General features: G+C 69.7%; 43 protein-coding genes and 6 pseudogenes (2 of these 49 cut by a window edge). 28 read left to right on the forward strand and 21 right to left on the reverse strand.

The window, feature by feature from the left end; all coding sequences use genetic code 11:
- The 3 genes from xylB to L2X99_RS16770 form a co-directional block, all read right to left on the reverse strand.
- Positions 1-839, reverse strand: the 5' portion of a protein-coding gene (gene xylB / locus L2X99_RS16760) for a xylulokinase (RefSeq protein ID WP_236135432.1). 541 nt of this gene lie to the left of the window's left edge; only the first 839 of its 1,380 coding nucleotides appear in the window; its start codon is at positions 837-839; the stop codon falls past the left edge of the window.
- Positions 840-1,049: 210 nt separating this feature from the next.
- Positions 1,050-2,240 (reverse strand): xylose isomerase, encoded by a 1,191-nt coding sequence (gene xylA / locus L2X99_RS16765; RefSeq protein ID WP_236125758.1) that lies wholly within the window; start codon positions 2,238-2,240, stop codon positions 1,050-1,052.
- Positions 2,241-2,316: 76 nt separating this feature from the next.
- Positions 2,317-3,315 (reverse strand): LacI family DNA-binding transcriptional regulator, encoded by a 999-nt coding sequence (locus L2X99_RS16770; protein ID WP_236135433.1) that lies wholly within the window; start codon positions 3,313-3,315, stop codon positions 2,317-2,319.
- Between the two features lie 150 nt (positions 3,316-3,465).
- On the opposite strand from L2X99_RS16770, the gene L2X99_RS16775 reads away from it, so the two are divergent.
- The 7 genes and pseudogenes from L2X99_RS16775 to L2X99_RS16805 all read left to right on the forward strand — a co-directional run bounded on the left by L2X99_RS16775 (position 3,466) and on the right by L2X99_RS16805 (position 13,130).
- Positions 3,466-4,758: an extracellular solute-binding protein gene (locus L2X99_RS16775; RefSeq protein ID WP_236125757.1), complete on the forward strand. Its 1,293-nt coding sequence runs from the start codon at positions 3,466-3,468 to the stop codon at positions 4,756-4,758.
- Between the two features lie 8 nt (positions 4,759-4,766).
- Positions 4,767-5,783: a carbohydrate ABC transporter permease gene (locus L2X99_RS16780; protein WP_442923463.1), complete on the forward strand. Its 1,017-nt coding sequence runs from the start codon at positions 4,767-4,769 to the stop codon at positions 5,781-5,783.
- On the forward strand, positions 5,780-6,673 hold the full coding sequence (locus L2X99_RS16785; protein WP_442923464.1) for a carbohydrate ABC transporter permease: 894 nt from the start codon (positions 5,780-5,782) through the stop codon (positions 6,671-6,673). Before L2X99_RS16780 ends, L2X99_RS16785 begins: the two co-directional genes overlap by 4 nt.
- Positions 6,674-6,711: 38 nt before the next feature.
- Positions 6,712-9,098, forward strand: a pseudogene (locus L2X99_RS16790) (beta-glucosidase family protein).
- On the forward strand, positions 9,095-10,642 hold the full coding sequence (locus L2X99_RS16795; protein ID WP_236125754.1) for a glycoside hydrolase family 43 protein: 1,548 nt from the start codon (positions 9,095-9,097) through the stop codon (positions 10,640-10,642). The pseudogene L2X99_RS16790 and the gene L2X99_RS16795 overlap by 4 nt, the downstream one beginning before the upstream one ends.
- 52 nt (positions 10,643-10,694) lie before the next feature.
- A complete protein-coding gene (locus L2X99_RS16800; protein WP_236125753.1) occupies positions 10,695-11,849 on the forward strand; it encodes an ROK family transcriptional regulator in 1,155 nt (384 codons plus the stop codon).
- Positions 11,850-11,852: 3 nt separating this feature from the next.
- The gene (locus L2X99_RS16805) at positions 11,853-13,130 is read left to right on the forward strand and encodes a D-arabinono-1,4-lactone oxidase (protein WP_236125752.1); all 1,278 of its coding nucleotides are present in this window, start codon (positions 11,853-11,855) and stop codon (positions 13,128-13,130) included.
- An 83-nt stretch (positions 13,131-13,213) separates the two neighbouring features.
- Here the strand turns inward: L2X99_RS16805 and L2X99_RS16810 are convergent, their stop codons facing one another.
- From L2X99_RS16810 to L2X99_RS16830, 5 genes and pseudogenes are all read right to left on the reverse strand, one after another.
- Complete coding sequence (locus L2X99_RS16810) at positions 13,214-14,032, reverse strand: HpcH/HpaI aldolase/citrate lyase family protein (protein ID WP_236125751.1); 819 nt, start codon at positions 14,030-14,032, stop codon at positions 13,214-13,216.
- Entirely contained in the window at positions 14,029-14,565 is a 537-nt protein-coding gene (locus L2X99_RS16815) for a MaoC family dehydratase (RefSeq protein ID WP_236125750.1), read from the reverse strand. The genes L2X99_RS16810 and L2X99_RS16815 overlap by 4 nt, the downstream gene beginning before the upstream one ends.
- 5 nt (positions 14,566-14,570) lie before the next feature.
- Positions 14,571-15,740, reverse strand: coding sequence for an acyl-CoA dehydrogenase family protein (locus L2X99_RS16820; RefSeq protein WP_236125749.1), 1,170 nt, complete (start codon positions 15,738-15,740; stop codon positions 14,571-14,573).
- An 18-nt stretch (positions 15,741-15,758) separates the two neighbouring features.
- A complete protein-coding gene (locus L2X99_RS16825) occupies positions 15,759-17,780 on the reverse strand; it encodes an acetyl/propionyl/methylcrotonyl-CoA carboxylase subunit alpha (protein ID WP_236135434.1) in 2,022 nt (673 codons plus the stop codon).
- A gap of 113 nt (positions 17,781-17,893) precedes the next feature.
- Positions 17,894-19,455: pseudogene (locus L2X99_RS16830) on the reverse strand (carboxyl transferase domain-containing protein).
- Positions 19,456-19,602: 147 nt separating this feature from the next.
- Here L2X99_RS16830 and L2X99_RS16835 point away from each other — a divergent pair.
- The 3 genes from L2X99_RS16835 to L2X99_RS16845 all read left to right on the forward strand — a co-directional run bounded on the left by L2X99_RS16835 (position 19,603) and on the right by L2X99_RS16845 (position 22,767).
- Complete coding sequence (locus L2X99_RS16835) at positions 19,603-20,385, forward strand: thioesterase family protein (protein ID WP_236135435.1); 783 nt, start codon at positions 19,603-19,605, stop codon at positions 20,383-20,385.
- Between the two features lie 231 nt (positions 20,386-20,616).
- The gene (locus L2X99_RS16840; RefSeq protein WP_236125747.1) at positions 20,617-21,744 is read left to right on the forward strand and encodes a bifunctional 2-methylcitrate synthase/citrate synthase; all 1,128 of its coding nucleotides are present in this window, start codon (positions 20,617-20,619) and stop codon (positions 21,742-21,744) included.
- A gap of 33 nt (positions 21,745-21,777) precedes the next feature.
- Complete coding sequence (locus L2X99_RS16845) at positions 21,778-22,767, forward strand: LLM class F420-dependent oxidoreductase (RefSeq protein WP_236125746.1); 990 nt, start codon at positions 21,778-21,780, stop codon at positions 22,765-22,767.
- A 138-nt stretch (positions 22,768-22,905) separates the two neighbouring features.
- Here L2X99_RS16845 and arfA read toward each other — a convergent pair.
- From arfA to L2X99_RS16900, 9 genes and pseudogenes are all read right to left on the reverse strand, one after another.
- A pseudogene (gene arfA, locus L2X99_RS16850) lies at positions 22,906-24,440 on the reverse strand (arabinosylfuranosidase ArfA).
- A gap of 68 nt (positions 24,441-24,508) precedes the next feature.
- On the reverse strand, positions 24,509-25,405 hold the full coding sequence (locus L2X99_RS16855) for a carbohydrate ABC transporter permease (RefSeq protein ID WP_236125745.1): 897 nt from the start codon (positions 25,403-25,405) through the stop codon (positions 24,509-24,511).
- On the reverse strand, positions 25,405-26,346 hold the full coding sequence (locus L2X99_RS16860; protein WP_236125744.1) for a carbohydrate ABC transporter permease: 942 nt from the start codon (positions 26,344-26,346) through the stop codon (positions 25,405-25,407). Before L2X99_RS16860 ends, L2X99_RS16855 begins: the two co-directional genes overlap by 1 nt.
- Positions 26,343-27,713, reverse strand: a complete 1,371-nt coding sequence (locus L2X99_RS16865; protein WP_442923465.1) for an extracellular solute-binding protein — start codon at positions 27,711-27,713, stop codon at positions 26,343-26,345. Before L2X99_RS16865 ends, L2X99_RS16860 begins: the two co-directional genes overlap by 4 nt.
- A 54-nt stretch (positions 27,714-27,767) precedes the next feature.
- Positions 27,768-28,811 carry a LacI family DNA-binding transcriptional regulator gene (locus L2X99_RS16880; RefSeq protein WP_236125742.1) on the reverse strand — a complete coding sequence of 348 codons (1,044 nt, stop codon included), beginning with the start codon at positions 28,809-28,811 and terminating at the stop codon, positions 27,768-27,770.
- Positions 28,812-28,887: 76 nt separating this feature from the next.
- Positions 28,888-30,744 (reverse strand): glycoside hydrolase family 127 protein, encoded by a 1,857-nt coding sequence (locus L2X99_RS16885; protein WP_236135436.1) that lies wholly within the window; start codon positions 30,742-30,744, stop codon positions 28,888-28,890.
- Positions 30,745-30,747: 3 nt separating this feature from the next.
- A complete protein-coding gene (locus tag L2X99_RS16890; RefSeq protein ID WP_236135437.1) occupies positions 30,748-31,635 on the reverse strand; it encodes a carbohydrate ABC transporter permease in 888 nt (295 codons plus the stop codon).
- Between the two features lie 4 nt (positions 31,636-31,639).
- Positions 31,640-32,572: a carbohydrate ABC transporter permease gene (locus L2X99_RS16895; RefSeq protein ID WP_236135438.1), complete on the reverse strand. Its 933-nt coding sequence runs from the start codon at positions 32,570-32,572 to the stop codon at positions 31,640-31,642.
- 58 nt (positions 32,573-32,630) lie between these two features.
- Positions 32,631-33,926 carry an ABC transporter substrate-binding protein gene (locus L2X99_RS16900; RefSeq protein WP_236125738.1) on the reverse strand — a complete coding sequence of 432 codons (1,296 nt, stop codon included), beginning with the start codon at positions 33,924-33,926 and terminating at the stop codon, positions 32,631-32,633.
- A 154-nt stretch (positions 33,927-34,080) separates the two neighbouring features.
- On the opposite strand from L2X99_RS16900, the gene L2X99_RS16905 reads away from it, so the two are divergent.
- Positions 34,081-35,103 carry a LacI family DNA-binding transcriptional regulator gene (locus L2X99_RS16905; RefSeq protein WP_236125737.1) on the forward strand — a complete coding sequence of 341 codons (1,023 nt, stop codon included), beginning with the start codon at positions 34,081-34,083 and terminating at the stop codon, positions 35,101-35,103.
- A gap of 10 nt (positions 35,104-35,113) precedes the next feature.
- Here L2X99_RS16905 and L2X99_RS16910 read toward each other — a convergent pair whose 3' ends face one another.
- Positions 35,114-35,977 (reverse strand): NAD-dependent epimerase/dehydratase family protein, encoded by an 864-nt coding sequence (locus tag L2X99_RS16910; protein ID WP_236125736.1) that lies wholly within the window; start codon positions 35,975-35,977, stop codon positions 35,114-35,116.
- 127 nt (positions 35,978-36,104) lie between these two features.
- On the opposite strand from L2X99_RS16910, the gene L2X99_RS16915 reads away from it, so the two are divergent.
- The 12 genes and pseudogenes from L2X99_RS16915 to L2X99_RS16970 all read left to right on the forward strand — a co-directional run bounded on the left by L2X99_RS16915 (position 36,105) and on the right by L2X99_RS16970 (position 49,954).
- Positions 36,105-37,124: a LacI family DNA-binding transcriptional regulator gene (locus tag L2X99_RS16915; protein ID WP_236125735.1), complete on the forward strand. Its 1,020-nt coding sequence runs from the start codon at positions 36,105-36,107 to the stop codon at positions 37,122-37,124.
- The gene (locus L2X99_RS16920) at positions 37,124-38,665 is read left to right on the forward strand and encodes a sugar ABC transporter ATP-binding protein (protein WP_236125734.1); all 1,542 of its coding nucleotides are present in this window, start codon (positions 37,124-37,126) and stop codon (positions 38,663-38,665) included. The genes L2X99_RS16915 and L2X99_RS16920 overlap by 1 nt, the downstream gene beginning before the upstream one ends.
- A gap of 177 nt (positions 38,666-38,842) precedes the next feature.
- Complete coding sequence (locus tag L2X99_RS16925; protein WP_236125733.1) at positions 38,843-39,847, forward strand: substrate-binding domain-containing protein; 1,005 nt, start codon at positions 38,843-38,845, stop codon at positions 39,845-39,847.
- 86 nt (positions 39,848-39,933) lie between these two features.
- Positions 39,934-41,539 (forward strand): annotated as a pseudogene (locus tag L2X99_RS16930) (sugar ABC transporter ATP-binding protein).
- Entirely contained in the window at positions 41,536-42,606 is a 1,071-nt protein-coding gene (locus L2X99_RS16935) for an ABC transporter permease (RefSeq protein WP_236125731.1), read from the forward strand. The pseudogene L2X99_RS16930 and the gene L2X99_RS16935 overlap by 4 nt, the downstream one beginning before the upstream one ends.
- Positions 42,603-43,640 carry an ABC transporter permease gene (locus tag L2X99_RS16940; protein WP_236125730.1) on the forward strand — a complete coding sequence of 346 codons (1,038 nt, stop codon included), beginning with the start codon at positions 42,603-42,605 and terminating at the stop codon, positions 43,638-43,640. Before L2X99_RS16935 ends, L2X99_RS16940 begins: the two co-directional genes overlap by 4 nt.
- Before the next feature lie 151 nt (positions 43,641-43,791).
- The gene (locus L2X99_RS16945; RefSeq protein WP_236125729.1) at positions 43,792-44,799 is read left to right on the forward strand and encodes a LacI family DNA-binding transcriptional regulator; all 1,008 of its coding nucleotides are present in this window, start codon (positions 43,792-43,794) and stop codon (positions 44,797-44,799) included.
- A 166-nt stretch (positions 44,800-44,965) separates the two neighbouring features.
- Positions 44,966-45,673: an L-ribulose-5-phosphate 4-epimerase gene (locus L2X99_RS16950; RefSeq protein ID WP_236125728.1), complete on the forward strand. Its 708-nt coding sequence runs from the start codon at positions 44,966-44,968 to the stop codon at positions 45,671-45,673.
- On the forward strand, positions 45,670-47,235 hold the full coding sequence (locus tag L2X99_RS16955; RefSeq protein WP_236125727.1) for a xylulokinase: 1,566 nt from the start codon (positions 45,670-45,672) through the stop codon (positions 47,233-47,235). The genes L2X99_RS16950 and L2X99_RS16955 overlap by 4 nt, the downstream gene beginning before the upstream one ends.
- A gap of 84 nt (positions 47,236-47,319) precedes the next feature.
- Positions 47,320-48,843: an L-arabinose isomerase gene (araA, locus tag L2X99_RS16960; protein ID WP_236125726.1), complete on the forward strand. Its 1,524-nt coding sequence runs from the start codon at positions 47,320-47,322 to the stop codon at positions 48,841-48,843.
- Positions 48,843-49,750: pseudogene (locus L2X99_RS16965) on the forward strand (aldose 1-epimerase family protein). Before araA ends, L2X99_RS16965 begins: the two are co-directional and overlap by 1 nt.
- Before the next feature lie 33 nt (positions 49,751-49,783).
- Positions 49,784-49,954: a hypothetical protein gene (locus tag L2X99_RS16970; RefSeq protein ID WP_236125724.1), complete on the forward strand. Its 171-nt coding sequence runs from the start codon at positions 49,784-49,786 to the stop codon at positions 49,952-49,954.
- Positions 49,955-49,996: 42 nt separating this feature from the next.
- Here the strand turns inward: L2X99_RS16970 and L2X99_RS16975 are convergent, their stop codons facing one another.
- Entirely contained in the window at positions 49,997-50,152 is a 156-nt protein-coding gene (locus L2X99_RS16975) for a hypothetical protein (protein WP_236125723.1), read from the reverse strand.
- A gap of 93 nt (positions 50,153-50,245) precedes the next feature.
- Here L2X99_RS16975 and L2X99_RS16980 point away from each other — a divergent pair.
- Positions 50,246-51,423, forward strand: a pseudogene (locus tag L2X99_RS16980) (thiolase family protein).
- Between the two features lie 101 nt (positions 51,424-51,524).
- On the forward strand, positions 51,525-52,553 hold the full coding sequence (locus L2X99_RS16985) for a MerR family transcriptional regulator (RefSeq protein ID WP_236125722.1): 1,029 nt from the start codon (positions 51,525-51,527) through the stop codon (positions 52,551-52,553).
- 303 nt (positions 52,554-52,856) lie between these two features.
- Here L2X99_RS16985 and L2X99_RS16990 read toward each other — a convergent pair whose 3' ends face one another.
- On the reverse strand, positions 52,857-53,303 hold the full coding sequence (locus tag L2X99_RS16990) for a hypothetical protein (RefSeq protein WP_236125721.1): 447 nt from the start codon (positions 53,301-53,303) through the stop codon (positions 52,857-52,859).
- 266 nt (positions 53,304-53,569) lie between these two features.
- Here L2X99_RS16990 and L2X99_RS16995 point away from each other — a divergent pair, with 266 nt between their 5' ends.
- The 3 genes from L2X99_RS16995 to mmsB are packed head-to-tail and all read left to right on the forward strand — an operon-like array spanning position 53,570 to position 57,170.
- A complete protein-coding gene (locus L2X99_RS16995; RefSeq protein ID WP_236125720.1) occupies positions 53,570-55,075 on the forward strand; it encodes a CoA-acylating methylmalonate-semialdehyde dehydrogenase in 1,506 nt (501 codons plus the stop codon).
- A gap of 2 nt (positions 55,076-55,077) precedes the next feature.
- Complete coding sequence (locus tag L2X99_RS17000; RefSeq protein ID WP_442923532.1) at positions 55,078-56,289, forward strand: acyl-CoA dehydrogenase family protein; 1,212 nt, start codon at positions 55,078-55,080, stop codon at positions 56,287-56,289.
- A complete protein-coding gene (mmsB, locus tag L2X99_RS17005) occupies positions 56,286-57,170 on the forward strand; it encodes a 3-hydroxyisobutyrate dehydrogenase (protein WP_236125718.1) in 885 nt (294 codons plus the stop codon). The genes L2X99_RS17000 and mmsB overlap by 4 nt, the downstream gene beginning before the upstream one ends.
- A gap of 22 nt (positions 57,171-57,192) precedes the next feature.
- Here the strand turns inward: mmsB and L2X99_RS17010 are convergent, their stop codons facing one another.
- On the reverse strand, positions 57,193-57,671 hold the 3' portion of the coding sequence (locus tag L2X99_RS17010) for a threonine/serine ThrE exporter family protein (RefSeq protein WP_236125717.1). 799 nt of this gene lie beyond the right edge of the window; only the last 479 of its 1,278 coding nucleotides appear in the window; its start codon lies beyond the right edge, outside the window — the gene reads right to left on this strand; it ends in the stop codon at positions 57,193-57,195.

The following is a 57,671-nucleotide window of genomic DNA, read 5'->3' on the forward strand; positions in this document are numbered from 1 at the left end:
GGGAGCCAGCCGCCCGCGGCATCCGCGAACCCGGCGACCGTGCCGCCGACGTCGTGCACCGGGGCATCCGTCACGGCGAACACGGTGCCCGACGTGCCGATCGACACCACCGCATCTCCGCTGCGAGCGCCGAGACCGAGGGCGGCGCCGGCGTTGTCGCCGGCGCCGGGCGCGACGACGAAGCCCGGCCCGGCGACCGACTCGGCGGGGCCGAGCACGCGTGGCAGCACGATCTCCGCCGCGTCCCGGCGCAGCGCGAGCGAGAGGATGTCGCGGTCGTAGCCGTCCGCGCCCCAGTACCCGGTGCCGCTGGCATCCGATCGATCCGTGACCAGCTCGTCGAGGCGTGGTGCATCCGGGCCGAAGCCGCGCAGCCGCCAGGTCAGCCAGTCGTGCGGCAGTGCGATGGCGGCGATGCGGGCGGCGTTGTCGGGTTCGTGGTCGGCGAGCCAGCGCAGCTTGGTGACGGTGAAGGACGCGACGGGCACCACGCCGGTGCGGGTGCTGAACTCCGCCGCGCCCAGCTCGTCGACGAGGTCGGCGGCGGCGCCCGAAGACCTGGTGTCGTTCCAGAGCAGGGCCGGCCGGATCACCCGGCCCTCGGCGTCCAGCGCCACGAGGCCGTGCTGCTGTCCGGCGATCGAGACGGCCGCGACGCCGTCCAGTCCGCCGGCCTGAGCGAGTGCCTGCTGGAGGGCGTCCCACCAGGCTTCGGGGTCGACTTCGGTGCCGTCCGGATGCGGCGCCCGGCCGCTGCGCACGACGGCGCCCGTGGCGCTGTCGCGCACCACGACCTTGCACGACTGCGTCGACGAGTCGACTCCCAGCACCTGTGCCATGCGCGGCATCCTCTCATCTGTCTTCTGCGTGAGCCCGCGACTTGCGCGCGAGCCCGCGACTTGCGCGCGAGCCTGCGACTTGCGCGCGAACCCGCGACTCCTGCGCGAACCCGCGACTTCCGCGCGAGATCCCCGCGTAGGACGGTGGTCTCGTGCGGAAGTCGAGGGTTCACGCCGAACCCGGGCTTCCGTGCGGACTCGGTTCGCCGGTCAGCGGGCGCCGAGCAGGTGCTCGGTCGCCAGCTGCTGCAGGCGCACGAAGCCGAAGCCCTCGCCGCCCAGGTAGGCGTCGGCGTCGAAGTCCTCGTAGGCGCTGCGATCGGCGAGCAGGTCGTCGTAGGTCTCGCCCTCGTTCAGAGTGGGCTGCGACAGTTCGGCCACCTTCGCGGCCTGCAGCGCCTCCTGCACCTCCGGGTCGGCGCGGAACGCGGCAGCGCGCTCCTTCAGCAGCAGGTAGGTGCGCATGTTGGCGGCTGCGGAGTCCCAGACCCCGGTCTCGTCCTCGGTGCGGCTGGGCTTGTAGTCGAAGTGCCGGGGACCGTCGTAGGCGGGCGTGCCGTTCGGCCCGCCGTTCTCGAGCAGGTCGACCAGTGCGAACGCGTTGTGCAGGTCGCCGTGACCGAACACCAGGTCCTGGTCGTACTTGATGCCGCGCTGGCCGTTCAGGTCGATGTGGAACAGCTTGCCGTGGTACAGCGCCTGAGCGATGCCGGCGGCGAAGTTCAGGCCCGCCATCTGCTCGTGACCGACCTCGGGGTTCAGCCCGACCAGCTCCGGGCGCTCCAGCGAGTCGATGAACGCCAGGGCGTGGCCGAGTGTGGGCAGTAGGATGTCGCCGCGCGGCTCGTTCGGCTTCGGCTCGATGGCGAAGCGGATGTCGTAGCCCTTGTCGGTGACGTAATCGCCCAGCAGGTTCACGGCCTCGCGGTAGCGCTCCAGTGCCGCGCGCACGTCCTTGGCCGAGTCGTACTCGGCGCCCTCGCGGCCACCCCACATCACGAACGTCTTCGCGCCGAGCTCGGCACCCAGGTCGAGCTGCCGGAAGACCTTGCGCAGCGCGAAGCGGCGCACCTGCCGGTCGTTCGAGGTGAATCCGCCGTCCTTGAACACCGGCGCGCTGAACAGGTTGGTGGTGACCATCGGCACGACGAGGCCGGTGTCGGCCAGGGCGCCCTTGAGCCGGTCGATCTGGTGCTGCCGCTCGGCGTCGGTCGACCCGAACGCGAACAGGTCGTCGTCGTGGAAGGTCAGACCGTAGGCGCCCAGCTCGGCGAGTCGCTCGACGGCGTGCACCACGTCGAGGGCGGGCCGGGTCGGGCCGCCGAACGGGTCGGTGCCGTTGTAGCCGATGGTCCAGAGGCCGAACGAGAACCTGTCCGCCTTGGTGGGGGTGAGTGCCATGATGATCCGCCTTCAGCGCCGTCAATGAAATGTTGTAGGGCAGAACATATCAGGGAGAACGTGGGGATGCAACGTCTCAGGTCTGCGGTGGCGCGGTGGACTCACGAGGGATGAGCACTGCCGGCATGCGCACATGCTCGCGCTCGCCGCCGTCCAGCATCCGCAGCAGCAGCTGCACGGCCGCGGCCCCCATCTCGGTCAGGGGCTGGCGCACGGTGGTCAGCTGCGGCACGTGCGCGGACGCCTCCGGCACGTCGTCGAAACCGATCACCGACAGGTCCTCCGGCACCCGCAGCCCGCACTCGTGCGCGACTCGGATCAGCTCGATCGCGGAGAGGTCGTTGGCGGCGAAGACCGCGGTCGGACGGTCTTCCCGGGCGAGCAGCTCGTGCGCTCCGTCGGTGGAGTCCGCTGCGCGGTATCCGCCGTCGGCGACGAGCGTGGGATCGAATCGGATGCCGGCCGCTTCGAGCGCCTCGCGATAGCCCTGCTCGCGCTGCTGTGCCGAGACCAGATCCGTGCGGCCGCGCAGATGCCCGATGCGGCGGTGCCCCAGAGAGATCAGGTGCTCGGTGGCGGCCCGGGCGCCATCGACGTTGATCACGCTCACCGTCGCCGGGCCGTCGGCATCCGCGTGCGGGTCGATGGCGACGATCGGCACGGGGCTGTCGGTGGGGGTGGAGGTCGGCGTCACGATGATCGCACCGTCGATCAGCGTGCCGCCCAGGCGTGACAGCGAGCGGCGCTCCCATCCCCGGTGCTCACCGGCTGAGACGCTGCCCGCGTAGGCGAGCACGTCGAAACGGGTGCCCTGAAGCTCCGACGAGACGCCGCGCAGGAGCTGCAGGGCGAAGGGCTCGAACTCGGCGACGAGGACGCCGATCACGTTCGAGCGGCTGCGCCGCATGGACGTCGCGACGAGGGAGCTCTCGTAGCCGAGGTCGTCCACGACCTGCATGACGCGCGCGAGCGTGGCGCGCGAGACGCCGTCCCGCCTGTTTATCGCCTTCGACACCGTCGCCACGGAGACGCCGGCCGCCTGGGCTACATCGGTGATGGTGATCCGCCCCGTCATGAGGTCTATCCTAAGTAACGAAAACGATATCGATAACGATTGACATGACTGTGTCGAAGTGGCAGAGTTGCCGACGTTCCCATTCGGTGCAGTCAACAACAAATTGGTGTCGCTGCGCTGCACCCACTCGATGATGAGGAGAGACACAGCATGAAGGCACGCAAGGCCTGGGCTGCCGCAGCAGCCGTCGCCGCGCTCGGAACGCTCGGCCTGACCGCCTGTTCCGGCGGTTCCGGCGATGCGGATGCGGGTGGCAAGACCACGATGACGATGTGGCACAACTCCACCACCGGTGACGGCAAGCAGTACTGGGATGACGCCGCCGCCGCGTTCCACAAGGAGAACCCGGACGTGACGATCAAGGTCACCTCCATCCAGAACGAGGACATGGACGGCAAGCTGCAGACCGCCGTCAACTCCGGAGACATGCCGGACATCTTCATGGCTCGAGGCGGCGCCAAGCTCGCCGACATCGTCAGCGCCGGCAAGGTGAAGGAACTGACCGGCCTGATCGATCCCGACGTGAAGAAGTCGTTCGGCGATGCGCCGTTCAGCGCGTTCACCGTCGACGGCAAGGTGTACGGCATGCCCAGTGCCGTGCTGCCCGGCGGCATGTTCTACAGCCAGGACCTGTTCGAGCAGGCGGGAATCGCCGACGAGCCGACCACGATCGACGATCTCGGTGCCGCCGTCGCCAAGCTCAAGGCCGAGGGCATCTCGCCGATCGCCCTCGGCGCGAAGGACGCCTGGCCGGCTGCGCACTGGTACTACTTCTTCGCCTTGCGCTCCTGCGGGCAGGACGTGATCGAGAACCTCGCCACCGAGGCGGATTTCAGCGATGAGTGCTGGCTCACCGCGGCCGAGAACCTCGACGACTTCGCCCAGATCGAGCCGTTCAACAAGGGCTTCCTCACCACCTCGGCGCAGCAGGGCGCGAACTCGTCCGCCGGACTGGTCGCCAACCACAAGGCCGCCATGGAGCTCATGGGCGCCTGGGACGTGGGTGTCATCGCGAGCCTGACGCCCGACAAGAAGCCGCTCGCCGACCTGGGCTGGTTCCCGTTCCCCGAGGTGGATGGTGGTGACGGCACCCCCGGCGCGATGATGGGCGGCGTCGACGGGTACTCCTGCTCGAAGGACTCCCCGAAGGCGTGCGAGGAGTTCCTCAACTTCGTCTCGTCGAAGGAGTGGCAGGAGAAGTACGCGGTCGCGTTCCAGACCATCCCGGCCAACCAGGATGCCGTGGGCGCGGTGACCGACCCGTCGCTGAAGCCGCTGATGGCCGCGTACCAGAAGGCTCCGTACGTCTCGCTGTGGCTCGACACCGCGCTCGGCCAGAACGTCGGCAACGCGTTGAACACCAGCGTCGTCGAGATGCTCGCCGGTCAGGGCACGCCCGAGAAGCTGATCGAGACGGTCAGCGCCGCTGCGGCGAGGGGCTGATCCGCACCATGTCGCACGCTCAGTCTCCCGCGGCTCCCACCGTGACCGAGGGTGACGACCGCACCGGGGCCGGCAGCACGCCGACCCCGGTGCGCCGGGCGCCGCGGGCGGACTGGCGCAAGCGCGGCGAGATCGCCCTGCTCTCCGGGCCCGCCCTGCTGCTGTTCCTCGGGTTCGTCATCTTCCCGGTGCTCATGGCCGGTTTCTACGGCTTCTTCAAGTGGAACGGCTACGGCTGGCCGACCGAGTTCGTCGGTCTCGACAACTACGTGCTGATGTGGCAGGACGAGACGTTCCGCGCCGCCGTGTCGCACAACTTCATCATCGTGGTGCTGTCGCTGGTGATGCAGGGGCCCATCGCGATCCTGTTCGCCCTGCTGCTGAACCAGAAGATCCGCGGCCAGTCGCTGATCCGCGTGCTGATCTTCACCCCCTACGTCATCGCCGAGGTCGTCGTCGGCATCGGCTGGAGCCTGATGCTGCAGGATGCCGGTGCGCTGAACTCCCTGCTCGAGAAGATCGGCCTCGGCGCCCTCCAGCAGTCCTGGATCGCCGATCCCGCCATCGCCATCTGGTCGCTGATGATCATCCTCACCTGGAAGTACCTCGGGTTCGCAGTGATCCTCATGCTCGCCGGCATGCAGTCCATCCCGGAGGAGCTCTACGAGGCGGCCGCGATCGACGGCGCCGGCTTCTGGAAGATGCAGTGGAGCATCACGCTGCCGCTGCTCGGGCCGACCATCCGCATCTGGGCGTTCCTGTCGATCATCGGCGCGCTGCAGCTGTTCGACCTGGTGAACATCATCTGGGGCCAGTACATCGCGGCGACCGCGGGCACCTCGACCATGGCCACGTACATGTACCAGAACGGCCATCTGGCGGGGAACTACGGCTTCGGCAACGCCGTCGCGGTGATGCTGTTCCTCATCTCACTCGTCGTCGCCCTGATCTATCAGCGCTTCGTGCTGCGGCGCGACACAGAGGGCGCGCTGACGGGACCCGCGCGCAGGAAGGGCCGCAAGTGAGCACCGACACCCTGAAGACATCCGTCGCGATCCGCGCCGTGGGCCGACGCGGCCGCCGGAGCGACAAGCCCAGACTGCGCTGGGGCAGCCCCGGCGTGTACCTGCTCGCCGTCGTGCTGATCGCCATCTGCATCACGCCGGTGCTCTACGTGATCATCGGCGGCTTCCGCAGCAACTCGCAGATCACCCTCGATCCGTCCGGCTGGCCCAGCCCGTGGGAGCTGGACAACTACGGCTCCGTGCTCTCCAGCAGCGAGTTCTGGACGGCGATGCTGAACTCCACGATCTCGGCGGTCGGCACGACCGTCGGCGCGGTGGTGCTGGGCGTGATGGCGAGCTACGTCATCGCCCGGTACGACTTCGGCGGCAAGGGTCTGATGTACGCCGTCTTCGCCGCCGGACTGATGTTCCCCATCACCGTCGCGATCACGCCGCTGTACCTGCTGATCCGCAACCTCGGGCTGGTGAACAGCCTGGCCGGCATCATCCTGCCGCAGATCGCGTTCGCCCTGCCCGTCACCATCATCATCCTGGTGCCGTTCCTGAAGGCGATCCCCGACGAGCTCGAGGAGGCGGCGGCCATCGACGGCGCTTCGCGCCTGGGCTTCTTCTGGCGGATGGTGATCCCGCTGAGCCTGCCCGGGGTGATCACCGTCGGCATCCTCGCCTTCGTCGGCGCGTGGAACGGGTACATGCTGCCGCTGTTCATCCTGGCCGACCAGAACCTGTTCACCCTGCCGCTGGGCGTGCAGAACTTCGCCTCGCAGTACTCGGTCGACACGGCCAAGGTGCTCGCGTACACCTCGCTCTCGATGCTCCCGGCGCTGGTGTTCTTCAGCCTGTTCGAGCGCCGCATCGTCGGCGGTCTGACCGGAGCGGTGAAGGGGTGATGACGACCTTGCCCGGTACGACCACGGAGATCTTCGCCATGACTTCCGAGATCCCCGCCTTCCCGGCCGCGTCGCCGCGCGTGCGTGCGCTGCTGGCCGAGATGACGCTGGAGGAGAAGGCCGCGCAGCTGGTGGGCTACTGGCTCGACCAGGGCGGTGAGGTCGTGGCTCCTCTGCAGAACGAGATGGCACGGTCAGACGGTGCGCTCGCCGAGATCACCCGGCACGGCATCGGCCATTACACCCGCGTGTACGGCACCCGGCCGGTCGACCCCGTGGAGCGCGCGGCCTGGCTGTGGCAGGAGCAGCGCCGGCTGCGCAGCGAGACCCGGCTCGGCATCCCCGCACTGGTGCACGAGGAGTGCCTGACCGGCCTCGCGGCCTGGAAGGCGGCGACGTTCCCCACGCCGCTGGCCTGGGGTGCCTCCTTCGACCCCGAGCTCGTGGCCGAGATGGGCGCGCTGATCGGCGAGTCGATGCGCGCTCTCGGCATCCATCAGGGCCTGGCTCCGGTGCTCGACGTCGTCCGCGACCCCCGGTGGGGCCGCGTCGACGAGTGCATCGGCGAGGACCCCTACCTGGTCGGCACGGTGGGCACCGCCTATGTGCAGGGACTGCAGTCCGCGGGTGTGCACGCCACCCTGAAGCACTTCCTGGGCTATTCGGGCTCGCGCGCCGGTCGCAACCACGCGCCGGTGTCAGCAGGCCCGCGCGAGGTGGCCGACGTCTTCCTGCCGCCGTTCGAGATGGCGATCCGTGACGGCGCAGCGCGCGGCGTGATGAACAGCTATGCCGAGATCGACGGACTCCCCGTGGCCTCCGATCCGGCACTGCTGACCGGACTGCTGCGCGAGCGCCTCGGCTTCGATGGCGTGGTGGTGGCCGACTACTTCGCGGTCGCCTTCCTCGAGGTCATGCATGCGGTCGCCGCCGACCGTGGTGAGGCCGCGGCGCTGGCGCTGACCGCGGGCATCGATGTGGAGCTGCCCTCGGGTGACGCCTTCCTCGCGCCGCTGGTCGAACGCGTTCACGCCGGTCTGCTCGACGAGGCGTATCTCGATCGTGCGGTCACCCGGGTGCTGACGCAGAAGGAGCAGCTGGGCCTGCTCGAGTCCGACGCGTTCGCCGACGAACCCCCCGCGCAGATCGATCTCGACACGCCCCGGCACCGCGCCGCGGCCCGCCGGCTCGCTGCGGAGTCTCTCGTGCTGCTCGCGAACGACGGCGCGCTGCCGTTCACGGCCGGCGCACGGCGCATCGCCCTGATCGGCCCGAACGCCGATCGGGCGTCCGGCCTGCAGGGCTGCTACTCCTTCGCCAATCATGTGCTGGCGCACCACCCGGGCCACGAGCTCGGCTTCCGCATCCCGACCGTGCGCGAGGCACTCGCCACCGCGCTGCCGGATGCCGGGATCGTGCACGTCGCCGGCGGCGAGGTCGAGGGCGAGGACCGCTCCGGCTTCGCGCAGGCGGTCGCGGCGGCGGCGGATGCTGAGATCGCCGTGGTCGTCGTAGGTGACCAGGCCGGGCTGTTCGGCCGCGGCACGGTCGGAGAGGGCAACGATGTCGAGTCGCTCGAACTGCCCGGCGTGCAGCGCGCGCTGGTCGAGGCGCTGGTCGCCACCGGCACCCCCGTCGTGATGGTGCTGGTCACCGGCCGCCCCTACGCGATCGACTGGGCGCTGGACGGCGACGGCCCGCGCCCGGCGGCGGTGCTGCAGGCGTTCTTCCCCGGCGAGGCCGGCGGCGAGGCGATCGTCGACGTGCTGACCGGCGCGACCGCGCCGTCGGGGCGGATGCCGGTGAGTCTGCCCCGCTCGTCCGGCTCGCAGCCGTACAGCTACCTGCACCCGCCGCTCGGCGGCCCGTCCGACGTGACCTCCACCGATCCCACGCCGCTGCGGCCGTTCGGATTCGGCCTGAGCTACACGACCTTCGCGTACGAGGATCTCGAGGTGTCGTCGGAGGCGTCCACGAGCGGACGGTTCACGGCGGTTGTCACCGTGCGCAACACCGGTGACACGACCGCCGCCGACGTCGTGCAGCTCTACGGGCGCGACCCGGTCGCCACCGTCACGCGGCCGGTCGCGCAGCTGCTCGGCTACGCCCGGGTCCAGCTGGCACCGGGGAGAGCCGCCGGGTGCGCTTCGACGTGCCGGCCGCGCGCTTCGCCTTCAGCGATCGCGGTCTCACGCGTGTCGTCGAGCCCGGTGAGGTGCGAGTGTGGGTCGGGGCGCACGCCGAGGCGAAGCCGCCGGCATCCGATCCCGCCGACGTCACGGGCGGCGCGATCTCCAACGAACGGCCCCGTGCCGAGCGCACCCTCCCCGGGGCTGCGACGGCGGCCGCGACTGTGCGGCTCACCGGGGGACTGCACGAGGTGACGGGAGCTGATGCCCGGCTCGTGACGGTGTCGGTCGAGTGACGGCCCCGGTTCGCGCAGCGGAGCCGATCGGCATCCGCAATCCGATACTGCCCGGATGCCACCCCGACCCGTCGATCTGCCGGGCCGGGGAGTGGTACTACCTGGTGACATCCACGTTCGAGTATCTTCCCGGGCTGCCGGTGCTGCGCTCCCGCGACCTGCTGAACTGGGAGACGATCGGGCACGTCATCGATCGGCCGGGCATGCTCGACTTCGACGGCATCGGATCGTCGGGCGGACTGTACGCACCGACCATCCGGCACGGGCTCGGGCTGTTCTGGGTGGTCTGCACGCTGGTGGACCGGGACGACCCGGCCCGCGGCGGCGATTTCCTCGTCACCGCGGACGACCCGGCCGGCCCCTGGAGCGACCCGATCGCGCTGCACGCGGACGGCATCGACCCCTCGCTCGCCTTCGACGACGACGGCAGGGTGTGGATGCACGGCACCCGCCTCGCCGCCGATCCCGAGTGGCCGCAGCAGACCGAGGTCTGGGTGCGCGAGTACTCGCCGGCGCAGCGTGCTCTCGTCGGCGAGGAGCACGTCATCTGGCGCGGCGCCGTGCGCGGAGCGGTGTGGGCCGAAGGACCGCACCTGTACCGGATCGACGGGCGCTGGCACCTCATCGCCGCGGAGGGCGGCACGGAGTTCCATCACGCCGTGACCTCCGCGCGCGCCGAGCACGTCACCGGCCCGTACACGCCGAACCCCGCCAACCCGGTGCTCACGCACCGGAACCTCGGTCGCGGTCCCGGTGTGATCGGCGTCGGCCACGCCGATCTGGTGCAGGCTCCGGGAGGCTCCTGGCACGCGGTGCTGCTCGGCATGCGCACCGCCGACGGCGTCCACTACCCGCTCGGGCGGGAGACGTTCCTGTGCCCGGTCGACTGGCAGGACGGCTGGCCCGTGCTCGCTCCTGGCGCGGGCCGGGTGCCGGATCGCGTCACCGCGCCGTGGGCCACGACAGCGCCCGCGGCGGGCACCTGGCAGCCCGACGGCCGTCGCGCGGGCGAGGTCCCGCCCGGCGATCCGCGGTGGACCGCGCTGCGCGCGCTGCCCGCCGAGATCGCGCGGATCGACGCGGGAACCTGGCGGATGCCGGTGCGCCCGACGACGCTGCAGGATGCCGCAGCCCCGGCCTTCCTCGGGATCCGCCAGCAGCACTCCGATGTCGACGTGCGCTGCACGCTGGACCTCTCCGGTCTGGCCGTCGGGGAGCGCGCGGGACTCGTCGTGCGCCAGTCCGAGCGAGATCACGTGGTGCTCCAGGTGAGCAGGTGCGCCGACGGCGACGTCCTCAGCGTGGTGCGTCGCCGCGCCGGCATCCTGCAGGAAGGTGCAGAGGCGGCGATCACGGCGGGACCGAGCGTCGAACTCGTGCTGCGGGTGCGCGGATACGAGTACCTGTTCGAGCACGAGGGGCGCATCCTCGGTTCGGCCGACGGGCGTGAGCTCGACGCCGTGGCGACCGGCGGCTTCCTCGGCATCTGGATCGGCGTGCACGCGAGCGGAGACGGCCCTGCGCCCGGGGCGAGGTGCGCGTGACCCGCTTCGCATACGAGCCGGTGGACGGGACCGGGATCGGTAGCCTGGGACGATGAGCGAGCGGGCGACGACCGTCGAGGGGGTGCGGCGCACCAACCTCGCCGAGGTGCTGCGACTGGTGCATCACGGCGGACCGCGCTCGCGCGCCGTGATCACCGCCGAGACCGGACTGAACCGGTCGACGGTGTCCGACCTGGTCGCCCGGCTCGCGGGCGCCGGTCTCGTGCGCGAGCAGGAGCCGGACCCGACCCGCCGCGTCGGTCGCCCTTCGCCGATCGTGGCGCCGAGTCCCGACGTGGTCGCCATCGGAGTGAACCCCGAGATCGACGCGGTCGAGATCGGCGCGGTGTCATTGGGCGGCACTGTCCGTGTCCGCGAGCGCATCCCGGTCAGCGATCCGGATGTCGCCGAGGTCGTCCGCATCGTGGCGCGCACCCTCGAGGGCTGGACGGCGGATGTGCTGCGCGGCTGCCGCATCGTCGGCGTGGGCGTCGCCGTGCCGGGCCTGGTGCGCGCCGAGGACGGGCTGGTGCGCTTCGCCCCGCATCTGCGGTGGCACGACGCCGACATCGCCGGTCCGCTCGGGGAAGCGCTCGATCTGCCGGTCGTCGTGGGCAACGACGCCTCGTACGGCACCCGTGCGGAGCGGCTGTTCGGTGCCGCACGCGAACACGGTGACGTGGTGTATCTGAACGGCGGCGCCAGCGGCATCGGCGGCGGGCTCGTGCTGCACGGCCTGCTCATCGGCGGTGAGGGCGGATATGCCGGGGAATGGGGCCAGACGGCCGCCAGCCTGACGGATGCCGCGGACCGCCGCGTCGAGGGCGGCGTGCTCGAGGACGAGGTCAACCGGGCGCGCCTGGTCCACGCCGCCGGCCTCACCGCACCCGACGACGCCGAGCTGGAACGCGCGCTCACCGCATCGGAAGACGCTCTGACCGAGGCCGGTCGGCAGCGCCGCATCCTCGTCGCCACGCTGAGCAACGCGGTCAACGTGCTCAATCCGTCGATGATCGTGCTGGGAGGGTTCCTCGGCAGTCTCCGCGACATCGACCGGGAGGGCTTCGACGATGAGGTCCGCTCCCGTGCGCTCGCCGCCTCTGCCGAGCGCCTCGAACTGGCATCTGCGGCACTGGGCGCAGATCGGCTGCTGATCGGGGCGGCGGACGCCGCCCTGGCAGGGCTGCTGTCCGACCCGCTCGGCTGAGGGATGACACGCGACGACGAAGGAGGCCGCCCGATGGGCGAGGAGCGCAACTGGGCCGGGAACATCCGCTTCAGCGGCACGGTCGCGCACCCGGGAACAGCCGACGAGGTGCGTGCGCTCATCACGTCGGGCGGACCGGTGCGGACGCTGGGCACACGGCACTGCTTCAACGACATCGCGGACACCACCGGCGCCCTCATCGCCCTGGACCGCATGCCCGTGGTGCGCGAGATCAGTCCTGAGCGCGACGCGGTGCGCGTCTCGGGCGGACTGCGCTACGGCGACATCGCGCCGTGGCTCGAAGCCGAAGGGCTGGCGTTCGCCAACCTGGCCTCACTGCCGCACATCTCCGTCGCCGGCGCGGTCGCCACCGGCACGCACGGATCGGGCGATGCGATCGGTTCGCTCGCGACCGCGGTGCGGGAGCTCACGCTGCTCACGGCATCTGGAGAGGTGCTGCGGCTGCACCGCGGAGATCCGTGGTTCGACGGTGCTGTTGTCGGCATCGGCGCGCTCGGCGCCGTGCTGGAGCTGGTACTCGACGTCGAGCCGACCTACCAGGTCGCCCAGCGCGTGCACGAACGGCCGCGCTGGGATGCGATCCTCGGCGACCTCGACGCGGTGACCTCCGCCGGCACGAGCGTCAGCATCTTCACGACGTGGCAGCGCACCGATGACGCCGATCAGCTCTGGATCAAGCAGCGCGGCGCCGATGATCTCGCCGGCGACCTGCCGGCGCGGCTGGGCGCGGTGCCGGCCGAGGTCGAGCGGCATCCGATCCTCGGCGTGGACGCCGAGGCCTGCACGGAACAGGGCGGCGTGCCCGGTCCGTGGTACCAGCGCCTGCCGCACTTCCGGCTGGAGTTCACACCTTCGGCCGGCGCTGAGCTGCAGAGCGAGTACCTCGTGCCACGCGGCGACGCCGTGGCCGCGATCGAGGCGGTCCGCGGTATGGCCGACCGCATCTCTCCGCTGCTGCTGGTGAACGAGATCCGCACGGTCGCCGCCGACCGGCTGTGGCTGAGCGGCGCGTACGGCGCTGATGTCGTGGGCCTGCACTTCACCTGGCGTCCCGACGAGCCGGCGGTACGTGCCCTGCTGCCAGATCTCGAGGCGGCGCTGCCGGCGACGGCGCGCCCGCACTGGGGCAAGGTGTTCACGCTGGACGGCGCCGAGGTGCGTCGCCGCTATGCCCGCTGGGACGACTTCGCGGCGCTGCGCGCAGAACTCGACCCGGACCGCCGCTTCGTGAACCCGTACCTGGAACGCCTCGGCTTCTGATCCTCGCCCTGCTCCGGTCTCACTGGTTGCGGGTGTCTCGGCCCCAAACACCCGCAACGGTTGAGACCGGAGCGGAGAGGAGGTCAGGCGAGGGCGCGCCCCAGCACCGCACGGGCGTGGCGCAGCACCGGCTCGTCGACCATGCGGCCCTCGAAGGCGAAGACGCCGCGTTCGGCGGTGGCCGCGTCGATGACGCGGCGCGCCCAGGCGATCTCCTCGTCGGCCGGGAGGTACGCAGCGCGCACGATCTCGACCTGCGACGGGTGGATGCACGCGGTCGCTGCGAACCCGGATGTCACGGCGTCGGATGCCTCGGCGCGCAGCCCGTCGGCATCGGAGATGTCGAGGTGCACGGCGTCGATCGCGGCCTTGCCGTGGGCGCCGCAGGCCAGCAGCACGCGGGACCGCGCGGCGCGCGCGACATCCCGGTACCGGCCGTCCGGGAACCGGCTCGAAGAGCCGCCGAGGCTCGCCACCAGATCCTCCGCACCCCACATCAGCGCGACGACGCGGTCGACCGCGGCCAGACGCTCCGCCTCGAGCACCCCGCGCGCGGTCTCGCACAGCGCGACGATGTTGTAGCCGGGGCGCAGATCCGCGATCGCGTCGGCGCTCTCGGCCTTGGCGATCATCAGCGTGCGGAAGTGCGTCTCGGCGATCGCGTCGAGGTCGGCCTCGTGGTCTGCGGTGCCGATCGGATTGACGCGCACGATCACGGTCGCGGGGTCGAGGTCGGCTGCCCCCGCGATCAGGCCCGCGCGCGCAGCATCCTTCGCGTCGGGTGCGACGGCGTCCTCGAGGTCGATGATCACGGCATCCGATCGCTCGGCCGCCTTCGAATAGCGTTCCGGGCGGTCCGCCGGGCAGAACAGCAGGGCAGGGCCGAGAGTGAAGGCTGTCATGGCGTTTCGTCTCTGCGTTTCGTCTCGCCTTCGGCTCGCTCAACGACCGTCGCTGGCTCAACGACCGACGGAGGGCTCATCTTCATCAGCGCGGTGCGTGTGGCGCGCGCCACCACGGTGCCCTCCTGGTTCACGCCGACGTGCGCGAGCACGGCGATGCCCTGCCCGGGGCGGGACTTCGACTCGCGCTTCGAGACGACGGTCGTCGACACCGACAGCGTGTCGCCGGCGAAGAGCGGATGCGGGAACTCGATGTCCGAGAGCCCCAGCTGCGCGATCAGCGTTCCCTGTGTGAGGTGTCCGACCGACAGCCCGACCATGGTCGACAGCGTCCACATCGAGTTCACTAGCGGACGCCCGAACTCGGTGGTCGCCGCGTACGCGGCATCCACGTGCAGGGCCTGCGGGTTCATCGTGAGCGCACTGAACAGCGTGTTGTCGGCGTCCGAGACCGTGCGTCCGGGCGTGTGCTGGTAGCTGACGCCCTCCTCGAGCTCGTCGTAGTACAGTCCGCGCTGGGTCACCGTGCTCATGACGGTCACGCTACCCCGAGAGCCCGGGCGATCACGAGCAGCTGCACCTCACTGGTGCCCTCGCCGATCTCAAGGATCTTCGAGTCGCGGTAGTGCCGCGCGACCGGGTACTCGTTCATGAACCCGTTGCCGCCGAAGATCTGCGTGGCGTCGCGGGCGTTGTCCATCGCGGCGTCGCTCGCGGTCAGCTTGGCGATCGCCGCCTCGGTCTTGAACGGCTTGCCGGCGCCGCGCAGGCGTGCGGCGTGCTGCCAGGCGAGGCGGGCGTTGTGCACGCGCGCCTGCATCCGGGCGATCGTGAACTGCGCGTTCTGCCGGCTGGCGAGCGGCTCGCCGAAGATCGTGCGCTTCTTCGCGTAGTCGATGGATGCCTCGAGGCATCCCTCGGCGGCGCCGGTCGACAGGGCGGCGATCGCGATGCGGCCCTCGTCGAGGATCTGCAGGAAGCCGGCGAAGCCGCGGCCGCGCTCGCCGAGCAGGTTGCCCTCGGGCACCCGGGCGTCGGCGAAGGTGAGCGGATGCGTGTCGGAGGCGTGCCAGCCGACCTTGTCGTAGGCGGGTTCGACGGTGAAGCCGGGGGTGCCGCTGGGCACGATGATCGTGGAGATCTCCTTCCTCTCCCCACTCGGTCCCTGAGCCTGTCGAAGGGCACCGGTCACCGCGGTGACGGTGACGAACCGGGTGATGTCCGTGCCGGAGTTGGTGATGAACTGCTTGCTGCCGTTGATCACCCACTCGCCGCCCTCCAGGCGGGCGGTGGTGCGGGTGGCGCCGGCGTCCGATCCGGCCTCCGGCTCGGTCAGGCCGAAGCCGGCGAGCGCCTGGCCCGCGAGCAGGTCGGGCAGGTACTCAGCCTTCTGCTGCTCGGTGCCGAACAGGAAGACCGGCATGGCGCCGAGGCTGACTCCCGCTTCGAGGGTGATCGCGATCGACTGGTCGACGCGGCCGAGCTGCTCGAGAGCGAGGCCGAGGGCGAAGTAGTCGCCGCCCTGACCGCCGACCTCCTCGGGGAACGGCAGGCCGAACAGACCCAGCTCGCCCATCTGCCGCACGACATCGAGGTTCAGCGTGTGGGTGCGGTCGGCCTCATAGGCCTGCGGGGCGACGACCTCGTCGGCGAAGTCACGCACCATCGCGCGGAGCTCGCGCTCCTCGTCGGTCAGCTCAAGTGACATGGGATTCTCCTCGTGGGATCAGGATTCGGATGTGACGACGGCGAGCAGCTGGTCGCGGCTCACCTGGTCGCCCACGGTGGCGTGCAGTGTGACGATGCCGTCGTGCGGGGCGAGGAGCGGATGCTCCATCTTCATCGCCTCGATCGTCACGATGCGCTGCCCCGCGGTGACGGCGTCGCCGTCGGCCACGTGCACGACGGTGACGGCGCCCGGCATCGGCGCGCGCAGGTCGGGGCCGGCCGCGCCCTCTGCGCGCTCCCGGTTCGCGAGCCGGTGCGCCGCCGCCTCGCGGCGGCTGAGCGGGAGCAGGGCGGATGCCACGCCGTCGGTGTGCACCCAGATCGTGCCGTCCAGTGCCCATGCGACGGCGGTCCCGGCAGGTGTGGTCCAGCCGATGATCCGCGCGGCGTCGAGCCGGCTCCCGGCCCTCACCTCCACGGACGCGGCGCCCTCTTCGTTCCGGTCCCGATCGCTGCGGGTGTTCCGCCCGGGCGCCCGCAACGAGTGAGACCGGAGCAGCGGGAGGTCTGTGCTGACGAGCGCGCCGTCCCCGGTCTCGAACCAGACGGTGCACGGCACGGAAACCTCGCCCATCCGCCAGCCGTCGCCGGAGCACCACAGCGGGGAGGCGTGCGGACGAGTGCGGTTCACGATCGGCGGCAGAGCGGATGCCGCGCCGCGCAGCGCAGCGGGCGACGGCGCGGGGTCCTGGAACGGCGGCATCCGGTCGATGAGCCCGGTGTCCATGTCGCCGGCCTGCACGCCGGGGTCGGCGAGCAGTGCGCGCAGGAAGGCGATGTTGCTCTCCACGCCGAGCAGCACAGTGTCGGCGAGTGCGGTGTCCAGCCGGGACAGCGCCTCCTCGCGCGACGATCCGTGCGCGATGACCTTGGCGATCATCGGGTCGTAGTCGGCGGTGACGACGCTGCCAGTCTCGACCGCGGCATCCGACCGGGCGTCAGGCGACGGGGTCCAGCGCAGCACCTCGCCGGTCGCGGGCAGGAACCCGCGCGCCGGCGACTCGGCGTACACCCGCGCCTCGATCGCGTGTCCCTGCAGATGCACGTCCTCCTGCGCGATCTCCAGCGGCAGGCCCGCGGCGATGCGCAGCTGCTGCTCGACGAGGTCGATGCCGGTGACCAGTTCGGTGACCGGATGCTCCACCTGCAGTCGCGTGTTCATCTCGATGAAGAAGAACTCGCCGGTGTCGGACCCGGCGACGAGGAACTCGACAGTGCCGGCGCCCTGGTAGCCGATCGATGCTGCGGCCGCGCAGGCCGCCGCGCCGATGCGGGCCCTGGTCTCCTCGTCGATGACGGGGGACGGCGACTCCTCGATCACCTTCTGGTGTCGGCGCTGCAGGGTGCACTCGCGCTCGCCGAGGTGGATCACCGTGCCTGCCGCGTCGCCGAGCACCTGCACCTCGATGTGCCGCGGGCGCTCGATCAGCCGCTCCAGCAGCAGGGTGTCGTCTCCGAACGACGACCGCGCCACGCGGCGGGCGGTCGCCAGCGCGTCGTCGAGCTCGGCGGCCGAGCGCACGATCTGCATGCCCTTTCCGCCGCCGCCGGCGGAGGGCTTGATCAGCAGCGGATAGCCGGCGGCATCCGCGGCGTCCGCGATCTCCTCATCCGACATCCCGGCCGCGCTGAATCCGGGCACCGTCGGCACGCCGTGTGCGGCGACGTGCGCCTTGGCGCGGATCTTGTCGCCCATCACGTCGAGCGCCCGCTCGTCTGGCCCGATGAACACGATGCCGGCCTCGGCGCAGGCGTGCCCGAACGCCGCGTTCTCGGAGAGGAAACCGTAGCCGGGGTGGATCGCCTGCGCGCCTGTGGCCTTCGCCGCGTCGATGACGGCCTCGATGGAAAGGTACGACTCGGCGGCCGCGGCCGGCCCGATCCGCACCGCCTCGTCCGCCTCCGCGACGTGCGGGGCGGTGACGTCGGCGTCGCTGTACACCGCGACCGAGCGGATGCCGAGGCGTCGCAGCGTGCGGATCACCCGGCGCGCGATCTCGCCGCGGTTCGCGACGAGCACCGTGTCGAACCCTTCGACAGGCTCAGGGACCCAAAGTTTCCGGGTCGCTGAGCCGACTGCCTGGGTCGCTGAGCTTGTCGAAGCGTCCCGTGACGGGAGTTCAGTCATGGTGATCACATCCGGAAGACGCCGAAGCGCGGTTCGGGCAGGGGAGTGCGGGAGACGACGTCGAGGGCGAGGCCCAGCACGTCGCGGGTCTGCAGCGGGTCGATGACGCCGTCGTCCCAGAGTCGGGCGGTGGCGTAGTAGGGGCTGCCCTGCTCGTCGTACTTCGCGCGGATCGGTGCTTCGAAATCGGCGCGTTCCTCGGCGCTCCACGCCCCGCCGAGCTGCTCGTCCTTCACCGTGGACAGCACAGACGCTGCCTGGGGGCCGCCCATCACCGAGATGCGGCTGCCCGGCCAGGTCCACAGGAACCGGGGCGAGTAGGCCCGCCCGCACATCGCGTAGTTTCCGGCTCCGAACGATCCGCCGATCACGACGGTGAGCTTCGGCACCCGGGTGGTGGCGACGGCGGTGACCATCTTCGCGCCGTCGCGGGCGATGCCGCCGGCTTCGGCATCCTTGCCGACCATGAACCCCGAGATGTTCTGCAGGAACAGCAGCGGGATGCCGCGCTGATCGCACAGCTCGATGAAGTGCGCGCCCTTCTGCGCCGACTCGCTGAACAGCACGCCGTTGTTTGCGAGGATGCCGACCGGATGCCCGTGGATGCGGGCGAACCCGGTGATGAGCGTCTCGCCGTAGAGCTTCTTGAACTCGTGCAGCTCGCTGCCGTCGACCAATCGTGAGATCACCTCGCGGGCGTCGTAGGGCTGGTTCACGTCGACCGGGACGACGCCGTACAGCTCGGCGGGATCGGCCTCCGGCGGAGCGGCGGGCAGCACCTCCCACGCCGGCTCGAGAGGCGGCGGCAGTGTGGCGACGATGTCGCGGACGATCTCCAGCGCGTGCTCATCGTCCTCGGCGAGGTGGTCGGCCACACCCGAGCGGCGCGCGTGCAGGTCGCCGCCGCCGAGCTCTTCCGCGGTGACGACCTCGCCGATCGCGGCCTTCACCAGCGGCGGGCCGCCGAGGAAGATCGTGCCCTGGTCGCGCACGATCACCGTCTCGTCGCTCATCGCCGGCACGTAGGCGCCACCGGCGGTGCACGAGCCGAGCACGGCGGCGATCTGCGGGATGCCCCGCGCCGACAGGTTCGCCTGATTGTGGAAGATGCGCCCGAAGTGGTCGCGGTCGGGGAACACCTCGTCCTGCATCGGCAGGAACGCGCCGCCCGAGTCGACCAGGTAGATGCAGGGCAGCCGGTTCTCGAGCGCGATCTCCTGCGCCCGCAGATGCTTCTTCACCGTCATCGGGAAGTAGGTGCCGCCCTTGACGGTGGCGTCGTTGCAGACGACCATCACGTGCCGGCCGTGCACCAGCCCGATGCCGGCGATCACGCCAGCCGCCGGGGCCTGGTCGTCGTACAGGCCGGATGCCGCGAGAGGTGCCACCTCGAGGAACGGGCTGCCCTCGTCGAGCAGCCGGTTCACGCGGTCGCGGGGAGCAGCTTGCCGCGGGCGACGTGTCGCTCGCGGGAGCGCTCCGGGCCGCCGAGGGCTGCCGTGGCGAGGCGTTCGCGCAGGTCGTCGGCGAGCGCCTGCTGCGCGGCGTGGTTCGTGAGCTGCGTCATCGCATCCTCTGAAGTTCAGTTAGTGATCATTCACTGAGTCAGTCCAGGGTACATCACGCAGCGGTCGCCCCGCGAGCGTTGGTCGTTGAGCGAGCGGAGCGAGACGAAACGCAGAGACGAAACGCAGACCGTCGTAGGCTTCCCGGCATGACCGCCTACTTCGAACGCCTCGGCGAGACGACCTTCCGCGCGACCAGCGCCACCGAGGGCGCCTGGAACGTGACGGAGCAGCACATCGCGCCGACGCTCGGGCTGCTCGCGCACCTGATGCAGCTCGAGCACGCGACGCGGCACGAGCATCCGCTCAGTCTCGCGAAGGTGAACTACGACATCCTCGGCGTCATCCCGATCGACGAGGTCGAGGTGCAGGTGCGGGTGCTGCGCCCGGGGCGCACGATCGAGCTGCTCGAGGCCACGATGAGCCACGACGGCCGCCCCGCCGCGGTCGCGCGGGCCTGGTTCCTGAAACCGCACGACACGGCGGATGTCGCAGGCGCCGCGTTCCCCACGATGCCGTCGCGCGACGGCATGCCGAGCTGGGATGCCCCGAAGTGGCCCGGCGCCTTCGTCCGCACGCCCGACATCCGGCGCAGCGAGCAGTTCCCCGGCAGGGCGCACTCCTGGATCCGGCCGCTGATCCCGCTGATCGAGGGCGAGGAGATCAGCCCGACGGCGCGGATGCTGGGTCTCGTCGACATCGCGAACGGCCTGACCCCGCGGGTGTCGCCGAGCGAGGTGGCGTTCCCGAACCTCGATCTCAGCGCGCACCTGCTGCGCGAGCCGGTCGGCGACTGGCTCGGCTTCGACACGACGATGAGCATCGGCCCCGGCGGACTCGGCGTCACCCACACCGTGCTGCATGACGACGAGGGCCCCATCGGCACCTCTGTGCAGGAGCTCACCGTCCGGCCACTCCCCGTCGGTCGTTGACCCCGTCGGTCGTTGAGCGAGCGAGGTACGAGCGAGATGAAACGCTCTCAGGTCTGCTGGAGCGTTTCGTCTCTGCGTTTCGTCTCGCTCCGCTCGCTCAACGACCAATGCTCGCTCAACGACCAACGCTCGCTCAACGAACCGGAAGGAGCGGATTTCGCGCCGAGGCCCTCCTTGTGCGAGCATCCTGCTGGGGCGCACCCCCTGCGCCGAGATGCGAAGGAGCACGGGATGGCTGACGCAGACATCAAGAAGGGCCTCGCCGGCGTGGTCGTCGACACGACCGCGATCTCGAAGGTCAACCCCGAGACCAACAGCCTGCTGTACCGCGGATACCCCGTGCAGGAGCTGGCCGCGACGCAGCCGTTCGAGGCCGTGGCGTTCCTGCTGTGGAGCGGTGAGCTGCCGGATGCCGCGCAGCTGGCCGAGTTCCAGCGTCAGGAGCGCGCACTGCGTGCACTCGACGAGCGCACCGTCGCACTCCTCGACCTCATCCCGCTCGAGGCGCACCCGATGGACGTCGTGCGCACGGTCGTCAGCCAGCTCGGCACGTTCGACGACACGCTGAACCGGCCGGGCGGCTGGACCGACCCCGACCTCGACCTCGGGCGTGCGCTGTATCTGTTCGCGCAGCTGCCGACGATCGTCGCCGCCGTGCAGCGCCGCCGCCGCGGCCAGGAGCCGATCGCCCCCCGCGACGATCTGGACTACTCCGCGAACTTCCTCTGGATGACGTTCGGCGAGCTGCCGTCGGAAGCCGCAGTCGACGTTTTCCGCATCTCGATGGTGCTCTACGCCGAGCACTCGTTCAACGCGTCGACGTTCACCGCACGGGTGATCGCCTCGACCACCTCGGATCTCTACTCGGCCGTTGTCGGCGCGATCGGCGCCCTGAAGGGCCCGCTGCACGGCGGTGCCAACGAGGCCGTGATGCACATCTTCGAGGAGATCGGCAACGCGTCGAACGTCGTGCCCTGGCTCGACGATGCCCTGGCCGGGAAGCGCAAGATCATGGGCTTCGGGCACAGGGTGTACAAGAACGGCGACTCGCGCGTGCCGACGATGAAGGCCGCTCTCGACCGGCTGATCGCCGAATCCGGCCGCACCGACCTCGGGGAGCTCTATGACGCGCTCGAGAAGGAGTTCGTCGCGCGCAAGGGCATCTACCCGAACCTCGACTACCCGTCCGGTCCGGCGTACCACATCCTCGGCTTCGAGACCGAGGTGTTCACGCCGCTGTTCATCGCAGCGCGCGTGACCGGCTGGACCGCGCACATCATGGAGCAGGCGGCGTCGAACGCGCTGATCCGCCCGCTGTCGGCGTACAACGGCGTCGACGAGCGGCACGTCGCGTCCTGACGGACGAGGCCGATCCAGCCCTAGACTGCGGTCATGCGCTTCGGCATCTTCATCCCCCAGGGCTGGCGGTTCGACCTCGTGGGCATCGACCCCGCCGAGCAATGGGCGGCGATGCGCTCGCTCGCCCAGGCGGCGGATGCCGGGCCGTGGGAGTCGCTCTGGGTCTACGACCACTTCCACACCACTCCGGTCGCGAGTGAGGAGGCGACGCATGAGGCGTGGACGCTGATGTCGGCGTTCGCGGCCTCGACCAGTCGCATCCGGCTCGGTCAGATGTGCACCTGCATGTCATACCGCAACCCGGCGTACCTGGCGAAGGTCGCTGCGACGGTCGACCTGATCTCCGGCGGCCGTGCCGAGATGGGCATCGGCGGCGGCTGGTACGAGCACGAGTGGCGAGCCTATGGCTACGGCTTCCCATCCGCCGGCGACCGGCTGCGCAGACTCGATGAGGGCGTGCAGATCATGCGTCAGGCCTGGACCACCGGCAGTGCGACGCTCGACGGGAAGCACTACCAGGTGGACGGGGCGATCGTCCGTCCGCTGCCTCTGCAGGAGGGCGGCATCCCGCTGTGGATCGCCGGTGGCGGCGAGAAGGTCACCCTGAGGATCGCGGCGAAGTACGCGTCGTACACGAACTTCGGCGGGACGCCGGAGCTGTTCAGCCGCAAGAGCGAGATCCTTCGCGAGCACACCGTGGCGGTGGGAACGGACTTCGACGCGATTGTGCGGTCGACCGACTACAACACGGTGATCGGCGCGACCGAGGCGGAGGTGGAGGACCGTCTCGCCGCGATCGAGGCACGGCTCGCACCGCACCTCGGCGACCGCACCGCCGAGGTCATGCAGAACTACCGCGGCGACGAGGCGCTCTGCGTCGGCACGCCGGAGCAGATCGTCGAGCGCCTGCGTGACATGGCTTCGCGCGGCCTGGACTACGCGATCCACTACTTCCCCGAGGCGGCCTACGACCGCTCCGGCATCGAGCTCTTCGAGCGCGAGGTCATCCCCGCGCTGCTCTGAGAGTCGGGCCCTTGAGTCTGTCGCGACCTGGGTCCCTGAGCCTGTCGAAGGGCCGGCGCTTCGACAAGGCCGGCGCGCTTCGACAGGCTCAGCGACCCATAACGGTCAGCGACCCATAGCGTTCAGCGACGCGGGGCGTCAGCCCCGCGCGACGTCGAACTCGATCGCGCTCCAGGACAGCGCCGGCAGCGTCAGCCGGGCGGTGCCCGCGTCGAGCGCCACGCCGGTCAGCTTGCGCAGCCCCACGGCATCCTGAGCGTCCAGCGTGTTCGCGGTGTGCCGGTCGCCGCCGTCGGGGATCGTCAGCACCTCGGCGGACCGCACCGCGGTGGCACGCAGCCCGTGCAGATCCAGGTCGACCGTGGCATCCGACACGAGCGAACGGTTCGCGACGAACAGCGCGAGCCGTCCGCTCTCCTGATCCCAGGTCGCGACCGCGTCGACCTCGTCGACGTCGCCGTACTGCTTCGTCGCGCCCTGCGTCGACGACACGGCGAGGCGCATGATCTGCCCGCGGGCCATCCGCGACATCCGGGCGAACGGCCAGAACGACGCCTGCCGCCAGGCCGGGCCGTCCTCCTCGGAGCGGATCGGCGCGATCACGTTCACCAGCTGCGCCTGGTTGGCGATCTTCACACGATCGCCGTGCCGCAGCAGGCTGTGCAGGAACGTGCCGACGACCACGGCATCCGTCACCGTGTAGGTGTCCTCGATCAGGCGCGGGTGCTCCTTCCAGCCCGCCGCCGCGACCGCGGCCTCCTCCTCGTTGTTGAACCGGTCGAAGTCCCACACGTTCCACTCGTCGAACGAGATGTCCACCTGCTTGGTGTGCTTGCCGGCAGCCTTCACCGCATCAATCGTGGCGATGACGCCGTCGATGAACGCATCCATCTCCACGCCCTCGGCGAGGAACGACGCCGCATCACCGTCCGACTCGCGGTAGTACGCGTGCATCGAGATGTAGTCCACCTCGTCGTAGGCGTGCGTGAGCACGGTGTGCTCCCAGGTGCCGAAGGTGGGCATGCCGCGGTTGGAGGAGCCGACCGCGACCAGTTCGATCGACGGGTCGACGAGCTTCATCGCCTTCGCCGTCTCCTGCGCCAGCCGCCCGTACTCGTGCGCAGTCTTGTGCCCGATCTGCCACGGGCCGTCCAGCTCGTTGCCGAGGCACCAGAGCTTGATGCCGAACGGATCCTCGGCGCCGTTGCGCCGGCGCAGATCCGACCAGTAGGTGCCGCTCGGGTGGTTGGCGTACTCGACGAGCGAACGCGCCTCCTCGACACCGCGGGTGCCGAGGTTGATGGCCTCCATCACCTCGACCTCGGCCTCGCGCGCCCAGTCCACGAACTCGTGCAGTCCGAACGCGTTGGTCTCGATGGTGTGCCAGGCGCCGTCCATCCGCACCGGGCGATCGGCCACCGGCCCGACACCGTCCTCCCAGCGGTACCCCGAGACGAAGTTGCCCCCGGGTACCGCACCACCGTCGGCCCCATCTCGCGCACCAGCTCCAGCACATCGGTGCGGAACCCGCGCGCATCGGATGCCGGATGCCCCGGTTCGTAGATCCCGGTGTACACACAGCGCCCCATGTGCTCGACGAATGAGCCGAAGAGCCGGCGCGGCACCTCGCCGATCGTGAAGTCGCGGTCGATCGTGATGCGGGCGTTGGTCATGAGGGGTTGCCTTTCTGTGGGGTGGATTGCGTTTCGTCTCGCTCCGCTCGCTCAACGAGCGGGGACGGTCACTGACCGCCGAAGCCGCTGGTGGCGACGCCCTTGACGATCTGCTTCTGGAACACGAGGAACACGGCGATCAGCGGCAGTGCCGCCAGCACGGCCTGCGCCATCACCTGCGCGTACTGCACGCCGTACGCGCTGATCACGGTCTGCAGTCCCACCGGAAGGGTCATCAGCGTGGTGTCGTTGATGACCAGGAACGGCCACAGGAAGTTGTTCCATGCGCCGATGAAGACGAAGATCGCGACGGATGCCAGGATGGGCCGCGACAGTGGCAGCACCACCGACCAGAACACCCGGAACCGGCTGGCGCCGTCCACGCGGGCGGCATCCTCGAGCTCGATCGGGACCGCGTCGAAGAACTTCTTCAGGATGAACACCATCGCCGGCACCACGACCTGCGGCAGGATCAGGCCCCAGGGAGTGTCCACCAGGTTGAAGGCGAGCATCTCGTAGAACAGCGGGATGATCAGCACCTGCGGCGGCACCACGATCGACGCGATGATCACGACGAACAGCCAGCGGCGTCCCTTGAACTCCAGCCGCGAGAAGGCGTACGCCGCGCCGGCCGAGATCGCCACCGTGATCAGGGTGATCACCGCGGCCGTCCACAGGCTGTTCCAGGCCCACACGTACACGTTGCCCTGGGACAGGATCGCCGTGAACGCGTCGGCGGTCGGCCCGCTCGGGCCGATCCAGCCGGGGTCGCCGGAGGCGGCATCCGTCTCGGTCTTGAACGCCGTCGCGACCGCCCACAGGAACGGCAGCAGCCAGCCGACGGCCATCAGGGCGAGGACGACGAAGGCGATGATGCGGCCGGCGCCGAAGCGGCGCGAGCCAGGCCGGCGCACGCGGTCGGATGCCGCGGCGGGGGCGATCAGAGTGCTGGTCGCGGTGGTCATCACGACTCCTTCCGACGGCGCGTGATCAGCGCCTGTGCGACGCCGAGGATGATGATGAGCGCGAAGAACACGTACGAGATCGCGGCCGAGTAGCCGAACCGGTATCCGACGAATCCGGTCTCGTAGATGTACTGCACGATCGAGCGGGTGGTGTCGCTCGAGAGGCCGCCGAGCATCTGATAGGCCTGATCGAACAGCTTCAGCGACGCGAGGATCTGCAGCAGCACGATCACTGCTGTGGCCGGTCCGAGCTGGGGAAGGGTGATCGACCAGAACTGCCGCCACGGGCCCGCGCCGTCCAGAGCAGCAGCCTCGTACTGCTGCGCCGGGATGTTCTGCATCGCGGCCAGGTAGAGCAGGAAGTTGAAGCCGACCGTCCACCAGACGGTGGCGATCACGATCGCCATCAGGTTGGTGTCGGGGTTCTGCAACCAGGCGATCGGCTCGAGGCCGATCGCCTTCAGGATGTTGTTCGCGGCACCGATCTGGGGGTTGAAGATCCACACCCAGATCTGCGAGATCACGGTGGACGCGAGCAGGTACGGCATGAAGAACGACAGGCGCCACAGCCACTGCCCGGGCAGCCCGCGGTCCACCAGCACGGCCATCACCAGCGCGATCAGCACCAGCGGCACGGTGGAGAGCACGGTGAACCAGGCGGTGTTGCCGAGCGCGCCCCACATGACGGGGTCGGTGAGCGCCTCGGCGTAGTTCGCGCCGCCGATGAGATCGCCGCCGGCGCCGGTGAGGGACTGATTCGTGAAGCTCAGGTAGAAGCCGTGCAGGATCGGCCAGGCCATGAACAGCACGAAGGCGATCAGGAACGGGGCCAGGAACGCCCAGCCGATCAGCGGCTCGTTGCGGCCGCCGGCGTGACGACGGCGGGGCGACGCGGGGCGGCCGGTGACGATGGTCGTGGTGGTCGGCGCGGTGACGGTCATGACCGGCTCCCTTCGGGGTCCGCAGGGTTGGGTTGGCTGAGGAAGCGGTTCACCCGCGCCTCGAACCGCGAGATCGCGGCTGCCGGGTCGGAGCCGCTCAGCAGCGCGGGCTGCGCGGCGGCGCCGAACTCGCCCTGGAAGTTCGAGCCCGACCCGGTGAACCAGGCCGGCGGGTCGTAGACGACGTAGCCTGCGGCCTCCGCGTAGTGCGCCTGCGGCAGCAGGTCCTGGTACTCGGGCGACTCGGTGATCGGCAGGTAGGCCGGGATGTGTCCGGCCGTGGCCCAGTCGAACGAGCCCTTCAGCATGTCCGCGACGAACTGGTAGGTCAGGTCGCGGTGCTGCTCGTCCGGGCGGGACTGGTGCGGCAGCACGAACGCGTGCGAGTCGGCGTAGGCGGCCCTGGTGCCGAAGATCGGCGGGATCGGCGCGACGTCGAACGGGATGCCGGCGTCCTGCATGGTGCGCAGCTCCCAGACGCCGGTGAGGAACAGGCCGCTCTTGCCGGTGGAGAACTCGGCGACCGCTGTGCCGTAGTCGCTCTGCTTCGCCGCGAGGGTGCCGTCGAGCAGGGTCTGCATGAAAGTGAGGGACTCGACGGCGACATCCGTGTCGATGTCGGCCGTGCCGCCCTCGGGGAGCTCCATCTCGGTGCCGTGCTGCGCGTAGAGCGTGTAGAACAGGCGCCACATCTGCGCGCCGTCGCCGAGGTAGCCGTACGAGAGGCCATGGCCGCCGGCGGCCTCGGCGACCGCCGCGACCATGTCGAGGAACTCCTCGGGCGAGCTCGCCTCCTTCAGGCGGCCGTCCGAGTCGAGCACGCCGGCCTTGCCGCAGATGTCGGTGTTGTACATCAGCACGAACGGGTGCGCGTCGAGGGCGATGCTGAGGTGCTTGCCGCCGACCTCGCCCTTCTGCCAGATCGGCTCGGGGAAGGTCTGCTCGTCGACGCCGAGCTCGGCCAGGCGGTCGAGATCCCAGGCATCCAGCAGACCGCCGGGTGCCCAGCCGAGCACCCGGGTGGCGTGCATGATCGCGACGTCGGGGGCGCGGCCGCCGGCCGCCGCCATCGCGAGCTTCGTGTAGTACGGCGTGCCCCAGGCGAGCACGGTGGGGCGGATGCGGTAGGCGTCCTGAGCCGTGTTCACGCCGTCGAGCAGCGACGACATGATCACGCCGTCACCGCCGGAGAGCAGATGCCAGAACTGCAGCGTCTGAGTACCGGAGGCGGTGGCGGCGGGGAGCAGCCGGCGAGCAGAGCCGCGCCGGCGGTGACGGCGGACGCGGTGAGGAACTGCCGCCGTGAGATATCCAACGGTGGTGTCATCGTCACTCCTTCGTGGACGATCGGGGGTTGCCGACATCATTACATCGATGAAATCGCTGGCGCAAGAGCTGGGCATGTTCCGGCTCTCACGAGGTCAGGACTGCGGGTGGTGGCCGCGCGGCGCGGCATCCGTGCTCTCGCGCAGGACGAGGCGATGCGGCACCGTGACCGACTGCACGGGGCCGGGGCGATCGTCGATGCGCGCGACCAGCCGGTCGACGGCGGCGTCCGCGAAGGCGGGGAGGTCGATGGCCACGGTGGTCAGCGGTGGCGAGGTGTACCGCGACACCTCGACGTCGTCGAAGCCGGTCACCAGCACTTGGGCAGGCACGTCGATGCCGTGGCGGCGCAGCACGTGCAGGGCGCCGGTCGCGAGCGAGTCGGTGAACGCGATGATCGCGTCGAACGCGACGCCCCGGCCGAGCAGCGTCTCGGTCGCGGTCACCCCGCCGGTCATCGTCCAGTCCGGATGGTTCACCTCCAGACGGGGGTCGAGCGGGATGCCGGCTTCGCCGAGTGCCCGACGCACGCCCTGCAGTCGCAGCCGGCTGGTCGCGGTCGCGAACGTGTTCTCGTCGTCGGCGCCGAGCACCGCGATCCGCCGCGCACCGCGGGAGAGCACATGCCTGGTCATCTCGGCGGCGCCGGCCACGCTGTCGATGCCGACGTGGTCGGTGCTGCGGTATTCGACCTCGCCGATCAGCACCACCGGGGGCAGATCGTCGCCTCCGACCGAGCTGTCCTCGAGGCGGATCGGGTTGAGGATCAGGCCGTCGACCAGGTGCGCGCGGGCACGGGAGAGCAGCTCGCGCTCCCGGCCCGGGTCCGCCCCGGTCTCCTCGATGTGCACGGCGAGACCGCGGCGGTGGGCCGCCTCGACGATGCGGTGCATGAGCTCTGACGAGAACGACGTGGCGAGGAACGGCAGGGCGACGGCGATCACGCCGGAGCGCCCGTTGCGCAGGCCGCGGGCGCTGAGGTTGGGCACGAAGTCCAGCTTGCGCATCGCCGCCTCGACTCGCTCCCTGGTGTCCTCGCGCACCGGGACGGCACCGGTCACGACGTTGGAGACGGTCTTCGCGGACACGCCGGCAAGGGATGCGACGTCTCGCATCGTCGCCCGCGCGCCCTGTGCCATGGGGCCAGCCTATGACGGTGCAGACCGCACCTGTATTACATCGTTGAGTCCAATCTTTCCCGGAGTGTGCGGCGGATCAACTCGTCGGCAGCCAGACCCGCATCGTCGACGGGCCGCGCAGCGCCCAGTCGTGGTACCGGATGAGCGCCACCTCCGACTCCTCGCCGGTGCTGCGGTTCGAGACCCGCACGCTGATGCGTCCGTCGGCGTCCACCGGTGTCGATGCCGGATCCAGCACGGCTTCGGCGATGTCGTCGCCGAAGTCGACGGACTCCAGGGCGAGCACCTCCGGCCCGCGCTCGATCGCCACACAGCCGCGCACCGCGTCGACGCGCGGATCCGGCGCGGTGATCCGGGGAGCGACCGGCAGGTCGAGCTCGACCGTGTCGCCGGCGCGGAACGCGCGCCGGATCGACACGGTGCCGGGGGCGGCATCCGTCGGCTCTTCCTCACCGACCCGCACCGTCGCGCCGGCCGCCCAGGAGGGCACTCGCAGGGTCAGCGTCCACTCCCCGTCCTCGGCGACCGTCACGCGCACCCGTCCGCCTTCCGGATACCCGGTGGAGACCCGGAAGGCGGAGACGGTGCCATCGGACAGTACGGTGCGCACGGACCCCGTGGCGTACTGGTGCAGCTGCACCCCGTCGTCGTCGGCGGTCGCGAAGTAGCCGGCGAGGCTCGCGAGAGTGCGGGCGACGTTTGGCGGGCAGCAGGAGACGTCGAACCACGCGGCCCGCAGCGACGAGGATGCACGAGGCGACGTGGCATCTCGATCCGCCGGCTGGGCCGGCGTGCGCTGATGCAGCGTGTTGGCGTAGTAGAAGGATCGGCCGTCAGGGGCGGGTGAGGTGGCGACGACGTTGAACAGCGTGCGCTCGATCAGGTCGGCGTATCGCGTATCGCCGGAGGCCAGCAGCAGCCGCCAGGAGAACATGATCGATCCGATGCTCGCGCACGTCTCGGAATAGGCGCGATCCGGCGGCAGCTCCCAGTCACCGCCGAAGGCCTCGTCTGAGTGGTGCGCCCCCTGCCCGCCGGTGATGTAGGTGCGGCGGTCGACGGTGCGGTCCCACTGCCGCCGCAGCGCCCGCAGCAGCTCGGCGTCTCCGGTCTCGACCGCGACATCAGTCGCGGCGGAGGCCAGATAGTTGGCGCGCACCGCGTGACCGCGCAGTGCCTCGGCGTCGCGCACTGGTATGTCGTCCTGGTAGTAGCTCCGACCGAACTCGATGTCGCGCAGTGTGTGCTCGCCGTGTCTGGCCACGAACAGCGCAGCCTGATCCAGGTATCGACGATCCCCGGTGAAGCGGCCCAGTTCGGCCAGGCCCACCTCGACCTCGGCGTGCCCGCAGATCGCGTGACGCCCCTGCTCGCCGAACTCGCGGCAGACGAGATCGGCCGCGCGCAGGGCGATGTCGAACAGGCCGTCGTCCGCGGTGGGACGGGTCCGGCCGCGAGCCACTGCGGCCTGGAACAGGTGGCCGAGGCAGTACAGCTCGTGGCCCCATTCCAGCTGAGACCATCGTTCGTCCTGGCCTGCCCGGCCGAACATCGTGTTCAGATAGCCGTCCGGCTCCTGGGCGGCGGCGACCCTGGCGACCACGGCACGGAAGCGCTCGTCCAGCGCCGGGTCTTCGGAGCGCCCGATCTCCCAGGCGAGTGCCTCCAGGTACTTGTAGACCTCGGAGTCGGAGAACTCCCGGCCACGGCGTCCGGCCGGCAGCGTGCCGGCGGCGGCGAGGTCGAAGTTCGGCAGCCACCCCTCGGACTCGAGCTTCGACTCGATGTGCGGCAGGGTGTTCGCGCCGTTGACGCGCTGGCGCTCGGCCCAGAATCCGTCGTCGATGCGCACCTCGTCGAGGCCGAGCGGGCGCAGGCGTCCGGTGGACGGCACGACGGGAGCGATCGTCGGGGTGGTGGTGAGGTGAGTCATGAGTCAGCCCTTGAATGCGCCCGACATGAAGCCGCGCACGTAGTGTCGTTGCAGGATCAGGAACAGCAGGATGCAGGGAAGGGCGAGCACGACCACGCCCGCCTCGGTGGCGCCGTAGTCGACGACGCCCTGCACCTGGCCGCGGAGGTTCGCGACGGCGAGGGGCAGCGTCATCCGGTTGCTGTCGTTGATGAGGATCAGCGGGGCCATGAAGTCGTTCCAGGCGGTGAGGAACGCGAACAGGCCGACGGTCACCAGCCCCGGCTTGACGGCGTGCAGCAGCACCCGCCACAGCGCACCCCAGCTGGAGCATCCGTCGACCATCGCCGCCTCGTCGAGCTCTTTCGGTATGGACTCGAACGAGATGCGCATCATGAACATCGAGAACGGCAGCTGGAACATCGTGATCACCAGCGCCACCCCCACCAGCGAGTTCTGCAGGCCGACGGCGTTCAGGATGACGTACAGCGGAATCAGCAGGGTGGCGTACGGCACCATCAGGATCGCCAGCGTGAGCAGGAACAGCGCGTTCTTGCCGGGGAACGAGAATCGCGCGAATGCGTATCCGCCCAGCAGCGAGATCGCCAGGGTCAGTACGACGGTGAGCACGGACACCACGGTCGAGTTCCACAGATAGACCCAGATGCCGGCCTGGTACTTCGTCAGCGCGGCGTAGTTGCCGAAGCCCCAGCCGTCGGTCTGGCTGGTGCCGGCGAGGGGGCTGACGCTGGACACGGCGGTCCAGATCAGCGGGTACAGGAAGATCAGCGCGAGTGCGCCGGTGAACACCCAGTACGGGATGCCGAAGGCCAGCGGCATCCGCCTGGTCGTGGCACGCGGCGCACCGGGGGCGACGATGGCCCGAGTGGTCTCGGGGACGGTGGTGGTCATGGGCTCAGCTCTCGTCCGAGCGGCCGAAGGCGCGCAGCTGGAAGACGTTGATGACGATGAGGGCGAGCAGCACGATGACCGACAGGGCGCCGGCGACACCGAGGTCGTTCTGCCCCTGGAAGGCGACGTTGTAGATGAGTTGCACGATGGTCATCGTGGAATTGTCGGGGCCGCCCTTGGTGAGGATGTAGAACTGCTCGAAAGCGAGCAGCGATCCGGTCACGCACATGATGGTGGTCAGGGCGAATGTGGGCCGCAGCAGCGGCACGGTGATGTCGCGGAAGGTCTGCCAGCGGCTCGCACCGTCGATGCGGGCCGCTTCGTAGACGTCCTCGGGGATGCCCTGCAGGCCCACCAGCATGAGCAGCATGTAGAAGCCCGCGTAGCGCCAGACGATCAGGAAGATCGTGGACCACAGCGCGCCGGTGGGTGTGCCGAGGAACGTGATCCCCCAGGACTTCATCAGGTCGGCGAACGGACCGGCGATCGGCGAGTACAGCACGTAGAACAGCAGTGAGGCGGATGCCAGTCCCAGCGCGCTCGGCACCAGGAACGCCGTGCGCAGGAAGCCCTTCCAGCGGGTGGACTCCTGCACGAACAGGGCGAGGCCGAGGCCGAGGGCGATGAGGATCACCGTCGTGATGACGGTGTACAGCAGGGTGAACCGGATCGAGTCCCAGAACAGGCGGTGCGTGACCGCGTCCTGATAGTTCTGCGGGAAGTTGATGCCCTGGTTGCCTCCAGCAGCGGCCAGTCCGAGGCCGACATCTGGAAGACGAGCAGCAGCGGGACGATGAAAAGGCAGGCGACGAAGATCGCGGTCGGCGCGGCGTAGAGCCAGCCCTGGACGGGGCCGCCGTAGCCGCGGCGTCGTCGCCGTGCGGTGCGGGTCGCCGTGCGCGCGGGCGCGGATGCGGTGAGTGTCATGTCGATCCAATCGGGGGAGTGCCGGGCGGAGCGGGGTGGACGGCCTGGCGGCCGTCCACCCTGGCAGATCACTGGCCGAGGACGGCGGTGATCTCCTCGTTGTCCGCGTCGACCGAGTCGGAGCCCTTGAGCACGGCGTTGCGCACGAGGGTCAGCCAGGGGCTGCCCGGTGCGTTGAACGCCTGCTGGAAGTTGAGCGCGACCGGGGTGTCGCCCTTGGCGGCGACCTCGTTGATGGTGACCATGCGCGGGTCCTTCGCCGCGTACTCGTTGTTCGCCAGGTCGCTGCGGGACACCGCGTTGTCGTCCTTGGCGAGCACGCCGACCTGGGCGTCCTCCGACATCATCCAGCTCAGGAAGTTCCACGCCTGCGCGGCCTTCTTCGAGTCCTTCGAGACGCCGATCCCGTCGCCGCCGACGAAAGTCGAGGCGCCGCCGTCGACACCGGGGATGCCGGCGACGCCAGCGTCGAAGGTGAGCGACGGCAGCAGCGTCGCAGGGAAGGGCATGACACCGACCTTGCCCTCACTGAACGCCGCGGTCCAGGTGGGGCCGGCCTCATCGGTCGAGCTGGGCAGCACGGCTCCGGCGTCCTCCAGTCCCTTCCAGGTGTCGTAGACGGCCTTGGCGGAGTCGCCGTCGAGCAGCGATTCGGTGCCGTCGTCGTTCATGACCTGGTCGCCGGACGCCCAGATCGACGGGAACCAGGTGAACACCAGGCATCCGCCGCAGTTCAGCCCGGTGGCGGTGCCGTAGGTGTCCGGCTTGTTCAGCGCCTGCACCTTCTTCGCCGCCTCGGCGAACTCGTCCAGCGTGGCCGGTGCCTCCTCGGGGTCGAGACCGGCCTCGGTGAAGAGCTCCTTGTTCCACATCAGCATCGACAGGTCGAGCACGAACGGGAGCACGTACTCCTTCTCGTCGAGCGTGCCGGCGGTGAGGTGGCCCTGGTTGATCTGGTCCTTGTAGTCGAGGCCGTCGATCTGCTTCGTCAGGTCGGTGAACAGGCCCTGCTTCACCCAGTTCGGCACGTACACGATGTCGGCGGCGAACAGGTCAGGCAGACCGCCGGATCCTGCGGCGGCGCCGACCTTCGCGACGTAGTCGTCGTTGGGGACGACCGTGAGCTCGACCTGGTTCTTGTGCGAGCCGTTGTACGCCTCGACCAGAAGCTTGGCCTGCCGCTCCAGGGGCGCACGGGTCCACAGGGTGAGCGTGGAACCGTCGTCTGTGCCGTCGCCGCTGATCGGTGCGGCGGCGTTGTCGTCGGATGCCGGCGCACAGGCGGCGAGGCTGCCCGCGAGCAGACCCGCTGCGATGAGTGCGGCGGCGCCGCGGTGCAGGCGGCGCTTTCCGGTGATGTGCATGTGAGATCTCCTCTGGCTCTTCCTTGAGTGGGCGCAGTGGCTTCGCACCGCCATGGCTTCGAAATCTACGAAAACCCTTTCGGTAGGTATATCGTGACGTTCTGCGGATCGTCAAGACCGAGTCCGATAACCTTTCAGCAACGGGGGAGTGCGAATGGCAGAAGCATCCACGGCGCGGCCGGTGACCCTGGGCGATGTCGCGGCCCGCGCCGGCGTCTCACTCGCCACGGCATCCAAGGCGCTCAACGATCGTGGCGACGTCGCCGCGGCGACCAGGGCGCGCGTGATGGCAGTGGCCGACGAGCTGTCCTTCACTCCCAACGCCATGGCCAGGGGGCTTCTCGCCGGACGCACCGGCACCGTCGGCCTGCTCACCGGCGACCTCGAGGGCCGGTTCATGCTGCCGATCCTGATGGGTGCCGAGGACGCGTTCGGCGCCGGCCGGATCAACGTCTTCCTGTGCGATGCGCGCGGCGACGCAATCCGCGAGCAGCATCACCTGAAGGAGCTGCTCAGCCGCAGGGTGGACGGCATCATCGTGGTGGGCAGGCAGACCGACCCCCGGCCCTCGCTGGGGCAGTCCATTCCCGTCCCCGTGGTCTACGCCTACGCCCCGTCGGACGATCCGCGCGACCTCTCCCTGACGCCGGACAATGTCAGCGGTGGCCGACTCGCGATCGAGCATCTGCTCGCCTGCGGACGCACCCGCATCGCTCACATCTCCGGCGACCCCACCTACGCCGCGGCGCAGGATCGGCTCACCGGCGCGCGCGCCGCCCTCGCGGATGCCGGGCTGGAGCTGGTCGGCGACCCGATGTTCTCGGAGTGGAGCGAGCCGTGGGGACGGGACGCCGCGGCCCTGCTGCTGCAGCGGCATCCCGACATCGACGCGATCTTCTGCGGCTCGGATCAGATCGCCCGGGGTGTGCTCGACTCGGCGCGTGATCTCGGTCGCGCCGTGCCGGACGATCTGGCGGTGATCGGTTACGACAACTGGGAGATACTGGTGCAGAACTCCCGCCCTGAACTGACCTCGATCGACGCCAACCTGCAGGAGCTCGGCCGCCGCGCCGCGCAGAAGGTGTTCGAGGCGATCGACGGCACCGACATCGGCTCAGGGGTGCGGCATCTGCCGGTGCGGCTCGCCATCCGCGGGTCCACCATCCCGCGCCGCTGACCGCCGCGCGTCACATCGCCGCGTCGGTGCCCACGTGATCGCGCCAGCTGTGCCGCGGCTCGTAGTCGAGCATCCGCCGCGCCTTCGCGATCGAGAGCAGCGTCTCGTGCTCGGTGACCGGGCGCGACAGCGGCACCCCGGGGAAGACCTCGGCGAGCAGCTCGGAGTTCGGGCGGGACATCACCGTGTCGGCCGCCGCGATGATGAAGCTCTCGAAGCCCGGTCCTGCGGTCGCCAGCGCGCGCTCGACGGCCTGCGCGCCGTCGCGCGCGTCGATGTAGCCCCACAGGTTCCACTTGCGCGCCGTCGCGTCGGCGTCGAAGGAAGGGAAGGCGGCGTAGTCCTCGGGCGTCATCACATTCGAGAACCGCAGCGCGGTGATCGACAGGCCGGGGTTCCACCGGACCAGTTCCACAGCCATGCGCTCCTCGAGCGTCTTCACCAGCGAGTACACCGATTCGGGTCGCGGCGGGTACTCCTCGTCGACCGGCACGTACGGCGGAGGCGTGTCGAACGGCAGGCCGAGCACGGTCTCGCTGGACGCGTACACGATGCGTTCGACGCCCAGCCGCGCCGCGGCCCAGAACACGTTGAACGTCGCCGGCATGTTGTTGTGGAAGGTGGCGACGTCGCTGCGGATGCCCGGTGCAGGGATCGCGCCGAGATGCACGACGGCGTCGACGCCGTCGTGCCGGTCGCCGACCGCGGTGAGGGCGTCGATCACCTGTCCGTAGTCGGTCAGGTCGACCTGCACGAAGTCGGGGCCGCGGTCGCCGGCGACGTCCATGCCGATGACGCGATGGCCGCTCGCGCGCAGTTCGCGGACGACGACGGCTCCGAGCTTGCCGGAAGATCCGGTGAGGGCGATGCGCATGAGATCACCCTGGCACGCGGTGGGCGATGGTGCATCCCGGCGACGCGGATGCAGGTCCGGCTGCTCGATTGCGGCTCGCACATTGTGCTCGGTAACATCGGCGTAGCCCGGGTCGACGGAGGTGCGCATGGCGAACGTCGGCTCTGACAAGCCCAGCATCCGTCAGGTGGCGGAGATCGCCGGTGTGTCCCACATGACGGTGTCCCGGGTGCTCAACGACCACCCGAACATCAAGCCCGACACGCGACGGCGCGTGCTCGAGGCCATCGAGGAGCTCGACTACCGGCCCAATCTCGTCGCCCGCGCCCTCGCCACCCAGCGCACGCGGCGCATCGGCGTGATCATCGAGAGTCCGGTGTCGTTCGGCCCCACCAGCGTGCTCCGCGCGGTCGAGCTCGCCGCCAGGGAGGCCGACTACTCGGTGACGGCCATCGCCCTGCATGACGGGGACCACCTCTCGCCGCAGGATGCGGTCGACAACCTCGTCACCCAGGGTGTCGACGCGCTCTGCGTGATCGCTCCGCGCTCGTCGTCGGTCGCGGCGCTGAGACGCACCTCGCTGAACGTCCCGATGCTCGTCGTCAAGGCCGACGCCGACCCGACGTTTCTCACCGTCTCGATCGATCAGCACGCCGGGACGACGCTCGTCGTCGATCACCTGGTGGCCCTCGGGCACCGCGACATCCTGCACATCGCCGGTCCGCTCGACTGGCTGGACGCGCGCGCTCGCGAGCGGGCCTTCCACAGCAGGGCAAAGTCGTGGGGCATCCGCGAGCGTCCGATCGTCGTGGGCGACTGGACGCCCGACTTCACCTACGATTTCGCGATGGGCCTGAAGCGGCTGCCCGACTACACCGCGATCTTCGTGGCCAACGACGACATGGCCATCGGCCTCATCCACGGTCTGCATGACAAGGGCTTCGAGGTGCCGCGCGACCTCAGCGTGGTCGGCTTCGACGACATCCCCCTCGCCCGGCACTTCCTGCCGCCGCTGACGACCGTGCGGCAGGACTTCGGTGCGCTGGGCTCATCGGTCGTGCAGATGCTGACAGCGGCGATCGAGGGGCGCGATATCCCCGCGCTCACCCGCATCCCGACCGAGCTCGTGCCGCGCGAATCCTCGGCGGCACCACGGGCGGTGGGGTGATGGAGCCCGTCACCGAACCGCTGATCGAGATGGCGAGGATCACCGTCGATCTCCCCGGTGTGCGTGCCCTCGACGCGGTGGACTTCCGGATGTTCCCAGGAGAGGTGCACGCCGTCATGGGCGAGAACGGCGCGGGCAAGTCCACGCTGGTCGGCGTGCTCACCGGCACCCGCGAACCGCTTGCCGGCATCCTGCGGGTGGCCGGGGAGGAGCGTCGCTTCGCCGGTGTCGCCGACGCCCGCGCCGCCGGCATCGCGGCCGTGTTCCAGGAGACGCAGCTGGCGCCCAACCTCAGCGTCGCCGAGAACGTGATGCTGGGCCGCGAGCGCCGCGAACCGCTCGGCATCTCGTGGCGGCGCACCCGATCGCACGCTGCGGCCGCGCTGGCGCGCCTCGGGCTCGACGATCTCGACCCGCGCCTGCCGCTGTCGATGCTGTCGCCGGCGCAGAAGCAACTCGTGGCGTTCGCCCGCGCCGTCGTCGACGACCCTCGCGTGCTGGTACTCGACGAGCCGACCTCGAGCCTGGATCAGGCCGAGGTCGACGTGCTGATGCGGGTGATCCGCGGGCAGCGTGAGCGCGGCGTCGCGATCCTGTTCGTCTCGCACTTCCTCGAGCAGGCGTTCGCCATCAGCGACCGGATGACGGTGCTGCGCGGCGGTCGCAGGATCGGCGAGCATCTCACCCGCGATCTGGAACGGGCCGACCTGATCTCGCAGATGCTCGGCAAGGACATCGAGAGCCTGCGGGCCCTGAAGTCCGAGCGTCGTGCGCATCACTACATGGCCGACGGGGAGCCCGCGCTGCAGGCGACCGGTGTCGCCAGACGAGGCGAGCTCGACCGGATGGACGTCGAGCTGTACCGGGGCGAGATCATCGGGCTGGCCGGGCTGCGAGGATCCGGACGCACGGAACTGGCGTCACTGCTGGGCGGTGGGCTGCGGGCCGACGGCGGCGAGATCTGGGTGGACGGCGAACGCGTCGATCTGCGCAGCCCGTCGACCGCGCTGCGCCACCGCATCTCGATGACCACCGAGGACCGTCGCGCCCAGGGGATCATTCCGGAGCTGAACGCACGGGAGAACATCCTCCTCTCGATCCAGGCGCTCCGCGGCTGGTCACGCCCGCTCTCGGCGTCCGAGAGGGCTGCGCTGGTGGACACCTACGTCGAGGCGCTGCATCTCGATCCGGCCGACCTCGACCGGCCTGCAGGACAGCTCTCCGGCGGCACCCAGCAGAAGCTGCTGCTGGCGCGTGCCCTTGCGGTGCGTCCGCACGTGCTGATCCTCGACGAGCCGACCCGCGGCATCGACGTCTCGGCCAAACTCGACATCCAGCGCCGCATCGCGCAGCTGGCCGCCGACGGCGTGGCCGTGGTGTTCGTCTCGTCGGAACTCGAAGAGGTGGTGCGACTGAGCGACCGCATCCTCGTGCTGAAGGACCGCGAGAAGATCGGCGAGCTCAGCAACGGTCCTGGCGTGACCGTCGACACCGTCGTCGAGATGATCGCGGCGGACTCGGGGCGTATCGACTCCTTGTGACCGGTAACGCGATTTCCAGCGCGTAGTTGGCGATCGCGCACATCCGTTGTTGTGTTCTGTAGATTGTTCCCGGTAACATTCCTGCAGGACGCGCTGCCAGCCGTCCTGCAGTCACGCAGCGGGCCGCACCGGTCCACACGTTCCCGAGGGTGACACCTCGGTCTCAAGGAGGAGAACATGTCCGTGAAGAAGCGCATGCGCATCGCGCTGAGCCTCGCCGCAGCCGGCGCGCTCGCTTTCAGCCTGGCGGCTTGCTCGTCCGGCAACGACGACGCCGGTTCCGGCCAGGACGGCGGCACCGATGAGCTGACGACCGTCGGCTTCGTCGCCGTCGGGCCGGAGGGCGCCTGGCGAGAGGCCAACGAGCAGAACATCCAGGACACCTTCACGAAGGATGCCGGTTACAACCTCAAGTACGCACCCGCCACCAACCTCGACCAGAAGTCGCAGATCGACGCGTTCACGTCGTTCGTCGACGAGGGCGTCGACGTCATTCTGCTGTCCGCCACCGAGGCATCCGGCTGGGAGGACTCGCTCAAGCGTGCACAGGAGGCGGAGATCCCGGTGATCCTGCTCGACCGCGGCATCGAGCCCGACGACACCAGCCTGTACGTGACCCGCATCGCACCCGACAACGTCGAGGTCGCCAAGGAGGTCGGCGCGTGGGCCGCAGCGACCTTCCCCGACGGCGGCAACTACGTCGTGCTCGAGGGCCCGGCCGGTGTCGGCGTCGTGAACGAGCGCAACAAGGGCTTCGAGGAGGGCCTCGGCGACTCGACGCTGAACAAGGTCGACGCGCAGACCGCGAACTGGTCGACCGAAGAGGGCAAGAGCGTCTTCGAGACGATGCTGAAGGCTAACGGCAACGATATCCAGTTCGTGTTCGCGCAGAACGACGAGATGGGTCTGGGGGCCGCGCAGGCGGCCGAAGAGGCCGGACTCACCATCGGCACCGACGTGAAGATCGCAACGATCGACGGCACGAAGAACGCCATGCAGGCGCTCGCCGATGGCAAGCTCAGCTACGTGCACGAGTACAACCCGCTGTTCGGCGAGACCGCACTGGACGTCGTCGAGAAGACCCTGAATGGTGACAAGGTCGAGTCGTACATCATTGTCCCGAGCCAGGCGTTCGATTCCGCCGACGCCGCCAAGGCTGCACTGCCCGACCGTAAGTACTGATCGCTCCGCGATCACAGCGACTGCCGGGGTGGCGCCGGGAGACCGGCGCCACTCCGGCCACCACGCGCGAAGGTTGAGAGTCAACGATGAACGAAGAACTTCCCATCGTCGAGATGCGCGGGATCTCGATCGAATTCCCCGGCGTCAAGGCACTCGACGGCGTCGATTTCCGCCTGTTCCCGGGTGAGGTCCATGCGCTCATGGGCGAGAACGGCGCCGGCAAGTCGACACTGATCAAGGCCCTCACTGGGGTGTACCAGATCGACTCCGGGTCGATCGTGGTCGCCGGACGCGAGCGCAGCTTCGGGGGAACGTCCGATGCGCAGGATGCCGGCATCTCGACCGTCTACCAAGAGGTCAACCTGGCGCCGAACATCACGATCGGCGAGAACGTGATGCTCGGGCACGAGGTCCACGGCGCGTTCGGCATCAACTGGCGCGCCACACACCGCGCGGCTTCCGAGGCGCTCACCCGACTCGGGCTCGGGCACCTCGACACCCACAGACCGCTCTCGATGCTTTCGATCGCCATGCAGCAGCTGGTCGCGATCAGCCGCGCGATGGCAGTCAAGGCTAAGGTGCTCATCCTCGATGAGCCCACGTCCAGCCTCGACGCCGCGGAGGTGGAGGGCCTGTTCACCGTGATGCGCACACTGCGCGATCAGGGCGTGGCCATCCTCTTCGTCTCGCACTTCCTCGACCAGATCTACGCGATCAGCGACCGCCTGACGGTGCTGCGCAACGGCAGGTACCAGGGCGAATTCCTGCGCCGAGAACTCGACCGGCATGCGCTGATCTCCACCATGATCGGCAAGGATCTCGACGCGCTGAAGTCGCTCGGCGGCAACCGCCGCACGACGGCACGGGATGCCGCCGAGCAGCCCGTGCTCTCCGCCTCCGGCATCGCACGCCGCCGGTGCGGTCGAGCCGACCGACCTCGAGATCCGCCCCGGCGAGGTGGTCGGCTTCGCCGGCCTGCTCGGATCCGGCCGCACCGAGCTGGCGCGTCTGCTCTACGGCGCCGACCGCGCCGACGAGGGCACCATAACTGTCAACGGCACTGCAGCCGACCTGCGCTCGCCCGCCGAGGGGCTCGCGAAGCGCATCGCGTTCTCGACTGAGAACCGTCGCGACGAGGGCATCATCGGCGATCTGACGGTGCGCGAGAACATCATCCTCGCCGTGCAGGCGGAGCGCGGATGGGCGCGGCCCATGCCGCGCAAGGAGCAGGACGCGATCGTTGACAAGTACATCACCGAGCTCAACGTGCGCCCGGCCGATCCCGACCGCATGATCAGGAACCTGTCCGGCGGCAACCAGCAGAAGGTGCTGCTGGGGCGCTGGCTCGCCACCAAGCCCGAGGTACTGATCCTGGATGAGCCGACGCGCGGCATCGACGTCGGCGCGAAGGCGGAGATCCAGGAGGCAGTCGCGCAGCTGGCCGAGGACGGCGTCGCCGTCGTCTTCATCTCGTCCGAGCTAGAAGAGGTGGTCCGCCTCTCCGAACGCATCGTGGTGCTGAAGGACCACAGCATGATCGGTGAGATCCAGAACGGTCCGGGCGTGACCGCGCAGGAGGTCGTCGACGTCATCGCCGCTCACGGAGCGGATGCTGCGGCCGAGACCTTGGAGAACGCCGAGGGCGCCGACCTCGACACGATCGCCCGCACAGAGAAGGAGGAGGCGCGATGACCACCGCATCCGACACGTCGTTCTGGCGTGCACTCATCCACAAGCCGTTCTTCTGGGGCATCGTGGCGATCATCGCCCTGCTTGCGCTGAACCTCATCAAGGATCCGGCGTACCTGGCCATCTCGCTGAATCCCGACAACGGCCGCCTGGTCGGCAACGTGATCGACATCCTTCGACAGGCCGCGCCGATCATGATGATCTCGGTGGGGATGTCGCTGGTCATCGCGACCGGCGGCATCGACCTCTCCGTCGGCTCGCTGATGGCAGTCGCCGGTGCGGTGTCGATGGAGTTCCTCAGCGGTGCAGACGGATCGCTCGGCGCCGCGCTCACAGCCATCGTGCTGACGCTGGTGATCACCGGCATCCTCGGCGCCGTCAACGGCGTGCTGGTGGCCTACGTCGGCCTGCAGCCCTTCATCGCGACGCTGGTGCTGATGCTCGCAGGCCGGGGACTGGCGAAGGTGATCACCGGCGGGCAGAACACGAACGCGTCCAACGACGCGTTCCGCTGGATCGCGAACGGCTTTGTGCTGGGGCTGCCCGTGGTGTTCCTGCTCGCGCTGCTGATCGTGATCGCGGTCGGCTGGGTGGTGCGCCGCAGCGCGCTGGGGCTGATGATCGAGGCGATCGGCATCAACCCGAAGGCCAGCCGGATGGCAGGCATCAAGCCGAAGGGGCTGCTGCTGACGGTGTACATCATCAGCGGTGTGCTCGCCGGCATCGCCGGGATCATGGCCGTCGGCAGCGTGATGACGGTCGACGTCTCGCGCACCGGCTACCAGCTCGAACTCGACGCGATCCTCGCCGTCGTGATCGGCGGCGCATCGCTCGCCGGCGGCAAGTTCTCCCTCAGCGGCGCCTTCGTCGGCGCCCTGCTGATCGCGACGCTCGACAAGACGGTGCTCTACCTGGGGGTCTCCTCATCGGCCACCCCTGCGTTCAAGGCGATAGTGATCATCGTGCTCTGCCTGCTGCAGTCCGAGCGTGTGCGCGGCTGGTTCCGGGCACGCAAGACATCCGCACCCGCGGCGCCCAGCGCCCCGGTGAAAGAGGAGGTGGCGGCATGACCGTCCTCACAGCGACCGACACACGGCGCGAGACCCCGGCTTTCACAGACCGCATCCGCCGCGCCGTACAGGCGAACCCCTCGGTGCTTCCGACGGTGGCCTCCGTGGTCATCTTCGTCGGCATGATCGTCTACGGCGAGATCGCCTACGGCCGCATCGTCCAGGCCAGCACGCTGTCGAATCTGCTGATCAACAATGCGCACCTCATCGTGCTCGCGGTGGCGCTGACGTTCGTCATCCTGACCGGCGGCATCGACCTGTCGGTCGGATCGATCATCGCGCTCTCCTCGGTGGCAGGCGTCATGCTGGCGAACGCCGGATGGAACGCGTTCGCGGTCATCATCGTGATGGTCCTCCTCGGTACCGTGACGGGCCTGGTCTCCGGCATCCTGATCCGCTTCTTCAACGTGCAGCCGTTCATCGCGACGCTCGCGATGATGTTCCTCGCCCGCGGCCTCGCCTCGCTGCTGAGCACCAAGGCGGAGCGGCTGGGCGAGGAGTCGCCGATCCGCTGGCTGGGCGAGCAGATCAAGGTGGTCGACGGTCCGAAGGTGAACGACCTCGTCATCACGCCGGCGGTCATCATCGCCGTTCTCGTCGTCGCGGTGGCGTTCTTCGTGCTGCACCGCACCCGCACCGGGCGCACCGTGTACGCGATCGGCGGGTCCGAGAGCTCGGCGCTGCTGATGGGCCTGCCGGTGCACCGCACGAAGGTGCTGGTGTACGTGATCAGCGGCACGCTCGCCGGCATCGCGGCCGTGCTCTACACGGCACGCATCGGCACGGCGCAGAACATCACCGGCATCGGCTGGGAGCTCGATGCCATCGCCGCAGCCGTCATCGGCGGGACGGTGCTGACCGGCGGCTACGGCTACGTGCTCGGCTCTGTGATCGGCGCGCTCGTGCTCGGCCTGATGAACGTGCTCATCACCCGAGACGGAGGCATCCCTCCCGAGATGACGACGATCATCACCGGCGGCATCCTGCTCGTGTTCGTGCTCCTGCAGCGGGCGGTGACCCGCAAGCGGGAATGATGTCCGTCAATGGCCGTGATGCGAGATCGCCGCGACCGCCCGACTTCTGCGTGAGACCCGCGTGCTGCACAGGGGACTCGTGCCGAAGTCGGGGTCTCGTCGGGATCTCGTCGTGCCTTCGACCGATCCCGCGCCCCGTACACTCGCAGTCGTGAGTGAGAACGCCGAGGCCAGGCCGCGCGCCGTCGGCGTGCGCGACGTCGCAGCTCTCGCCGGGGTGTCCCGGCAGACCGTCTCGCGCGTGCTCAACGAGCACCCGGACGTCGCGCCCGAGACACGCGACCGCGTCGTCGCGGCGATGGACGAGCTGGGCTACCGGATGAACAACGCGGCCCGTGCTCTGGGCACGCGCCGGACCCGCACGATCGGGGTGCTCGCCTCGGACGCGCTGCAGTACGGACCCTCGCGCAGCATCGCCGCGATCGAGGCGTCGGCCCGCGAAGCCGGGTACTGGGTGTCCACGGCCTACGCCGACTCCGGCGACGCCGACTCGGTGCGTGCGGCGATCGAGCACCTGCGCGCGCAGGCCGTCGACGGTCTCGTGGTGTTCGCGCCGCACGCGCGCACGCTCGACGTGCTGAAGGACCTCGACACCGGTATCCCGACCGTCGCGCTGCACACCGCGGACTGCTCCGCGCACTCGGTCGATCAGGTCGCCGGCGCGCGGCTCGCGGTCGCCGCACTGGCGGATGCCGGGCATCGGCGCATCGCGCACCTCGCGGGCCCGGCGGACTGGCTCGAGGCCGAGGCCCGGGCATCCGGGTACGAGGCGGAGCTCGCGGCGCGAGGGCTGGGCTTCCGGATGACGGTGTGCGGCGACTGGACCGCACGATCCGGGTACGAGGCGGCTGCCGAGGTACGCGCCTCGGGCGCGACAGCGGTGTTCGCGGGCAACGACCAGATGGCCCTCGGGCTGATCACCGGGCTGCGCGAGTCGGGTGTCGACGTGCCGGCTGACGTCAGCGTCGTCGGCTTCGACGACACCCCGGATGCCGAGTACTTCTGGCCTCCGCTCACGACCGTGCGGCAGGACTTCGACGAGCTCGCCCGCCGCGCCGTCGCGGCGCTGGTCGGGGAGGGCGAGGCGATCGCATCCGCGCCGGTCGCACCGGTCGCGCCCGTGCTGATCACCCGCGCATCCGTCGCCTCGCCTCGCTGACCGCGCAGCCTTTCCCTGGCTCCGGTCTCACTCGTTGTGGGTCCAGCCCTGGGCGCACCCGCAACCGGTGCGACCGGAGCGGAGGGGGTCTGCGATTGACACGTGGCGGACGGCATGTCACAATCGGCTGTGACCGGTCACAGTCACCCAGGAGGGCCAACCAACGATGACGACTTACTCCGCAGAGATCGAGCAGGCGATCGCCGACGTCCGCGCCGACGTGGCCCGCCTGCACGGCGAGCTCGTGCGCTACGGCCTGGTGGTCTGGACCGGCGGGAACGTCTCGGGCCGCGTGCCGGGCTCCGACCTCTTCGTGATCAAGCCCTCTGGCGTCAGCTACGACGACCTCGCACCCGAGAACATGATCCTCTGCGACCTCGACGGCAACGTCATGCCCGGCACGCCCGGCAGCGAGCGCTCGCCGTCCAGCGACACCGCGGCCCACGCTTACGTGTACCGACACATGCCCGAGGTCGGCGGTGTCGTGCACACCCACTCCACCTACGCGGTCGCCTGGGCGGCGCGGGGCGAGGAGATCCCCTGCGTGATCACCGCGATGGCCGACGAGTTCGGCGGCCCGATCCCGATCGGTCCGTTCGCGATCATCGGCGACGACTCGATCGGCCGCGGCATCGTCGACACGCTGAGCGGCCATCGCAGCCGCGCCGTGCTGATGCAGAACCACGGCCCGTTCACGATCGGCGTGAACGCGAAGGATGCCGTCAAGGCGGCCGTCATGGTCGAGGACGTCGCCCGCACCGTGCATCACGCCCGCGAGGCCGGTCCGCTCATCCCCATCCCGCAGGAGAGCATCGACAGACTCTACGACCGGTACCAGAACGTCTACGGTCAGAACGCGGACGCCCGCCGATGAGCGCCGACGCGATCCGCTCCGGCCGCACCGCCCTCGGCATCGAGCTCGGCTCGACCCGCATCAAGGCCTGCCTGATCGACGCGGACAGTCATGAGGTGCTCGCCACCGGATTCCACGACTGGGAGAACCGGTTCGAGGACCGGCTGTGGACCTACTCCCTCGACGCCGTCTGGGGCGGCCTGCAGGAGGCGTACTCCGGTCTGGTCTCGGACACCTACGACCGGTATGGCGTTCGTCCCACCTCCTTCGGCGCGATGGGCGTCTCGGCGATGATGCACGGCTACCTCGCCTTCGACGAGTCCGACGAGTTGCTCGTCCCGTTCCGCACCTGGCGCAACACCAACACCGGCCCGGCCGCCGCAGAGCTCACCGAGCTGCTGGGCGTGAACATCCCGCTGCGCTGGTCGGTCGCGCACCTGCGGCAGGCGCAGCTCGACGCCGAACCGCACGCCGGCTCGGTGCGCTTCCTCACCACGCTCGCCGGCTACGTGCACTGGCGGCTCACCGGGCGACGCGTCCTGGGTGTCGGCGACGCCTCCGGCATGTTTCCGATCGACTCCGGCGCCCGCGACTACGACCCGACGCTGCTCGAGCGCTTCGACGCGCACTCCGGCGGCGGCCTGCGCGCGCTGCTGCCGGAGGTGCTCGTCGCCGGCCAGGATGCCGGAGCGCTGACGCCGGAGGGAGCCGCACTGCTCGACCCGAGCGGCGCCCTGCAGCCCGGCATCCCGCTCTGCCCGCCGGAAGGGGATGCCGGAACCGGCATGGTCGCCACGAACGCCGTGGCTCCCCGCACCGGCAACGTGTCCGCCGGCACGAGCATCTTCGCGATGGTCGTGCTGGAGCGTCCGCTGGCGGCCGTCCACCACGAGCTCGACCTCGTCACCACCCCCGCCGGCGACGCCGTCGCGATGGTGCACTGCAACAACGGCGCCAGCGAGCTGGCGGCCTGGGCTGGCATGTTCGGTCGGTTCGCCGCGGCATCCGGCTCTCCGCTCTCGAGCGACGCCGTCTTCGAGACGCTGTTCGGCGAGGCGCTGGACGGAGAGGCGGATGCCGGCGGTCTGATCGCCTACAACCACCTCGCCGGAGAGCCGATCGCGGGGCTCGACGAGGGGCGTCCGCTTTTCGTACGCACGCCCGACAGCCGCTTCACCCTCGCCAACGCCATGCGCGCCCAGCTGTACGGGGTGTTCGGCACCCTCGCCCTCGGCATGCGCGTGCTCGCCGACGAGGGGGTCGCCCTCGACCGGATGTATGCCCACGGTGGAATGTTCCGCACGGCGGGTGTCGCCCAGCGCTTCCTCGCCGGGGCGCTGAACGCCCCGGTCGCCGTCGGCGACACCGCCGCAGAGGGCGGGGCCTGGGGCATCGCCGTGCTCGCCGCCCACCTCGGCTCCGGCCGGCCCCTGGCCGATTATCTCGACGACCTGGTTTTCTCCGGCGCCGGCATCCGCGTCGTCAAACCCGACCCCGCCGACGTCGCCGGCTACTCCGCCTACCTCGACCGCTACCGCGCCGGCCTCGCCATCGAGGCCGCCGCCGTCAACGCCCTCCCGTGAAACTGCATCACCGCTCCGAGACGGGGCTGAAACGCCATAGTCTCGGCGCGGTGGTGCAGTCTCGCGAATGAAAGGACCTTCACGATGACCCGCACCCCGCTCACCACCTCGCTCGACGACTACGAGGTCTGGTTCCTCACCGGCAGCCAGCATCTCTACGGGCCCGAGACGCTCGCGCAGGTCGCCGAGCAGTCCCAGGCGATCGCCGGGGCACTCGATGAGGCGTCCGACGTGCCGGTGCGCATCGTCTGGAAGCCGGTGCTCACCGACTCCGCAGCCATCAAGCGGATCGCCCTCGAGGCCAACGCCGACGACCGTGTCATCGGCCTGGTCGCGTGGATGCACACCTTCAGCCCGGCGAAGATGTGGATCGCAGGGCTCGACGCCCTGCGCAAGCCGCTCGCGCACCTGCACACGCAGGCGAACGTGGAGCTGCCGTGGACGGACATCGACTTCGACTTCATGAACCTCAACCAGGCCGCGCACGGCGACCGCGAGTTCGGGTACATCCAGACCCGCCTCGGCGTGCCGCGCAAGACGATCGTCGGCCACCACAGCGACCCGCGGGTGCGCGCGGACCTCGCGAGCTGGCAGCGCGCTGCGGCGGGCCTGGCAGCCTCACGCGACCTCAAGCTCGCGCGCTTCGGCGACAACATGCGCTTCGTCGCGGTCACCGAGGGCGACAAGACCGAGGCCGAGCTGCGGCTCGGCGTGCAGGTCAACACCTGGGGGGTGAACGAGCTGGCGGATGCCGTGCACGCGGCATCCTCAGCCGAGATCGACGCCCTCGTCCACGAGTACGAGGAGCTCTACGACGTGGTTCCCGAACTGCGCCGCAGCGGCGACCGCCACGAGTCGCTGCGCTACGGCGCGGCCGTCGAACTCGGCCTGCGGTCGTTCCTCGAGGAGGGTGGCTTCGGCGCTTTCACCACCTCGTTCGAGGACCTCGGTGCGCTGCGGCAGCTGCCCGGTCTCGCCGTGCAGCGCCTGATGGCCGAGGGGTACGGCTTCGGCGCCGAGGGCGACTGGAAGACCGCCATCCTCGTGCGCGTCGCCAACGTCATGGGCGCGGGCCTCCCCGGCGGGGCGAGCCTGATGGAGGACTACACCTACGACCTCACTCCCGGCGATGAACTGATCCTGGGCGCGCACATGCTCGAGGTCTCGCCGTCGCTCACCTCGGCGAAGCCCACCCTCGAGGTGCATCCGCTCGGCATCGGCGGCAAGGAGGATCCGGTGCGCCTGGTCTTCACCGCCGATCCCGGCCCTGCCGTGGTCGTCGCGATGAGCGACATGCGCGACCGTTTCCGGCTCACCGCGAACATGGTCGAGAACGTCGAGCCGCGGGCCGCCCTGCCGAAGCTGCCGGTCGGTCGCGCGGTCTGGAAGCCCGCACCCGACTTCCGCACCAGTGCGGCCGCGTGGCTGACCGCGGGCGCCGCGCATCACACCGTGATGTCGAACGCGGTCGGCATCGAGGTGTTCCGCGACTTCGCCGAGATGGCCGAGCTCGAGCTGCTCGTCATCGACGAGGACACCACGCTGCCCGGGTTCCAGGAGCAGGTGCGCTGGAACCAGGCCTACTACCGGCTCGCGCAGGGGCTGTGATGCCGGCATCCGGGCGCCAGTGCCGCATCGCGGCATCCGGCTACGTCGCCGAGATCGCGAGCGTGGGCGCCTCGCTGCGCACGCTGAGGTACGAGGGCGCGACCTCGTCGTGCCGTTCGCCGCCGACGAGGTGCGCCCTGCCTACCGCGGCGCTACCCTTGCGCCGTGGCCGAACCGCATCGTGGACGGCACCTACTCCTTCGCCGGCATGCATCACCAGCTGCCGCTCACAGAGCCGGAGCGCGGGCAGGCGCTGCACGGCCTGGTGGCCTGGTCGGACTTCGCCGAGCGCGTCGTCGACCTGGATCGGGTGGTGCTCGCGACGACGATCGTGCCGCAGGCAGGCTACCCCTTCACCGTCGAGGTAGAGGTCGAGTATCGCGTGGACGAGCACGGCCTCACGCAGCGGGTAACCGGCAGGAACGTGGGAACGGATGCCGCGCCCTGGGGCACCGGTCCGCACCCCTACCTCGTCGCAGGGCCGGGCTCCGTCGACGACTGGAGCCTGCTGCTTCCCGCTTCCGAGGTGCTCACCGTGACCGACGACCGGCTCAGCCCGATCGCGGTGGAGCCTGTCGACGCACACCCGCAGTGGGACTTCCGCGTGGCCCGGCACATCGGCGAGACGTTCATCGACCACGCCTTCACCGCTCTCGAGGGAACGGACGGGCACACGTCGGTCGAACTGCACGCGGGTGACGGCGGCGTCGCGATCACCTGGGACGACAGATGTCCCTGGGTGCAGGTGCACACTGCCGACACCCCAGCGGTGCCCGGGACGCACCGGCAGGGACTGGCCGTCGAGCCGATGACCTGCCCGCCGGATGCGTTCAACTCGGGCACCGACCTGGTGGTGCTGCAGCCCGGTGCCGAGCACGCCGTGTCGTGGCGGATCCACGCCCTGTGACCGGACGCCCCCGGAACCGGGCATGATCGTCGTGTGAGCGAGAGCATCTACACTCCGGGCGCCCACGTGGTCACCCCACGGGGACGCGGCGTCATCATCGATGTCCGGCCCACACCGATCGGCAGGTTCGTCTTCGGCGTCGAGGACGAGTCGGGCGAGGTCGGCCACTTCACCGAGAAGGCGCTCCGGCTCGCGTCGGAGTGAGATGAGCCGAAGCGTCGTCGAGATCGGCGTGATCTCCTGATCTCAACGCGAGCTCACTGCGATCTCGCCACCACCGGGGCTCCCCGCCAGACCGGCATGGCCGTCGTCGGTCGGATCGCCGGCCGGGCTGTACGGCATCGCCGAGACCGTGAGATGCCGGCTGCGGTCCTTCTCCACCCACTGCACTGGAACGCACATGATGTCCCCCTCTGACGTTATGAACACAAGGAGGCGCGAGGCGGCCGGGTGATACCCGCGCCGGCGCGTCGCGCCCCGGGTGAGAATGGAGTCATGAGCAGCGAAGCCGTCCTCGTCGATGTCGTCCGCACCCCGGTGGGGCGTGGCAAGCCGGGCGGAGCGCTGTCGGGCGTGCATCCGGTCGACCTGGCGGCGGGGGTGCTCACCGCCGTCCTGGAGCGCAACGGTCTCGAATCCGGACAACTCGACGACGTGCTGCTGGGCTGCGTCAGCCAGGTCGGCGACCAGGCCATGAACATCGCCCGTCAGGCCGTGCTCGCAGCGGGGTTCGACGAGACCATCCCCGCCACGACGATCGACCGTCAGTGCGGATCGAGCCAGCAGGCCGTGCACTTCGCCGCGCAGGGAATCGCCTCCGGTGCCTACGACGCAGTGCTCGTCGGCGGCGTCGAGTCGATGAGCCGCGTTCCGCTCGGCTCGTCCGCGGCCGGCGGATCGCCGATGTCGCCGCGGCTGCGTTCCCGCTACCCGCGGGGCTGGTGAACCAGGGCGTCAGCGCGGAGCTCATCGCGCAGCGCTGGGACCTCAGCCGCGACGACCTCGACGCCTTCGCCGCCGAATCGCACGCCCGCGCAGCGGCCGCCTGGCACGACGGCTTCTTCACCGGGACGACCGTCCCGGTGGCCGAGGCGCCGCATGCCACGACCGATGAGACCGTGCGCGAGGGCACGACCGTCGAGAGGCTGGCCGGCCTGCCGGCTTCCTTCCGCACCGAGGAACTGGCCGTACGGTTCCCCGAGCTCGACTGGCGGATCACCGCCGGCAACTCCTCGCCGCTCACCGACGGGGCATCCGCTGCGCTGCTGATGAGCGCCGAGAGGGCGGATGCTCTGGGGCTGCGTCCTCGGGCGCGCTTCGGCGCCTTCGACGTGATCGGCGACGATCCGCTGATGATGCTCACCGGCCCCATCCCCGCCACACGCCGGGTGCTCGAGAAGGCGGGTCTGAGCATCTCCGACCTCGATGCCTACGAGGTGAACGAGGCGTTCGCGTCGGTGCCGCTCGCCTGGGCCGCCGAACTCGACGCCGATCCGGCGCGCCTCAACCCGCGCGGAGGGGCGATCGCGCTCGGACACGCGCTCGGATCGTCCGGCACTCGTCTGCTGGGCACTCTCGTCGACCACCTCGAGGCGACCGGCGGCCGGTATGGACTCCAGACGATGTGCGAGGGCGGCGGCATGGCGAATGCCCTTGTCCTTGAACGTCTCTGATCGACAGGAACGATGCCGATTCCGGTACGGCTTTGACCTTGCCCCGGGGCAGATACCACTCTGGTCCGGTCGGCGATCTCCGCCGATGCGACGAGAGGAAGATGGACCGCATGGAGCTCATGTCGATCGGCGATTTCGCCCGTGCCGTGGGCCTCACGCCCAAGGCCCTGCGGATCTACGACGACCTGGACCTGCTGCCGCCCGCCGAGGTCGATGACCGCACCGGGTACCGGTTCTACGGCGGCGAGCAGATGGAGCAGGCGCGACTGATCGCTGCGCTGCGCCGGGTGGGCATGCCGCTCGAGCGCATCCGCGCGGCGCTGACCCTGCCACCCGCGGCGATCGCCGCGGAGCTCACCTCGTTCTGGCGACAGACCGAGGCGGACGTGCGCTCCCGGCGGACCCAGGTCTCCTCGCTCGTCGCCGACCTTCGATCGAAGGAGAGCACGATGACCACCTCACGAACCCCTCGTACCAGCGTCGCCCACGCCCTCGGGCGGGGAGCGCGGGACGAGCAGCTCGATGCCGTACACCTCGGGGAGGAGCTGTGGGCCGTCGCGGACGGCTTCCACGGGACGCCGTCCGTCGCCGATGACTTCGTACGGCGGCTGGCGGCCGAGCCCGGTCCGATCGGTGCCGAGCGCTGGGACTCGCTCGCGGCCGAGTGCGTCGCCGACCTTCCGGATGACGGCCGTGGAAGCACGTTCACGGCCGTCGCGCTGAAGGGAGACATCGCCACCATCGCCCACCTGGGCGATTCGCGAGCGTGGCTGATGCGTGATGGAGTGCTGCGTCAGCTCACGACCGATCACACCGAGGTGACCGCTCTGCTGGAGGACGGTCGGCTCTCCGAGGAGGAGGCGCGGGTGCACCCCCGCCGTGCAGTGCTGAACCGCGCGCTCGGCGCCGGTGTGCTGAGCGATCCCGATGTGATCGGAGTCACGGTGCAGCGCGGCGACCGGCTGGCGCTGACCACCGACGGCGTGCACGCGCTGTTCCCCGCCGAGCAGCTCACCGCGCTGCTGGCGGCGGATGACGCGGAGGCGGCGGTCGCCGCGGTGCGAGACGCGGTGCGTGATGCCGGTGAGCCCGACAATCATGCGATCGTGCTGATCGACGTCGAGGGCTGACCGGCGCGAGCAGAGGAGACCCCCGCCGACCCGATTCGGCGGGGGTCTTCGCGGTCGGAACAGACCGCGGCGGGAGCCGAGCTCACCGCGACGCGAAACCGACGCCCTTCCGGTCTGAGTCGTTCGCGTTCCTCCGTTCTACGCGCCGCGGGTTACGCGCGGGTGAACGGATTCCGCGAGTTCCGTTTCGAATCGCGCAACTTCCCACGTCCTCGCCCGCGCGATACGATGCCGCCTCTGAAGCAGGTAGAGGTTCTCAGCTTCCTCGAGCAGCCCGGGAAGCTCTTACGATCGTCCCATCGCTCAGAGGTAGTCGTCCGGATGCAGCTGGCGCACGCCGCGACCGTAGAGGGTGAACTGCGCGCGCAGCGGGATGCCGAGGTCGGCGGCCTGTTCGGCCATCGCCCGCGCCCAGGCACGATCGATCTTCCGCACAGACTCCCGGCCAGGATGCTCCCAGACCAGCACGACCTGGGTGTTGCCGGTCACCTCGAGCATCGCGCCGATGCGATGCATGAGCAGATGGGAGTGGGCGACCTCGCCGAGATCCGCGACCCTCACGGTCTCGAGCGGATCCTCGGGATAGTCGGCCATCGGCATGACCGGATCGCCAAGGCATCCGCGATCGTCGATGAAGAGCAGCCACAGCTGTCTCTGGTTCGCGCGCTGCAGCAACAGGGAGATGAGGTCGGAGAGCTGGTCGTCGGTGTGCAGCACGCGGTCCCGCACGGATTCTTCGGAGTTCGTCATGCGGACAACCCTGGTCGCATCACGACACCCTGCCGCCTCGCGAATCCCGAGCCTGTGCAGAACCTCTCCGCTGGATCGGGTTGTGGAGGACGAGTGACTACTCGCCGCTTCGAATCGCGCAACTTGCGGTTCTCGGAGCCCGGTGCCGCAAGTTGCGCGATTCAAAGGGGTAGGGGTGAGGTAATGCTCAGGAAGCCCTACTATCTGCTCGGCGTCCCGACTATGATGGACACTGTGCCAAAGAGGGCATGGAGGAGCGTCGCACAATGACTCGTACAATCCCGCATTTCGTAGGCGGATCGCACTTCGAGCCCCAAGAGGGCCGGTTCGCCGAGGTATTCGACCCCAGCACCGGCGAGGTGCAGGCCCGGGTGCCGCTGGCCTCTGCCGCCGAGGTGCAGCAGGTCATCGCGAACGCCGCCGCGGCGCAGCCCGCCTGGGCCGCGACCAACCCGCAGAAGCGCGCCCGCGTGCTGATGCGGTTCGTGGATCTGGTGAACCAGAACATGGACGAGCTGGCCAGGCTGCTCTCCCGTGAGCACGGCAAGACCTTCGAGGATGCGAAGGGCGACGTCATCCGCGGCCTCGAGGTGATCGAGTTCTGCATCGGCGCGCCGCACATGCTCAAGGGCGAGTACTCCACCTCTGCCGGCACGGGCATCGACGTCTACTCGATGCGCCAGCCGCTCGGGGTGGTCGCGGGCATCACGCCGTTCAACTTCCCCGCGATGATCCCGCTCTGGAAGGCCGGCCCCGCGATCGCGAGCGGCAACGCCTTCGTGCTGAAGCCGTCCGAGCGCGACCCCTCCGTGCCGGTGCGCCTGGCCGAGCTGTTGCTGGAGGCGGGCCTGCCGGCCGGCATCTTCAACGTCGTGCACGGCGACAAGGAGGCGGTCGACACCATCCTCACCGACCCGCGCATCGAGGCCGTCGGCTTCGTGGGGTCCACCCCGATCGCCGAGTACATCTACGCCACGGCTGCGGCCAACGGCAAGCGCGCACAGTGCTTCGGAGGTGCGAAGAACCATCTCGTCGTCATGCCCGACGCCGACCTCGACCAGGCCGCCGACGCCCTCATCGGCGCCGGCTACGGTTCGGCCGGAGAGCGCTGCATGGCGATCTCGGTCGCGGTCCCGGTCGGAGAGGAGACCGCTGACGCACTGGTCGCCAAACTCACCGACCGCCTCGCCGGTCTGAAGGTGGGCCCCGGCCTCGAGCCCGGCGTCGACTACGGTCCGCTGGTCTCGTCCGCCGCGAAGGCACGCGTCGAGGGGCTGATCCAGCAGGGTGTGGATGCGGGCGCCACGTTGGCCGCCGACGGCCGCGGCCTCGTGGTACCCGGTCACGAGTCCGGCTTCTACCTCGGCCCCACCCTCTTCGACCGCGTCACCACCGACATGTCGATCTACCAGCAGGAGATCTTCGGCCCGGTGCTCTGTGTGGTCCGCGCCGCCGACTACGAGGAGGCGCTGGCCCTGGCATCCGACAACCCCTACGGGAACGGCGTCGGCATCTTCACGCGCGACGGCGACGCCGCTCGTGACTTCGCCGCCCGCGTGAACGTGGGCATGGTCGGCGTGAACATCCCGATCCCGGTGCCGATCGCGTACTTCACCTTCGGCGGCTGGAAGGCGTCCGGCTTCGGCGACCTGAACCAGCACGGCGCCGACGGGTTCCGCTTCTACACGAAGACCAAGACCGTGACCAGCCGCTGGCCGTCCGGCATCAAGGACGGCGCCAGCTTCGTGATCCCGACGGGAGACCACCGATGACCATGGTGACCACGACGGCCGAGGAGCGCGACGCCATCCTCGGCGCCGTCCGCGACTTCGCCGAGACCGAGCTGGCCCCGTTCGCGATCGAGCGCGATGAGAAGCACCTCTTCCCGCGCGACTCGCTGCACCGGGCGGGCGAGCTGGGCCTGGGCGGCATCTACGTGCGCGAGGATTTCGGCGGCACGGAGCTGTCCCGCGTCGATACCGTCGCGATCTTCGAGGAGCTCGCCAAGGGCGACCCGACCATCGCCTCATACATCTCGATCCACAACATGGTGGCCTGGATGATCGACACCTACGGCACCGAGGCGCAGCGCGCCGAATGGGTGCCGCAGCTGGCCGCGATGCAGGTGTTCGGCTCGTACTGCCTCACCGAGCCCGGAGCGGGATCGGATGCCGCGGCGATCGCCACCAGCGCGGTCCGCGACGGCGACGACTTCCTGCTCACCGGCGTCAAGCAGTTCATCTCCGGCGCCGGCGAGGCCGGCGTCTACGTGGTGATGGCGCGTACCGGCGCCCTTCGACAGGCTCAGGGACCCAGTGCTCATGACATCAGCGCGTTCATCGTGCCCGCGACCGCGGAGGGCCTCTCATTCGGGGCGCCGGAGAAGAAGATGGGCTGGCACGCTCAGCCCACCAGGCAGGTGATCCTGGACGGCGTGCGGGTGCCGGCATCCGCCATGCTCGGCGACGAGGGCCGGGGATTCGCGATCGCGATGTCGGCGCTGAACGGCGGACGGCTGAACATCGCCGCTTGCTCGCTCGGCGGTGCGCAGTGGGCGCTGGAGAAGGCCGTGCAGTACGTGCATGAGCGCGAGGCGTTCGGCGAGCCGCTCGCCGAGAAGCAGTCCATCCTGTTCGCGATCGCCGACATGCGAACCGATCTGCAGGCGGCGCGGCTGATGGTGCGCGACGGCGCACAGGCCGTCGACGAGAAGGCTCCGGATGCCACGATGCGCTGCGCGATGGCGAAGCGCTTCGCGACGGATGCTGGATTCGACGTCGCCAACAGGGCCCTTCAGCTGCACGGCGGGTACGGGTACCTTCAGGACTACGGGATCGAGAAGGTCGTCCGTGATCTGCGGGTGCATCAGATCCTGGAAGGGACGAACGAGATCATGAGACTCATCGTCGGACGCGAGATGCTGCGCCCCGCCGGATCCGCGTCGCTCCAGCGCAGCGGCGGCAACCAGATGCGGAGCGGGTCATGACCCGCATCGCGTTCCTCGGGCTCGGGCACATGGGGCTGCCCATGGCGGTGAACCTGGTGAAGGCCGGTCACGACGTGCGCGGCTACGACCCCGTCCCGGCCGCGGTCGAGGCGGCGTCGGCGGCGGGCGTGCCGATCGCCTCGTTCGGCATCGACGCAGTCGCCGGCGCCGAGGTGGTCATCACCATGTTCCCCGCAGGCAAGCACGTGATCGCCGCCTACCAGGACGGCCTGCTGGCCGCCGCCGACCCCGGCACCCTGTTCATCGAATCGTCCACCATCGCCGTCGACGAGGCGCGCACCGCGCACGAACTGGCGGTCGAGGCGGGGCATCGCAACATCGACGCCCCGGTCTCGGGCGGTGTCGTCGGCGCCGAGAACGGCACGCTCGCCTTCATGGTCGGCGGCTCCGACGAGGACTTCGCCGCCGCACTGCCGCTGCTCGAGGTGATGGGCAAGCGCATCGTGCACTGCGGCGGACCGGGTCTCGGCCAGGCCGCGAAGGTCTGCAACAACATGATCCTCGCGGTGTCGCAGATCGCGGTCGCCGAAGCGTTCGTGCTGGGGGAGCGGCTGGGACTCGAGCATCAGGCGCTGTTCGACGTGGTGTCCCAGGCATCCGGTCAGTGCTGGTCGATCACGACCAACTGCCCCGTGCCCGGACCGGTGCTGACAAGCCCCGCCAACCGCGACTACCAGCCCGGCTTCGCCGGCGCGCTGATGGCGAAGGACCTCGGCCTCGCGCTGCAGGCGATCGAGCAGACCACGACGGACGCGCAGCTGGGGCGGCTGGCGCAGCGCATCTACGCCGAGTTCGCCGCGGGCGAGGGCGGTCACCGCGACTTCTCGGGCATCATCACCGACATCCGCGACGCGTCCTGATCCGAATGCCGCGGGGCCGCCGTCACAGCTTGCTGAGCCAGACGGCGCGGCGACGGACCATGCGCACCAGATAGTTGCCGCAGATCGAGCCGGATGCCAGCGCAGCGGCGACCGCCGCGGCGCCGATGGTGTCGAACAGGCCCGGCACCGACGCTGAGGCGAGCTGCATCAGCCCGTTGAACAGCAGGAGGCCGGGCAGCATCGGGACGAGGGCGGCGACCAGCAGGGGAAGAGCAGGGGTGCGCGTGGGGCGGGTCAGGACCGAGGCCGTCGCTCCGACGGCGATCGCGGCGAAAGCGGCTGACCACATCGCGTAGAAGCCCGCCCGCGCGGCGAGCACGGTGACGGCCTCGCCGATCGCGGCCGTCAGCGCGACGGCCCAGAACGCGCGCCAGGGTGTGGCCGTGCCCAGGGAGAAGCCGAGCGCCATCACGACGGCGGCGATCAGCGCGACGACAGGCGTCTGTTCCGGTCGTGCCTCGGTGACGCTGATCGACACCG

It is taken from the genome of Microbacterium sp. KUDC0406 (assembly GCF_021582875.1).
Classification (GTDB): domain Bacteria; phylum Actinomycetota; class Actinomycetes; order Actinomycetales; family Microbacteriaceae; genus Microbacterium.

Coding starts and splice junctions, on each gene's coding strand:
- xylA (WP_236125758.1), bottom strand. CDS start 2,240: ATGGCACTCACCCCCACCAAGGCGGACAGGTTCTCGTTCGGCCTCTGG.
- L2X99_RS16770 (WP_236135433.1), bottom strand. CDS start 3,315: ATGACGGGGCGGATCACCATCACCGATGTAGCCCAGGCGGCCGGCGTC.
- L2X99_RS16775 (WP_236125757.1), top strand. CDS start 3,466: ATGAAGGCACGCAAGGCCTGGGCTGCCGCAGCAGCCGTCGCCGCGCTC.
- L2X99_RS16780 (WP_442923463.1), top strand. CDS start 4,767: ATGTCGCACGCTCAGTCTCCCGCGGCTCCCACCGTGACCGAGGGTGAC.
- L2X99_RS16800 (WP_236125753.1), top strand. CDS start 10,695: ATGAGCGAGCGGGCGACGACCGTCGAGGGGGTGCGGCGCACCAACCTC.
- L2X99_RS16805 (WP_236125752.1), top strand. CDS start 11,853: ATGACACGCGACGACGAAGGAGGCCGCCCGATGGGCGAGGAGCGCAAC.
- L2X99_RS16810 (WP_236125751.1), bottom strand. CDS start 14,032: ATGACAGCCTTCACTCTCGGCCCTGCCCTGCTGTTCTGCCCGGCGGAC.
- L2X99_RS16815 (WP_236125750.1), bottom strand. CDS start 14,565: ATGAGCACGGTGACCCAGCGCGGACTGTACTACGACGAGCTCGAGGAG.
- L2X99_RS16820 (WP_236125749.1), bottom strand. CDS start 15,740: ATGTCACTTGAGCTGACCGACGAGGAGCGCGAGCTCCGCGCGATGGTG.
- L2X99_RS16835 (WP_236135435.1), top strand. CDS start 19,603: ATGACCGCCTACTTCGAACGCCTCGGCGAGACGACCTTCCGCGCGACC.
- L2X99_RS16840 (WP_236125747.1), top strand. CDS start 20,617: ATGGCTGACGCAGACATCAAGAAGGGCCTCGCCGGCGTGGTCGTCGAC.
- L2X99_RS16845 (WP_236125746.1), top strand. CDS start 21,778: ATGCGCTTCGGCATCTTCATCCCCCAGGGCTGGCGGTTCGACCTCGTG.
- L2X99_RS16855 (WP_236125745.1), bottom strand. CDS start 25,405: ATGACCACCGCGACCAGCACTCTGATCGCCCCCGCCGCGGCATCCGAC.
- L2X99_RS16860 (WP_236125744.1), bottom strand. CDS start 26,346: ATGACCGTCACCGCGCCGACCACCACGACCATCGTCACCGGCCGCCCC.
- L2X99_RS16865 (WP_442923465.1), bottom strand. CDS start 27,713: ATGATGTCGGCAACCCCCGATCGTCCACGAAGGAGTGACGATGACACC.
- L2X99_RS16880 (WP_236125742.1), bottom strand. CDS start 28,811: ATGGCACAGGGCGCGCGGGCGACGATGCGAGACGTCGCATCCCTTGCC.
- L2X99_RS16885 (WP_236135436.1), bottom strand. CDS start 30,744: ATGACTCACCTCACCACCACCCCGACGATCGCTCCCGTCGTGCCGTCC.
- L2X99_RS16890 (WP_236135437.1), bottom strand. CDS start 31,635: ATGACCACCACCGTCCCCGAGACCACTCGGGCCATCGTCGCCCCCGGT.
- L2X99_RS16900 (WP_236125738.1), bottom strand. CDS start 33,926: ATGCACATCACCGGAAAGCGCCGCCTGCACCGCGGCGCCGCCGCACTC.
- L2X99_RS16905 (WP_236125737.1), top strand. CDS start 34,081: ATGGCAGAAGCATCCACGGCGCGGCCGGTGACCCTGGGCGATGTCGCG.
- L2X99_RS16910 (WP_236125736.1), bottom strand. CDS start 35,977: ATGCGCATCGCCCTCACCGGATCTTCCGGCAAGCTCGGAGCCGTCGTC.
- L2X99_RS16915 (WP_236125735.1), top strand. CDS start 36,105: ATGGCGAACGTCGGCTCTGACAAGCCCAGCATCCGTCAGGTGGCGGAG.
- L2X99_RS16920 (WP_236125734.1), top strand. CDS start 37,124: ATGGAGCCCGTCACCGAACCGCTGATCGAGATGGCGAGGATCACCGTC.
- L2X99_RS16925 (WP_236125733.1), top strand. CDS start 38,843: ATGTCCGTGAAGAAGCGCATGCGCATCGCGCTGAGCCTCGCCGCAGCC.
- L2X99_RS16935 (WP_236125731.1), top strand. CDS start 41,536: ATGACCACCGCATCCGACACGTCGTTCTGGCGTGCACTCATCCACAAG.
- L2X99_RS16940 (WP_236125730.1), top strand. CDS start 42,603: ATGACCGTCCTCACAGCGACCGACACACGGCGCGAGACCCCGGCTTTC.
- L2X99_RS16950 (WP_236125728.1), top strand. CDS start 44,966: ATGACGACTTACTCCGCAGAGATCGAGCAGGCGATCGCCGACGTCCGC.
- L2X99_RS16955 (WP_236125727.1), top strand. CDS start 45,670: ATGAGCGCCGACGCGATCCGCTCCGGCCGCACCGCCCTCGGCATCGAG.
- araA (WP_236125726.1), top strand. CDS start 47,320: ATGACCCGCACCCCGCTCACCACCTCGCTCGACGACTACGAGGTCTGG.
- L2X99_RS16975 (WP_236125723.1), bottom strand. CDS start 50,152: ATGTGCGTTCCAGTGCAGTGGGTGGAGAAGGACCGCAGCCGGCATCTC.
- L2X99_RS16985 (WP_236125722.1), top strand. CDS start 51,525: ATGGACCGCATGGAGCTCATGTCGATCGGCGATTTCGCCCGTGCCGTG.
- L2X99_RS16990 (WP_236125721.1), bottom strand. CDS start 53,303: ATGACGAACTCCGAAGAATCCGTGCGGGACCGCGTGCTGCACACCGAC.
- L2X99_RS16995 (WP_236125720.1), top strand. CDS start 53,570: ATGACTCGTACAATCCCGCATTTCGTAGGCGGATCGCACTTCGAGCCC.
- L2X99_RS17000 (WP_442923532.1), top strand. CDS start 55,078: ATGGTGACCACGACGGCCGAGGAGCGCGACGCCATCCTCGGCGCCGTC.
- mmsB (WP_236125718.1), top strand. CDS start 56,286: ATGACCCGCATCGCGTTCCTCGGGCTCGGGCACATGGGGCTGCCCATG.